Annotated in this window: 53 protein-coding genes and 1 pseudogene (2 of these 54 running past the window's edge); 33 read left to right on the top strand and 21 right to left on the bottom strand. The window is 63.4% G+C overall.

Annotation, left to right across the window (positions count from 1 at the left end; all coding sequences use genetic code 11):
- The 5 genes in view from nirB to cysG are tightly spaced (at most 12 nt apart) and all read left to right on the top strand, a layout consistent with a single transcriptional unit that may run on beyond the window.
- Window positions 1–273: the 3' portion of a nitrite reductase large subunit NirB gene (nirB, locus tag C2I35_RS14810; RefSeq protein WP_103763833.1), read on the top strand. Its footprint begins 2,166 nt before the window's first position; the window shows 273 of its 2,439 coding nt (coding positions 2,167–2,439); its start codon lies off the left edge, out of view; it ends in the stop codon at window positions 271–273.
- Entirely contained in the window at window positions 270–599 is a 330-nt protein-coding gene (nirD, locus tag C2I35_RS14805; RefSeq protein ID WP_103763832.1) for a nitrite reductase small subunit NirD, read from the top strand. The genes nirB and nirD overlap by 4 nt, the downstream gene beginning before the upstream one ends.
- Window positions 599–3,229 (top strand): nitrate reductase, encoded by a 2,631-nt coding sequence (locus C2I35_RS14800; protein ID WP_103763831.1) that lies wholly within the window; start codon window positions 599–601, stop codon window positions 3,227–3,229. The genes nirD and C2I35_RS14800 overlap by 1 nt, the downstream gene beginning before the upstream one ends.
- Window positions 3,226–4,176, top strand: a complete 951-nt coding sequence (locus tag C2I35_RS14795) for a glycosyl transferase family protein (protein WP_103763830.1) — start codon at window positions 3,226–3,228, stop codon at window positions 4,174–4,176. The genes C2I35_RS14800 and C2I35_RS14795 overlap by 4 nt, the downstream gene beginning before the upstream one ends.
- 12 nt (window positions 4,177–4,188) lie before the next feature.
- A complete protein-coding gene (gene cysG, locus C2I35_RS14790; RefSeq protein ID WP_170067228.1) occupies window positions 4,189–5,634 on the top strand; it encodes a siroheme synthase CysG in 1,446 nt (481 codons plus the stop codon).
- A 171-nt stretch (window positions 5,635–5,805) separates the two neighbouring features.
- Here the strand turns inward: cysG and C2I35_RS14785 are convergent, their stop codons facing one another.
- Window positions 5,806–6,639, bottom strand: coding sequence for a helix-turn-helix domain-containing protein (locus C2I35_RS14785; protein ID WP_103763829.1), 834 nt, complete (start codon window positions 6,637–6,639; stop codon window positions 5,806–5,808).
- A 543-nt stretch (window positions 6,640–7,182) separates the two neighbouring features.
- On the opposite strand from C2I35_RS14785, the gene C2I35_RS14780 reads away from it, so the two are divergent.
- The 9 genes from C2I35_RS14780 (at window position 7,183) to C2I35_RS14740 (ending at window position 15,746) form a co-directional block, all read left to right on the top strand.
- Window positions 7,183–7,356 carry a Flp family type IVb pilin gene (locus C2I35_RS14780; protein ID WP_170067227.1) on the top strand — a complete coding sequence of 58 codons (174 nt, stop codon included), beginning with the start codon at window positions 7,183–7,185 and terminating at the stop codon, window positions 7,354–7,356.
- Window positions 7,357–7,485: 129 nt separating this feature from the next.
- A complete protein-coding gene (cpaB, locus tag C2I35_RS14775) occupies window positions 7,486–8,466 on the top strand; it encodes a Flp pilus assembly protein CpaB (protein ID WP_103763827.1) in 981 nt (326 codons plus the stop codon).
- 10 nt (window positions 8,467–8,476) lie between these two features.
- The gene (locus C2I35_RS14770) at window positions 8,477–10,012 is read left to right on the top strand and encodes a Tad domain-containing protein (protein ID WP_103763826.1); all 1,536 of its coding nucleotides are present in this window, start codon (window positions 8,477–8,479) and stop codon (window positions 10,010–10,012) included.
- 14 nt (window positions 10,013–10,026) lie between these two features.
- Window positions 10,027–10,524 (top strand): TadE/TadG family type IV pilus assembly protein, encoded by a 498-nt coding sequence (locus C2I35_RS14765; protein ID WP_245890500.1) that lies wholly within the window; start codon window positions 10,027–10,029, stop codon window positions 10,522–10,524.
- On the top strand, window positions 10,521–11,168 hold the full coding sequence (locus C2I35_RS14760) for a TadE/TadG family type IV pilus assembly protein (RefSeq protein WP_103763825.1): 648 nt from the start codon (window positions 10,521–10,523) through the stop codon (window positions 11,166–11,168). Before C2I35_RS14765 ends, C2I35_RS14760 begins: the two co-directional genes overlap by 4 nt.
- The gene (locus C2I35_RS14755; protein ID WP_103763824.1) at window positions 11,165–12,382 is read left to right on the top strand and encodes a CpaE/TadZ family protein; all 1,218 of its coding nucleotides are present in this window, start codon (window positions 11,165–11,167) and stop codon (window positions 12,380–12,382) included. The genes C2I35_RS14760 and C2I35_RS14755 overlap by 4 nt, the downstream gene beginning before the upstream one ends.
- Window positions 12,383–12,393: 11 nt before the next feature.
- Window positions 12,394–13,773 (top strand): TadA family conjugal transfer-associated ATPase, encoded by a 1,380-nt coding sequence (locus C2I35_RS14750; RefSeq protein ID WP_245890499.1) that lies wholly within the window; start codon window positions 12,394–12,396, stop codon window positions 13,771–13,773.
- Between the two features lie 2 nt (window positions 13,774–13,775).
- Window positions 13,776–14,744 carry a type II secretion system F family protein gene (locus C2I35_RS14745; protein WP_103763823.1) on the top strand — a complete coding sequence of 323 codons (969 nt, stop codon included), beginning with the start codon at window positions 13,776–13,778 and terminating at the stop codon, window positions 14,742–14,744.
- Window positions 14,745–14,867: 123 nt separating this feature from the next.
- Entirely contained in the window at window positions 14,868–15,746 is an 879-nt protein-coding gene (locus C2I35_RS14740) for a type II secretion system F family protein (protein ID WP_170067225.1), read from the top strand.
- 336 nt (window positions 15,747–16,082) lie between these two features.
- Here the strand turns inward: C2I35_RS14740 and C2I35_RS14735 are convergent, their stop codons facing one another.
- From C2I35_RS14735 to C2I35_RS21925, 3 genes are all read right to left on the bottom strand, one after another.
- Window positions 16,083–17,144 carry an extracellular solute-binding protein gene (locus C2I35_RS14735; protein ID WP_103763821.1) on the bottom strand — a complete coding sequence of 354 codons (1,062 nt, stop codon included), beginning with the start codon at window positions 17,142–17,144 and terminating at the stop codon, window positions 16,083–16,085.
- Entirely contained in the window at window positions 17,131–18,864 is a 1,734-nt protein-coding gene (locus C2I35_RS14730) for a chloride channel protein (protein WP_103763820.1), read from the bottom strand. The genes C2I35_RS14735 and C2I35_RS14730 overlap by 14 nt, the downstream gene beginning before the upstream one ends.
- Window positions 18,865–19,062: 198 nt before the next feature.
- Window positions 19,063–19,416: an NAD(P)H-dependent oxidoreductase gene (locus C2I35_RS21925; protein ID WP_146050044.1), complete on the bottom strand. Its 354-nt coding sequence runs from the start codon at window positions 19,414–19,416 to the stop codon at window positions 19,063–19,065.
- A 95-nt stretch (window positions 19,417–19,511) separates the two neighbouring features.
- On the opposite strand from C2I35_RS21925, the gene C2I35_RS14725 reads away from it, so the two are divergent.
- Complete coding sequence (locus C2I35_RS14725; protein ID WP_103763819.1) at window positions 19,512–20,408, top strand: LysR family transcriptional regulator; 897 nt, start codon at window positions 19,512–19,514, stop codon at window positions 20,406–20,408.
- A 77-nt stretch (window positions 20,409–20,485) separates the two neighbouring features.
- Here C2I35_RS14725 and C2I35_RS14720 read toward each other — a convergent pair whose 3' ends face one another.
- Both C2I35_RS14720 and C2I35_RS22640 read right to left on the bottom strand, forming a co-directional pair.
- Window positions 20,486–21,604: an SRPBCC family protein gene (locus C2I35_RS14720; RefSeq protein WP_281255069.1), complete on the bottom strand. Its 1,119-nt coding sequence runs from the start codon at window positions 21,602–21,604 to the stop codon at window positions 20,486–20,488.
- Window positions 21,597–21,791 (bottom strand): Rieske (2Fe-2S) protein, encoded by a 195-nt coding sequence (locus tag C2I35_RS22640; RefSeq protein WP_170067223.1) that lies wholly within the window; start codon window positions 21,789–21,791, stop codon window positions 21,597–21,599. Before C2I35_RS22640 ends, C2I35_RS14720 begins: the two co-directional genes overlap by 8 nt.
- A 136-nt stretch (window positions 21,792–21,927) precedes the next feature.
- Here C2I35_RS22640 and C2I35_RS14715 point away from each other — a divergent pair, with 136 nt between their 5' ends.
- Complete coding sequence (locus C2I35_RS14715; RefSeq protein WP_170067222.1) at window positions 21,928–23,871, top strand: TonB-dependent receptor domain-containing protein; 1,944 nt, start codon at window positions 21,928–21,930, stop codon at window positions 23,869–23,871.
- 381 nt (window positions 23,872–24,252) lie between these two features.
- On the opposite strand, the gene C2I35_RS14710 is transcribed toward C2I35_RS14715, so the two are convergent.
- A complete protein-coding gene (locus C2I35_RS14710) occupies window positions 24,253–24,540 on the bottom strand; it encodes a DUF2218 domain-containing protein (protein ID WP_103763817.1) in 288 nt (95 codons plus the stop codon).
- A 125-nt stretch (window positions 24,541–24,665) separates the two neighbouring features.
- Here C2I35_RS14710 and C2I35_RS14705 point away from each other — a divergent pair, with 125 nt between their 5' ends.
- The 5 genes from C2I35_RS14705 (at window position 24,666) to C2I35_RS14685 (ending at window position 30,312) form a co-directional block, all read left to right on the top strand.
- A complete protein-coding gene (locus C2I35_RS14705) occupies window positions 24,666–25,553 on the top strand; it encodes a siderophore ABC transporter substrate-binding protein (RefSeq protein ID WP_103763816.1) in 888 nt (295 codons plus the stop codon).
- A 24-nt stretch (window positions 25,554–25,577) separates the two neighbouring features.
- Window positions 25,578–26,510, top strand: coding sequence for an ABC transporter permease (locus C2I35_RS14700; protein ID WP_103763815.1), 933 nt, complete (start codon window positions 25,578–25,580; stop codon window positions 26,508–26,510).
- Window positions 26,500–27,444, top strand: coding sequence for an iron chelate uptake ABC transporter family permease subunit (locus tag C2I35_RS14695; protein ID WP_103763814.1), 945 nt, complete (start codon window positions 26,500–26,502; stop codon window positions 27,442–27,444). The genes C2I35_RS14700 and C2I35_RS14695 overlap by 11 nt, the downstream gene beginning before the upstream one ends.
- Window positions 27,441–28,193, top strand: coding sequence for an iron ABC transporter ATP-binding protein (locus C2I35_RS14690; protein WP_103763813.1), 753 nt, complete (start codon window positions 27,441–27,443; stop codon window positions 28,191–28,193). The genes C2I35_RS14695 and C2I35_RS14690 overlap by 4 nt, the downstream gene beginning before the upstream one ends.
- 163 nt (window positions 28,194–28,356) lie before the next feature.
- Window positions 28,357–30,312 (top strand): TonB-dependent receptor domain-containing protein, encoded by a 1,956-nt coding sequence (locus C2I35_RS14685; protein WP_103763812.1) that lies wholly within the window; start codon window positions 28,357–28,359, stop codon window positions 30,310–30,312.
- Window positions 30,313–30,527: 215 nt separating this feature from the next.
- Here the strand turns inward: C2I35_RS14685 and C2I35_RS14680 are convergent, their stop codons facing one another.
- From C2I35_RS14680 to C2I35_RS14660, 5 genes are all read right to left on the bottom strand, one after another.
- Window positions 30,528–31,583, bottom strand: a complete 1,056-nt coding sequence (locus C2I35_RS14680) for a siderophore-interacting protein (protein WP_103763811.1) — start codon at window positions 31,581–31,583, stop codon at window positions 30,528–30,530.
- Window positions 31,580–32,800: an MFS transporter gene (locus tag C2I35_RS14675; RefSeq protein WP_103763810.1), complete on the bottom strand. Its 1,221-nt coding sequence runs from the start codon at window positions 32,798–32,800 to the stop codon at window positions 31,580–31,582. The genes C2I35_RS14680 and C2I35_RS14675 overlap by 4 nt, the downstream gene beginning before the upstream one ends.
- A gap of 3 nt (window positions 32,801–32,803) precedes the next feature.
- Window positions 32,804–34,897 carry a TonB-dependent siderophore receptor gene (locus C2I35_RS14670; protein WP_103763809.1) on the bottom strand — a complete coding sequence of 698 codons (2,094 nt, stop codon included), beginning with the start codon at window positions 34,895–34,897 and terminating at the stop codon, window positions 32,804–32,806.
- 263 nt (window positions 34,898–35,160) lie between these two features.
- On the bottom strand, window positions 35,161–35,874 hold the full coding sequence (locus C2I35_RS14665) for an anti-sigma factor family protein (RefSeq protein ID WP_103763808.1): 714 nt from the start codon (window positions 35,872–35,874) through the stop codon (window positions 35,161–35,163).
- On the bottom strand, window positions 35,871–36,395 hold the full coding sequence (locus tag C2I35_RS14660) for an RNA polymerase sigma factor (RefSeq protein ID WP_103763807.1): 525 nt from the start codon (window positions 36,393–36,395) through the stop codon (window positions 35,871–35,873). Before C2I35_RS14660 ends, C2I35_RS14665 begins: the two co-directional genes overlap by 4 nt.
- A 181-nt stretch (window positions 36,396–36,576) precedes the next feature.
- Here C2I35_RS14660 and C2I35_RS14655 point away from each other — a divergent pair, with 181 nt between their 5' ends.
- The 3 genes and pseudogenes from C2I35_RS14655 to C2I35_RS14640 all read left to right on the top strand — a co-directional run.
- The gene (locus C2I35_RS14655) at window positions 36,577–37,917 is read left to right on the top strand and encodes a S8 family serine peptidase (RefSeq protein WP_245890498.1); all 1,341 of its coding nucleotides are present in this window, start codon (window positions 36,577–36,579) and stop codon (window positions 37,915–37,917) included.
- Between the two features lie 545 nt (window positions 37,918–38,462).
- Window positions 38,463–39,605, top strand: coding sequence for a PqqD family protein (locus C2I35_RS14645; RefSeq protein ID WP_170067221.1), 1,143 nt, complete (start codon window positions 38,463–38,465; stop codon window positions 39,603–39,605).
- A gap of 14 nt (window positions 39,606–39,619) precedes the next feature.
- Window positions 39,620–39,739, top strand: a pseudogene (locus tag C2I35_RS14640) (integrase core domain-containing protein); the annotation flags it as partial.
- 90 nt (window positions 39,740–39,829) lie between these two features.
- Here the strand turns inward: C2I35_RS14640 and C2I35_RS14635 are convergent.
- The 3 genes from C2I35_RS14635 to C2I35_RS14625 form a co-directional block, all read right to left on the bottom strand.
- Window positions 39,830–40,966: an ABC transporter substrate-binding protein gene (locus C2I35_RS14635; RefSeq protein WP_103763805.1), complete on the bottom strand. Its 1,137-nt coding sequence runs from the start codon at window positions 40,964–40,966 to the stop codon at window positions 39,830–39,832.
- A gap of 22 nt (window positions 40,967–40,988) precedes the next feature.
- Entirely contained in the window at window positions 40,989–41,225 is a 237-nt protein-coding gene (locus C2I35_RS14630; protein ID WP_103763804.1) for an Lrp/AsnC ligand binding domain-containing protein, read from the bottom strand.
- Between the two features lie 85 nt (window positions 41,226–41,310).
- Window positions 41,311–41,736: a tellurite resistance TerB family protein gene (locus C2I35_RS14625; protein ID WP_103763803.1), complete on the bottom strand. Its 426-nt coding sequence runs from the start codon at window positions 41,734–41,736 to the stop codon at window positions 41,311–41,313.
- Window positions 41,737–41,849: 113 nt separating this feature from the next.
- On the opposite strand from C2I35_RS14625, the gene C2I35_RS14620 reads away from it, so the two are divergent.
- Window positions 41,850–43,424 carry a lysine--tRNA ligase gene (locus C2I35_RS14620; protein WP_103763802.1) on the top strand — a complete coding sequence of 525 codons (1,575 nt, stop codon included), beginning with the start codon at window positions 41,850–41,852 and terminating at the stop codon, window positions 43,422–43,424.
- A gap of 61 nt (window positions 43,425–43,485) precedes the next feature.
- The gene (locus tag C2I35_RS14615) at window positions 43,486–43,884 is read left to right on the top strand and encodes a c-type cytochrome (protein WP_103763801.1); all 399 of its coding nucleotides are present in this window, start codon (window positions 43,486–43,488) and stop codon (window positions 43,882–43,884) included.
- On the opposite strand, the gene C2I35_RS14610 is transcribed toward C2I35_RS14615, so the two are convergent.
- Entirely contained in the window at window positions 43,881–44,564 is a 684-nt protein-coding gene (locus C2I35_RS14610; RefSeq protein WP_103763800.1) for a hypothetical protein, read from the bottom strand. The two genes, C2I35_RS14615 and C2I35_RS14610, sit on opposite strands and share 4 nt — an antisense overlap.
- 703 nt (window positions 44,565–45,267) lie before the next feature.
- Between C2I35_RS14610 and C2I35_RS14605 the strand changes: the two genes are divergently transcribed.
- Window positions 45,268–46,146, top strand: a complete 879-nt coding sequence (locus C2I35_RS14605) for a BRCT domain-containing protein (RefSeq protein ID WP_146050043.1) — start codon at window positions 45,268–45,270, stop codon at window positions 46,144–46,146.
- Window positions 46,147–46,149: 3 nt separating this feature from the next.
- On the opposite strand, the gene parE is transcribed toward C2I35_RS14605, so the two are convergent.
- The 3 genes from parE to C2I35_RS14590 all read right to left on the bottom strand — a co-directional run bounded on the left by parE (window position 46,150) and on the right by C2I35_RS14590 (window position 49,862).
- Window positions 46,150–48,108: a DNA topoisomerase IV subunit B gene (gene parE / locus C2I35_RS14600; protein ID WP_103763798.1), complete on the bottom strand. Its 1,959-nt coding sequence runs from the start codon at window positions 48,106–48,108 to the stop codon at window positions 46,150–46,152.
- Window positions 48,109–48,183: 75 nt separating this feature from the next.
- Window positions 48,184–49,095: a glucokinase gene (locus tag C2I35_RS14595; protein ID WP_103763797.1), complete on the bottom strand. Its 912-nt coding sequence runs from the start codon at window positions 49,093–49,095 to the stop codon at window positions 48,184–48,186.
- Window positions 49,095–49,862: an HpcH/HpaI aldolase family protein gene (locus tag C2I35_RS14590; protein WP_103763796.1), complete on the bottom strand. Its 768-nt coding sequence runs from the start codon at window positions 49,860–49,862 to the stop codon at window positions 49,095–49,097. The genes C2I35_RS14595 and C2I35_RS14590 overlap by 1 nt, the downstream gene beginning before the upstream one ends.
- 136 nt (window positions 49,863–49,998) lie before the next feature.
- On the opposite strand from C2I35_RS14590, the gene C2I35_RS14585 reads away from it, so the two are divergent.
- Together C2I35_RS14585 and C2I35_RS14580 are read left to right on the top strand one after the other, a co-directional pair.
- Window positions 49,999–50,598: an HdeD family acid-resistance protein gene (locus C2I35_RS14585; protein ID WP_170067220.1), complete on the top strand. Its 600-nt coding sequence runs from the start codon at window positions 49,999–50,001 to the stop codon at window positions 50,596–50,598.
- 139 nt (window positions 50,599–50,737) lie between these two features.
- Window positions 50,738–51,295 (top strand): DUF2585 domain-containing protein, encoded by a 558-nt coding sequence (locus tag C2I35_RS14580; RefSeq protein ID WP_103763794.1) that lies wholly within the window; start codon window positions 50,738–50,740, stop codon window positions 51,293–51,295.
- A 350-nt stretch (window positions 51,296–51,645) separates the two neighbouring features.
- Here C2I35_RS14580 and C2I35_RS14575 read toward each other — a convergent pair whose 3' ends face one another.
- Window positions 51,646–52,566, bottom strand: coding sequence for a manganese-dependent inorganic pyrophosphatase (locus C2I35_RS14575; RefSeq protein WP_103763793.1), 921 nt, complete (start codon window positions 52,564–52,566; stop codon window positions 51,646–51,648).
- A 25-nt stretch (window positions 52,567–52,591) separates the two neighbouring features.
- Here C2I35_RS14575 and C2I35_RS14570 point away from each other — a divergent pair, with 25 nt between their 5' ends.
- The 3 genes from C2I35_RS14570 to C2I35_RS14560 are packed head-to-tail and all read left to right on the top strand — an operon-like array spanning window position 52,592 to window position 54,880.
- Complete coding sequence (locus tag C2I35_RS14570; protein WP_425442922.1) at window positions 52,592–53,332, top strand: DUF2161 domain-containing phosphodiesterase; 741 nt, start codon at window positions 52,592–52,594, stop codon at window positions 53,330–53,332.
- Window positions 53,325–54,023, top strand: coding sequence for an SGNH/GDSL hydrolase family protein (locus tag C2I35_RS14565; RefSeq protein WP_103763792.1), 699 nt, complete (start codon window positions 53,325–53,327; stop codon window positions 54,021–54,023). The genes C2I35_RS14570 and C2I35_RS14565 overlap by 8 nt, the downstream gene beginning before the upstream one ends.
- A gap of 5 nt (window positions 54,024–54,028) precedes the next feature.
- A complete protein-coding gene (locus tag C2I35_RS14560; protein WP_103763884.1) occupies window positions 54,029–54,880 on the top strand; it encodes an MBL fold metallo-hydrolase in 852 nt (283 codons plus the stop codon).
- 187 nt (window positions 54,881–55,067) lie between these two features.
- Here C2I35_RS14560 and deoD read toward each other — a convergent pair whose 3' ends face one another.
- On the bottom strand, window positions 55,068–55,772 hold the full coding sequence (gene deoD / locus C2I35_RS14555; RefSeq protein ID WP_103763791.1) for a purine-nucleoside phosphorylase: 705 nt from the start codon (window positions 55,770–55,772) through the stop codon (window positions 55,068–55,070).
- A 73-nt stretch (window positions 55,773–55,845) separates the two neighbouring features.
- On the opposite strand from deoD, the gene C2I35_RS14550 reads away from it, so the two are divergent.
- Window positions 55,846–56,250 carry the 5' portion of a DUF4329 domain-containing protein gene (locus C2I35_RS14550; protein ID WP_170067219.1) on the top strand. It continues 123 nt past the right edge of the window, so the window shows 405 of its 528 coding nt (coding positions 1–405); it begins with the start codon at window positions 55,846–55,848; its stop codon lies beyond the right edge, outside the window.

Here is a 56,250-nt window from a genome sequence, read left to right as displayed (position 1 = left end):
GCGTCCGAGGCTGAGGCGATCGAGTGGACCACCGCCTTCATCCAGCTCTACCGGGAGAACGCCAAGTACCTCGACCGGCCCTACAAGTGGGTCGCAAAAGTCGGGCTGGACTGGGTCAAAGAGACGCTGGCCAGCGCCGACGATCGCGCCCGGCTGGTCGCAGCTTTCGAACTGAGCCAGTCGATTTACCGCAAGGATCCTTGGGCGGACCATGCCAAGCAGGCCGAGCGCTTTCAGCCGTTGGCCGACCTCACGCTGGAGGCCGCGGAATGAGCTGGATCGACATTTGCGCCATCGACGAAATCCCTTTGCGCGGAGCGCGGAAGCTGAAGACGTCGCACGGCTGTATCGCCGTGTTCCGCACCGCGGACAACGAGGTGTTCGCCACGTCCAACACCTGTCCGCACAAGGGCGGGCCGCTGTCCGAGGGGATCGTCCACGGCCAGTCTGTCACCTGCCCGCTGCACAACTGGGTCTTCGATCTTGAGACCGGGCAAGCACGAGGAGAGACCGGAAAAATCGCCACCTATCCTCTGAAGGTCGAGGATGGCCGCGTGTTGATCGACGGTTCCGGCCTGACCGCTCGGGACGCCGCGTGATGGATGGCGCCGACCAGCCCTGGACCCGGTCCACCTGTCCCTACTGCGGCGTTGGCTGCGGCGTTCTGCTGCGGCGTGACGGCGATGGCGGTCTGGAGGTCAAGGGCGATAGCGCGCACCCGGCCAACCTTGGGCGGCTGTGTTCGAAAGGCACGGCTCTGGCCGAGACCGTGGGGCTGGATCACCGGCTGCTGCGCCCCCGTGTGAATGGGCAGGACGCGGGCTGGGACGACGCGCTGCAACTGGTCGCGGACCGATTCAGCGACACCATCGCGCGTCATGGGCCGGACAGCGTGGCCTTTTACGTCTCGGGACAGTTGCTGACCGAGGATTACTATGTCGCCAACAAGCTGATGAAGGGCTTTATAGGCTCGGCCAATATCGACACGAACTCCCGGCTTTGCATGGCCTCTTCGGTGGCCGGGCACAAGCGCGCCTTCGGCACCGATACCGTGCCCGGCACCTACGAGGATATCGACGAGGCCGACCTTGTCGTGCTGGTCGGCTCGAACCTCGCCTGGTGCCACCCCGTTCTCTATCAGCGCCTGCTGGCCGCCCGCAAAGCGCGGGGCACGAAGATCGTCGTCATCGACCCCCGCCGCACGGCCAGTTGCGATGGTGCGGACATGCACCTGGCGCTTCAGCCCGGTTCTGACGTCGCTCTGTTCAACCAGCTATTCACGGCGCTCTACGAGGGCGGCGCGCTCGACAAGGGTTATCTTGCGAGGACCGAAGGTTTCGACGCGACGCTCGAAGCTGCGCGCACCTCCGATCTCTCGGTCACCGGGCTGGACGCAGAGCAGGTCGCGGCGTTCTGCGATCTGTGGATGCGTACCGAGCGCGTGGTCACGATCTATTCGCAGGGCGTGAACCAGTCGACGTCCGGTTCCGACAAGGTCAATGCGATCCTCAACTGCCACCTGGCCACCGGGCGGATCGGCAAGGCGGGCTGCGGTCCGTTCTCGGTCACAGGTCAACCCAACGCGATGGGCGGACGGGAGGTTGGCGGGTTGGCCAACATGCTGGCCTGTCACCTCGATATCGAGAACGCAGATCACCGCGGCGCCGTGCGCTGTTTCTGGGACGCGCCCCGGATGCCGGTGGCGCCGGGCCTCAAGGCCGTCGATATGTTCCGCGCGGTGAGCGAGGGACGGATCAAGGCGCTCTGGGTCATTCACACCAATCCTGTGGTCTCCATGCCAGAGGCCGATGCGGTGCGCGACGCCATCGCCGGCTGTGATTTTACCGTGGTCAGCGATATCACCGAGCAAACGGATACCGCGCGCCTGGCGCATGTGATCCTGCCTGCGTCCGCCTGGGCCGAGAAGGATGGCACCGTCACCAACTCGGACCGCACCATCAGCCGCCAGCGCCGTGTCCTGCCCGCGCCGGGCGAGGCCCGCCCGGACTGGCAGATCATCGCGCAGGTTGGCCAGCGGATGGGGTTCAGCCGCGCCTTCGACTACGCCAGCCCGGCAGAGATTTTCCGCGAATATGCCACGCTTTCGGGTATCGCCGGTCGGTTTGGCCGTGATTTCGACATCTCGGGCCTGTCCGACATGAGCGACCGTGCCTATGACCGGCTGGAGCCGCAGCGTTGGCCGATTGCGGCCACGCGGCAGGGTGGGAGGTTTTTCAGCGACGGCGCGTTCTATCACCCGAATGGCAAAGCCCGCCTTCTTCCCGTGTCGTGGCGCCCGCCAGCGGCCAAAACCGGACCGCGCTTTCCCTTTCGCCTCAATACGGGCCGTGTGCGGGACCAGTGGCACACCATGACCCGCACCGCGCTCAGCCCGCGTCTGTCGGCCCATCTTGCCGAGCCGTTCCTGGAAATTCACCCCTCCGATGCCGCGCGCCTTGGCATCTCGGCCGCTGATCTTGCTACGGTCACGAGTCCCACGGGGAATGCCATCCTGCGGGCGCGGATCACCGATGCCGTCTTACCAGGTCAGGTTTTCGCGCCGATGCACTGGACGGGCGAAACCGCACCTTGCGCCCGGATCGATGCCCTTGTCGCTGCCGCCACGGACCCTGTCTCCGGGCAACCGGAAAGCAAGGCGAGCGTCGTCGCCGTCTCGCGCCTCAACGCGGCTTGGTACGGGTTCGCCGTTTCCGCGGCGCCCATGGTGCTTCAGTGTGAGTACTGGGCACAAAGCCGCGCCCAAGCGGGATATCGCGCGGAACTGGCCGGATCGCATCCCGTGCAAGACTGGGAGGCCGAGGCGCGCCGCCTCTTCGCGGCACGCGAGGCGGTCGCATCCACCATGACCGATGCGGCCCGCGGGATTGCCCGAGTCGTGCTGCACGAAGATTCCAGGATCATCGGAGCACTTTTTGTCGCGTCCACGCCTGTTGCGGTGATGCGCGATTATCTCGCGACGCTACCGGGGACCGAAGCGCATGAGGCCCTGACCGGTCGCCCGCCCGCCGATGTTCCCAATCCGGGGCCGGTGATCTGTTCGTGCTTCGGTGTCGGCGTCAACACGATCCTGGACGCTGTCGAAACCCAGGGCGCGCTCAGTGTCGAGGCCATCGGCGAAGTTCTTCGCGCCGGGACGAACTGTGGCTCCTGCCGCCCCGAGATCGCAGAGCTTTTGCAAGGTCTGACCGCAAGGGAGGCCGCCGAGTGACGCTCAAGGATCATGTCCGCATACTGGGGCGCGGCCCGGGCCGCGCACGCAGCCTGACAAAGGACGAGGCGCGTGAGGCCATGACGCTCATGCTGTCTGGTGATGCTGCGCCGGAAGCAGTGGGTGCCCTGCTTATGCTCTTGCGCATGAAAGGGGAGACCGCGGAGGAAATCGCAGGCTTTGCCGAGGCGGCGGCCAGCTCTGCGCTTGCATTGCCGCCTGTCGATCTCGACTGGCCAAGCTATGCCGCCGGACGGACACGGGGCCAGCCTTGGTTCCTGCTGTCTGCGCGCCTTGTGGCGGATGCGGGGCATCGGATCTTGCTGCATGGCTGGAACGGGCCGGACAGAAAGGTGCGTGACGGACTGGCAGAGGCGGGTATCGGTCTCGCAAAGGACCCGGAGGAGGCCGCCCGCCTGCTGGACCGTGATCGCATTGCCTACATGCCGCTGGACTCCCTTCATCCGGGCCTGTTTCGCCTTCTGAACCTCCGGGACGTTCTAGGTCTGCGCTCCTGCGTCAATACGGTTTGCCGGATGCTCAACCCCGCCCGCGCCGCGGCCAGCGTTCAGGGCGTTTTTCACCCCTCCTACCGCCAGCTTCAGGCGGACGCCGCGATACATCTCGGCTGGCAGGCATTGAGCATCATCAAGGGGGCCGGTGGAGAATTCGAGAGCAATCCGGCCAAGGACATTGCCGCTTTCGGGCTTCGGCAAGGGCGCCCCTGGCAGGAAACGCGGCCTGCGTTGCGCGATGAAACCCGCAAGCTCAATGCCGAAGGCGACCTTGCGTTGTGCGACCTCTGGCAGGGCCGCCGCCGCCCGCCTTTTGAGACCGACCTCGTTGTCACCACCACCGCCCTCGCCCTCGATACGCTTGGCCATGCCAATCCGGTGCGGCAGGCAGACTTGCTCTGGCAGAACCGCGCCCGACTTTGCGCCGCCTGAAAGGAGACCCCGATGAAGGCATTTCCCATGTTCATACGTACCACCGGGCGCCGGATCGTCGTCGTCGGTGGCGGCGAGCAGGCGGCGCAAAAGGCGCGTCTGATGCTGAAGACAGATGCCAGCCTGGTTCTCGTCGCTGACAGCCTGGAAGATGAACTGCGCATGCTGGTCGACGACGGCCGCGCCACGCATGAGACGCAGCTCTCGGCCTCTGTCTTCGAGGGGGCGGCCATGGCGCTGATCGGTACCGGTTGCCCGGGGCTTGATGCGGCCGCCCATGCGCTGGCGAACGCCGTGCGCTGTCCGGTCAATGTGGTCGACCAGCCCGACCTCTGCGACTTGACCACGCCGGCGATCGTTGATCGTGATCCAATCGTCGTGGCCATCGGCAGCGAAGGCACGGCGCCGGTCCTGACCCGCGACATCAAGACCCGCCTGGAACAGATGCTGCCGCAAACGCTCGGCGGCTTGGCGGCGCTGGCAGGGCGCTTGCGCCCGGCGGTTGAACGGCAGGTGCCCCGTGCAAAAAGACGTGTGCTCTGGGCCTGGGTTTTCAAAGGGGCGCCCCGCGGCGCCTGGACCCGTGGCGAGGAACGCGACGTCGCGCGTGTGATCAAAACCGCCATCGAGGCAGGCGGCGCGCCAGAGGGGGCCGGTTCCGGGCAGATCAGCCTCGTCGGGGCTGGCCCCGGGGCGCGCGACCTGCTTACGCTTCGCGCAGTAGAACGCCTCCAAGAGGCCGATATCATCTTCTACGACCGTCTCGTGGATGCGGAGGTGCTCGAACTGGCCCGCCGCGACGCGGAACGCGTCTTCGTTGGCAAACATGTGGGTGCCCATGCCTGGCCCCAGGAGCGGATCAACCAAGTGATCGTGGCGGCCGCGGCCAAGGGGCAACGCGTCGTTCGCCTGAAATCCGGTGATCCCGGCATATTCGGCCGCGCAACAGAGGAAATCGAGGCCGCTCGCGCCGCCGGGATCCCCGTTGAGCTTGTGCCGGGCGTGACGGCGGCCTCTGCGGCCGGCGCGATGTTGTGCCAGAGCCTGACGGAAAGAAACGTCGCCGACACCCTTGTCCTGACAACGGGGTCCGGCTGTGCCGACGATCCTGTGCCCGATAGCACGCGTCACTCAGGCCCGGGGACGACGACGGCTTTCTACATGGCGGTGCGTCATGCCGGACGCCTCGCCGACGACCTAATGAAAAAGGGGTTGCCAGCAGACGCTCCAGTCGACATCGCCTGCGACGTTTCCAAGCCGGATCAGCGACACATCACAACCACCATCGGGGCGATCGAAAGAACCTTGGACAGCAACAAAGTGCATGGTTGCGCCGTGCTGCTGGTAACCTGGCCAAAGCGATGTGCTGAACAGTCGGCCAACGGCCCGGTTCTGGCCAGACTTGCACCAATGGCGGAAAGGACTGTGATTTCCCTGCAGGACTCGAAGGTCGGATAGTCTTTTATAGACATTCGGAAAACCAACGGATGCTGCTCGTGCAAGACAAATTGTCCGGTTATGAGGAAATACGCGAAACTCGGCGGACAAACCGATGGGGCAAATGATCCATATCGACGAAGCGCGCATTCGCGATCAATAATGATGTAAGAGCGAGCATACGCGCTTTGCCTAGATAGAGCGCCGGTTCGCCACTTCGGCGAACAATGCTTTCTGTCTGTTAAGCTTGTGCAGCAGTTCAACCTGATTGGAGGTTCCCGTCTTGGAAAAGACAGAACTGAGATGCGTGCGGACCGTAGCTGGCGCAATCGACAAGGACTCAGCAATTGCGCAAACCGTCATTCCTTCTTTCAACAGGGTGCAGACACGGAATTCGGACCTACTCAAATGTGCCGGGTTCTCGCAGTCCAGCAAGGGAACATCGCTGTCGTATGGCGCCTCGACGCAACTCAGTTTCCGTCCCCGCACCAGCGTTTTTGCAATTACGCCGGAGACCCTGCTGCCCCAGCACGACGAGAGTGTTCCGATCAGAGTCACGACCAGATCAAGATCGTGCTGCGCCGGACTATGCAGGTACTGCAGCTCGAGAACATCGACACTGGCATGCCCCTTCCACAAGGGGATCGCGATGATTTCCGCGAACTTGCCCGCCTGCGGTTCCCGGTGGCCATGCAGGCTTGCGCCTTCGCGGCCTTCAGCCTCCGACAGCTTCCAGATTGATCCGGTCCTGGCCATACGCAAGCAGTCGCCCAAAAGGTCGACGGTAAAAGCGCGTGGTTGAGTCGGCCAGACCTCGCCCTTGCGAAGAGTGCAGCGTGCGATGTACCTGCTTTTCGAATCTTTCAGGCAAATGCGGGTGATCAGCGCGGCATCGGCCCGGACCAGCCGCATCAATTGCTCAAGACATTCGGCAAGATCGCCATTGCCGTTCAGAGCATTCGCCCACCCTGCCACCAATCCGAAACTTTCAGACGAGCGATCACGACCATAAAAATTGGTCCCCATTACTCCAACCCCTTTCCAACCCCAAAATGCAGGCCGGAAAAAATATCCCCAAAACGTCGTTAATATTCTGGGGATAAGGTTCAAATGGCAAGAAATATGGCGGGATTACGGCAACTTCTGTTCCGAGATCGCCATCGAGACAAGCGCAACATACTGAATTATAACTACTTTTGTTGACCGGCGCAGTTCTTGAAAATTCGCTTCAGAATTTGTCTTGGTTTTTCCGGATGTGGATAAAACCTTAAAATCGCCGTGATTGGAGACAATTTATGTCCCAAAGCAAAATGGCCACGCACCCGATTTGAACGCCAACCGATTCGTGCTCAAGAATCCGCCAGGTCCCACGGCGTATAAACTTATCGCGCGGAACAAGAAGCTAGCCAAAAAATCACTACCTTAAGCGGAATTTACACGCCGTTTGATGGAAGCGTAGCCAATACTCATTCCTATACGCTGGATTTCGAGCTGAGGCAGAGCCTTGCCAAGCTTGCGCCCCGGCATGTCGCCAGGGGTTAATTTCAAAAAATCCTTATGGGGGATAACATGATCAAACTCTTCAAGAAATTCGCCAAAGACGAAAGCGGCGCAGCCATGGTGGAATACGGCGTCGCGCTTATGGTGATCGCGGCCATTGGCACCACGGCGATGACAGCTTTGGGTGACGGTGTCGAAGCCAACGTTTCAACTGCCTGCTCAGCAATTGGCACGACGTGCTGAAGCTAGAAGCTTTCTAAGAAACAAAAAATCTGCGCCACGCTCAAATGCGTTGGCGCAGACATAACAGCCGCCGGAAAATCTGACGATGTCCCGGCCTTCGTTCAAAGAAACATATTTTTGGAGACGACCATGCGTGCCAAGCCGATACTAACGACGCTATTTGGAATTGCGATCGCGGGCGGGTCCGTTTTCGTGGCCAAGGATCAGCTTCTGAATGGAGCTCGTAACACGACCACATCACCGAACACCGAACTGGTCGAGATCTATGTCGCACGCTCGGAAATAGCGTTCGGCCAGGAAATCGAAAGCCATCTCGTCACCCTGCACAAATGGCCACGCGAAGCCCTGCCATCAGGGGCGTTCTTCGATCTTGTCAATCTTGTGCCCAACGACCGCGTGCAGCTGCGCCGCGCGAAGGGCCGGTTCTTTCCGGGCGAAGTGATGCTGGCCTCAAAGGTGTCTGCCTTCGGCGAAAGGGTGACACTGGTCCAGAAGCTGGGTGAAAACACCCGCGCAATGGCGATCAAGGTCGACGCGGTGACTGCCGTCGGCGGTTTCGTCACGCCCGGCGACTTTGTCGATATCGTTTTGACGCAAGGTGCCCAGATGGAATTGCGGGCCGTAACCATTCTGCAAAACATCCGTGTGATCGGCGTCGACCAGCAATCCGAGGAGCTCAATGACACGCCCGAGGTTGCGCGCACGATCACGGTCGAGGTCACGGCCGAACAAGGCCAACGCCTCGCACTGGCCCAAAAGGCCGGAACGCTCAACCTGACGCTTCGAACCCTGGACGGGGTCGAGGACAAACCGATGGAAATGGTGCGCCTGCGCGACCTGCTGCAAGAGGAGGGTCCGGCGGAAAAGGTCGAGAAGCAACCGACGATACGGGTGCGTCGCGGGACTGTATCCGAGGTTGTCACCATTCCACGCAGCAGTCTGGAGTTGGTACCAGCGGCAGAACCTTCGGTGACGCTGGATCCGGTGCAGCCCATCGCACCGGCCGTGGAATCCGAGACCCCGGCAACCCGCGATACCGATGATATCGAACGTTCGCCCGTGACGACCGAAAACGGCAACGTCGATGTCACGCAAGTGATCGGGCAATAGGATCCATCCCATGCGGCCCCATCGCATCATAGCAAGGTTTTCCCAAGACCAGGACGGCACGGTCGCCGTTTTATGGGGCACGTCGCTGATCGCCTTCCTGGGGTTTCTTGCGATCACGCTCGATATTGGCCGGCTGGGCTCCACCCAGGCAGAGATGCAGGCCTTCGCCGACCACGTCGCCTTGGCAGCGGCCGGCGAACTCGATGGCCGCAGCGATGCTATCACCCGCTCGACGAACGCGGCGGCGAATATGATCAGCGACAGCCAGACATTCACCACCGGGTCAGGCACGTTGTCCGGCGCTGCCGACTACACGCTGACCTTTCACTCTTCCCTCCCTGCATCGGACCTTACACCGCTTGGCGCGGATGCCACGACAGATCCCAACAAGGCCAAGTTCGTCCAGGTGGTCCTGACGCCGAAATCCCTCAGTATGACCCTCGCTTCAGCACTCGACAAACTGCTGGGCGGAAACGGTTTTGCCACGACGGACCTGTCGGCCGAGGCTGTGGCCGGCTTCACGCAGGCGGCCTGTGATATCTCACCCCTGATGTTCTGCCTGCCTTCCGACTGGGAGACGTCCCTCGATATCGGAGACCAGATCCTGCTGCGCAGCGGCGGAAACGGCTCGGCCTGGGGCCCCGGCAATTTCGGTTTCATCGACCTCGCCGCTTTCGAAGACAGCTCGGGGGTCTGTGCCGACGAAGGCGGCAACAAGCTGGCCTGTCTGATCGCCGCGCAAAAGCAGATCACCCAGTGCATTCTGACCAACGGCATAGATACCGAGCCCGGCCAGAAGGTCGGCATCACAAACGCGGCGTTCAATGTGCGGTTCGACATCTACCGCTCCGTACTGAACGGAGAAAAGAGCAACGAGGATTTTGCCCCGGCGCCGAACGTCATCAAGGGGATCAAGAAGAACGGCGGTGGTGCTTGCATCCAGGGCAATGAAGAGCCGACCGGCGACACGACGGCCTTGGGGCGCGACCTGTGCATGACCACGGGAAGCTGTGGCGGAAACAACAGGTTCGGGGACGGCACGTGGGACCGTGCCGGATATCTTAACAAGAACCACGACCTCGCCGACGGCATCGCGGACGGCATCGGTAGCGACACCCACCTGCCTGCCCTTACCGGGACGAACACGCAATATGCCGGCACACGCTTTGGCATGTACCTGCGCGAGATCGCGTATGGAAATGAGAATCCGCACGGTCCCGGCTCGAACGCCATACTTGATCCTTCCCTGTCCGAAACCGGGCGCCCGATATGCTCGACCGCGTCGCCGGGCGGCCCCGAGCGGCGGGTCATCACGGCCGCCGGCGTCGATTGCGGTAAGACTGCCATCTCGGGCGCCACGAGCGGCGTGCCTGTGTCGAAATTCGTTAGCGTTTTCCTGACCGAACCGGTTGGGGATGACGGCGGTTCACCGCCCAGTTTCGACATTCACGGCGAGATTGTGAGCTTTCCCGATACCGTTGGCGCCGGTGCAGGCACCGATGGTTTCGGCGGCATCTTCCGCGACGTCGTTCAGTTGTATCGATAGCGAGGATTGGACCAGTGAACTTTCGGCCAACCCTTTGGATAAAGCGCTTCACGTCGGGCGAACACGGCGCCGTGCTCGTGGAATTCGCGATTGTCCTGCCGATCATGCTTCTGTTTTTTGCGCTGACCACCGAAGCGGCCCGCATGATGTGGTCCTACCAGACCGTAATCGCAGGCGTCAGGGATGCCGGGCGGTACATGGCCCGGGTGGTCCCCGCGGATATTTGCGACGCGGGTGGCAGCGTCACTGCCCTGTCTACAACACTCAAGGACATCGTCGAGAAGGATATCGGCGGCGCATCCCTCTTCCCGTCAAAGGTCACCGTCAACTCGGTGACCCCAAGCTTTTCGTGCGTCTCGGGAACCTACCGCGTCAGCCCGGCACCGGTCGGCCGTGTCACTGCCAACGTGACGATCCAATTTCCGATGGGCGGGGTCCTCGATCTTTTCGGCAGCGCGCTCTCTTCCGTGACAACCGACGTCGCGGACAACGCCCGGATATTCGGCCAATGACGCGGCGGTGGCATACGGCCCGGGCCGCGGCCCGACGCGCGATCGGGTTCTCGCAGGACCAGTCGGGTGGCGTTCTTGTCGAGTTCGCAGTCGTGATTGCGCTCTTCCTGTTTATCTTCATGGGCCTGCTAGATTTCGGACGGCTTTCCTATAGCGGCGTGACCGCGCAAAGCGCGTCTCAGATCGCGGCACGGATCGCCATCGTTCGCCCTCCGGCCTGCGCGGGTGTTCCACAAGTCCATGTCCGCGGTAGCGCCTCGCCCCCACCCCGCTTCGGAACCTCGTGCAGCGCAGCCAGCGGGGTGTGCGCCTCCGTCGCGACGGTCACGTGCCAGGGCTCCGCTTCGAACGCGACCGCATCGGAAATCTGGGCGCGTATCAGTCCACTTCTGCCGCCGGGCACAAATATCGACGCGCTTCGGTTTTCCTACGCGTTTGATTCTAAACTGGGATTCCTCGGGGGCCCCTACACGCCCATGCTGACCGTCGAGTTGGCCCTCGACGATTTTCAATTCGTCTCGCCGCTGGCCAGCCTTGCCAACGCAGCGGGTTCAGGCGGCAGCGGCATCGGATCTTCTGCGACGTATTCCAGTTTCAGCGTCTCGCTGCCCGCAGAGGATCTTGCATCAGGAGAGTCAGGATGAAGACACAATCGCACTCCAGATCACTGTTGGTCGTGTCGGCCAGGGAAGCCTTTGTCGAGGTTATCAGCGAAGTGTTCCCCGCATCGGAGAACCACAAGGTCACGAGTTCCAGCGAAACATTCGCGGCCATGAACGGACGTGCCGTGAACCTGGTATTCAACCACGACGTGGTCATCATCGAGGCGGATCCCGATGATGAGACCGAAGTGAACGCCATCAAGGAACTGATGTCGGATCGTGAAAGCGACACCGTGTTCCTGGCGATAACGCACTCTGACGTGTCGATCTCCAAGGCGCGCAAGCTCCGCGATATCGGCATGGACGAGGTGCTGCCGATTTCGATCGACAGCGAAAGCCTGAAGGCCGTCGTGGACGAACAGTTGAGCCGGCGCCAGGTCCCCGCGCAATCTGTGCATGACGGGCCTGCAGCCCTCGGCAAAATAATCCCCGTTACCCAGGCCCACGGCGGCGCCGGTGCGACGACCGTTGCAGTCAATCTGGCCTGTGCGCTCGCGTCCGACCGGTCCACCTTCTTCAGAAAGGCCGAAAGCAACCGCGTCGTGCTGCTCGATTTCGACCTGCAATTCGGCAATGCCAACGTACTCGTCGACCTTGAGGATAACGGGGGCTTTCTCCAGTTAATCGGGTCGGCGGAGGAGCCCGACGACCATTTGCTGATTTCAACGCTGCAAAGGCATGCGCAAGGGTTCGATGTACTGTGCGCGCCGACACCCATCGTTCCGCTTCACTCGCTTCGCGCCGAAATTGTCGAGACCATGATCGCCCTGCTCAAAAGGCGCTATGATTACATCGTCATCGATCTACCCCGCGCGGTCGTCGAGTGGGTAGAACCGATATTGAAGCAGGCGACCCAACTCGTCCTTGTTGCCGATACAAGCGTGCCGAGCATCCGCCAGGCGCGTCGTCTGATCGACCTTTACCGCGAAGAAAATGTCGGGTTGCCGGTCGAGATCGTGATCAATCGCGACCAGAAACCGCTCATCAAGTCCGAACACATGCGAGAGGCCGAAAAGGTCCTCGAAACGCGGCTTCTGCACTGGTTGCCGTACAATCCAAAGGTGGCACGAAGCGCCGTGAATCTAGGGCGCCCTGTTGTCGAGATGAAACCGCGCTCCGACCTGGGCAAGGCCCTTGCAAGGGTGTCGGCCGAGATCTCAGCCAAAGAACAAGTCAAAAGAAAAAACAGCCGATAAGGGGAATTGCCGTGTTCAAGGAATATCGCTCGCGGCGTGCGGAGGCACAGCCAAACGTGCTCAAGCTCGAACGCAAAAACGAGGCTCCGAAAGATGCAGACGCTCCCTCGGAGGATCTGGAGCTTAAAGCGCATCTCGATCTGAAAAACCGCCTGCATGGCGAACTGCTGGACCGGCTGAATCTGACCATGATCGACAAGGTCGAGCGGTCGGAACTCAAGCGCCAGATTGCGTCGCTCGTCACCAGCCTGATCGAGGCCGAAGGTGTCTATATGCGTTCCGAAGCTTTTTCGTCGTTGGTCGAGGAACTGATCCACGAGGTAATGGGCCTCGGCCCACTGGAACCTCTGCTCGAAGACCCCACCATCAACGACATTCTCGTGAACTCCTTCGACAAGGTCTATGTCGAACGCCACGGCCTTCTGGAAAAGTCGAAGGTTCGCTTCCGCGACGAACGGCACCTGCTGCGTGTCATTGACAAGATCGTCAGCAAGGTTGGACGGCGGATCGACGAGTCGCAGCCCTGGGTCGACGCCCGCCTCGAGGATGGCAGTCGCGTAAATGCGATCATCCGCCCCTGCTCGGTGGATGGCCCAGCGCTTTCGATCCGCAAGTTCTCACGCGTGCCGCTGACGCTGCAACGGCTAGTCGAACAGGGCGCGCTGAACCAGCAGGCGGCAGGCCTGCTCAAGGCGCTGGTCGACGCGCGCCTCAATATCCTTATCTCCGGCGGAACCGGCTCGGGTAAGACGACTCTGCTGAATGCCGTCTCGTCCTTCATTGATACCCGACATCGCATCGTCACGATCGAGGACGCGGCCGAGCTACAACTGCAACAGGAACACGTGGTCCGGCTGGAAACGCGCCCCCCCAACGCCGAAGGAGAAGGCACTATCTCTCAGCGCGACCTAGTGCGCAACGCTCTTCGCATGCGCCCCGACCGCATCATCGTTGGCGAGGTTCGTGGCGCCGAATGTTTCGACATGCTGCAATCGATGAACACAGGCCACGACGGTTCGATGACGACGGTGCACGCTAACTCCGCGCGAGATGCCTTGGGTCGGATCGAACAGATGGTAACGATGATGGGCGCCGAACTCCCGCTAAAGACGATCCGATCGCAGATCGCCTCGGCCATTCATATCGTCGTGCAACTCAGTCGGATGAGCGACGGAAGCCGCCGCATCCTCAGCATCTCGGAGATCACGGGGATGGAGAATGACACGATCACCATGCAGGACATCTTCGTCTACAAGCGCCGCGGCAGGGCCGAAACGGGCGCCGTCATGGGCGATTTCGTGCCGACCGGCATCCGTCCCCACTGCTTTGATCAACTCGTGGCAGCCGGCGTCGATGTGAATGCCGACTTGTTCAAGCGCCTGGAGGTGTAACGATGTTCGAGCTTCAACCCCATACCATCGATATCATACTCTATGTCTGCATCTTCCTCGGTGTTCTGGTGGCTTACGATGGCGTGCAACAACTCCTGTTCCGCCGCGAGACGCAATCGGAGGCGCGTAACCGGCGGATGCGTGTCATCCAGCAAGGTGGCTCGACAGAGGACACCCTGAAACTGCTGCGCGACTCGGCCCTGCTCGGCCCCGATAAGAAGGGCGGCGTGTACGTGCGATTACGCAGGTTGCTGGTCCAGGCCGGCGTTTCCGTCAGGCCCTTCTGGGTGTTCCTTTGCATGGCGCTGATCGGAATGGTCGCTTATGCCGCGACCACGCGCTTCGTGCCACCGGGTATGGCGGCCGGATCGAGTGCCGGCATTGCGATCGGCCTCCCTCTTCTGGTCCTGATGCAGATGAAACGCGACCGGGTCAAGAAGCTGAACGCGCAATTGCCGGATGCCCTCGATCTCATGTCGCGGGGGCTGAAGGTTGGCCATCCTGTCGCCGTCACTGTCGGCAAAGTTGCGACCGACATGCCCGATCCGATCGGTTCGGAGTTCGGCATCATCGCAGACCAGATCAACTTCGGCGATGATCTGGGCACCGCTTTCCACGACTTTGCCAAGCGCGCGGCGACCGAGGACGCCAGGTATCTGGCCGTGGCCATAAGCATCCAGCACGGCACGGGCGGCAATCTCTCGCGGATCCTCAATGTTCTGTCCCAGGTCATCCGTGACCGGCACATGATGCAAAAGAAGATCAGGGCGGTTTCCGCCGAAGGACGCCTCAGTGCGGTCATCCTTACCTGCCTGCCGGTGCTCATTTATCTCTCGATCGAGTTTACGACGCCGACATTCTACGGTGACGTGCGCGGCGACCCGAGGTTTCAGTATTTCGCCATCGCCATCATTAGCCTTGTTGTATTGCAGGGTCTTATCCTGAACCGGCTTGTGAAGTTCAAATTTTGAACGGGAGTGATTTCCATGGACATCCTGAACAACATCCTGAGCGACCTGGCCACCTCGCCGGACTACCTTGTCCTTGCGGGGATCGGTCTCAGCGCCTTCGCGATCGTCTACGGCCTTATCGGGATGTTTGCCGCAGAGGCGCCCGAGACGCTGCGCATGCGCGCGGGCTCGCTAAGCCGTGCCCGTGGCGAGGATTTCGACCTAATCCAGGGCGACGACAGCGATCCGCACGGATTACTGCAAGCCTTCGTGCCCTCCTCCAAGGAGGAGCGGTCGAAAATCGGACGTCAACTGAAGCGCGCAGGTATCAAGCGGCCGAACGCGGTCAAAAGCTTTTATGCGTTCCGCGCGATCGTCGGGATAACACTGCCTGCCCTTTTTATCGCGATCATGGCGCTTTCGCCTGAAAATCAGGCGAGATTGCATGTCGACCGGATCATGATGAATCTGACTTGGCTGCATGCGGTGCAAATCGTGACCGCTCTTTTGGTCGTCGGGTTTTACGGCCCGATTCTGTGGCTGCGGGCCCGGATCAGGAAACGAACCAAGGCGATCGAACACAGCCTGCCAAATGCGCTGGACCTTTTGCAGGTCGCCATTGAAGCGGGCCTCGGGTTCGATGCCGCGATGGTGCGGGTCTCGCATGAACTTGCCTATGCCGCACCGGAAATTTCACAGGAATTCATGATCCTTCAGCTGGAGCTTCAGGCGGGCAAGGAGCGGCAGGCGGCCCTTCTCGACATGGCCGAACGCGCAGGCGTGAGCGAACTTGCCTCATTTGCCAATGTCCTGCTTCAGTCGAACCAATTCGGGACAAGCGTGTCGACCGCATTGGAGCGGTTTTCCAAGGACATGCGTGTAGACCGCGAGTTGCGTGCGCAGGAAAAAGCCAATCGACTTCCTGTACAAATGTCTGCAATCATGGCTCTTTTTATGATGCCGGTGCTCTTGATGATTTGTCTTTCACCAGTGCTTATCCGATGGATGGACATGTTCGGATAAGATTGGCTCCGCTATGAAAAGGCAGCCAATGGGCATCATATTGGCTCACGGCGATTTGGTGAGGCTGGGTGCGCCGCTCGGAGGTTTTGCGGAGTTCGCGGGGATAAAGTGCAGCAGAACCATCGTTGGAACGCCGCGCCGCGGCCCGTCGATGCGCGGCAACAACGAACACCCGTCTACTCTGTCCGCAGTTCGGTCATAGTCCCGTTTTTCGTCAAGGTCTGCTTGCTCGGTCGAAGCCGCCGTTGGCAAATCTCGTTCAGGCTATCGGCCGTGACAATTCTGGCAAGGTCACCATGGATTGTCACGGCGATTCCGTCTCGGGCGTTGCCCGGCTCAGTCGTCATCGCCAAGCCAGTCGCGAAATCGGCGTTGGCGCAGGTCCTCGGTATTCGCGTACCAGCCGCTGTCGCGCACGAGCGCCCGGCCCACGTGTTGCGGAGCGTTCGGCAGATGGGCGCGCATCGGCACGCCCAGGTCCCGGTTGATCCCGATCCTGTCGAAGGCCGAGCGACGGGTCGGGCCATATGGGATTTGCGTCGCAAGGCGTGCCATCGTGGCCGGGTCCGCCGCGTGCTGCACAAAGGCCCTTGCGGCGTCAGGCGCGTCGGTATCGGCGGCGATGGCCCAGACCTCGATCCCGATGACGCGACCGTCCCAGACGATGTCGATCGGCGCGCGCTCACGCTGCGCCATGTCGAAGAACCGGCCGTTGAACCCCGCCGCCATCACGGCGCGGCCGTCTGCAAGCATCTCGGCCGGTGTCGCCGGGTCCTGCCACCAGACAATGTCGTCGCGGATGGTGTCGAGCTTTCTGAAGGCCAGGCGCAGGCCGCGGTCGGTGCTGAGCAGGCCATAGACCTGTTCCGGGGGGACGCCTTCGGCCAGCAAGGCCCATTCCAGGATCCCGTCCGGGCTGCGCTGAACGGCGCGTGGGCCGGGAAAGCGGTCGGTGTCGAAGAAATCCTCGATCCGGGTCGGTTTCACCCCCGAAAACGCGCGGTCGTCAAAGGCCATGACGCGGGCGTAGGCGTTTTGCGGCACAGCGCACCCATCCGGCGCGAAGGGTGTGAAATCTGCCAAGGCCTCGGGCGCAAACAGCGCGCCCGGGTCGGTCTTCAGCAGCAGGCCCTGCGCGCAAGCGACACGGGCCTGATCGGCCAGCATGTCGATCACGTCCCAGCCCTCGGGCACGCCGCGCTCGGCCAGGGCCGTCCAACTTCCATCGTAGACGACCACCTCGACATCGAGGCCGGTCTCCGCGGCGAAAGGCGCGATGACGGCCTGGTTTTGCGCGGTTTCGTAAGCACCACCCCAGGACACGATCGTCAGATCGTCGGCGCGGGCCGGGGCCGCGATCATCGCGACCATCAGAAGGACGAGATCAGATCGACGCATTTTCTTCCTTTCGCAGCCGCGCGCCTTCGTCCAGCCAGGCCGAGACCAGATCCGCTTCCGACACCGCGCCGAGGTAGCGCCCCGTTTCGCCGCAGACAACCGGCACCGCGTCGCCGACGAAACCGCGCAGCCGCTCCATCGCGTCGGCGAGGTCGGTCTCGTCATCAAAGACCAGTCGGGCCGGGGCAAGGCCTTGCGCCAACCGGGGCGGATCCTCTTGGGCGCCGGGGCTGAACACACCCAGAAGCCGGCCCTCGGCGTCGAGCACGAACGCCTCGCGCCAGCCCTGCGCGCGCAGACGCTCGGCCACGTCCGCGGGCCTGTCATCGGCCGTGGCGGTCACCGCCTGCGGTTGCAGGAAATCGACGACCTTCAGCGCCGCGAAATGCGCCCGGTCCCGTCCGAGGGAAAAGTCGATGCCCCGGCGGGCGAGTTGCACGTCGAAGAGCGACCGGCCAAAGGTGCGATGGGACACGAGGTTGGAAAAGACCACGGCCACCATCGCGGCAATGGTGACGTCGTAATTGCGGGTCAGTTCAAACACGATCAGGATGCAGGTCAGCGGCGCGCCGATGACGGCGCTGGCAAAGGCCATCATACCCCCGATCGCGTAGATCGCCGCGCCCGAAGTCGGCACGCCCGCCAGGCCCGAAACGAGCGTCCAGAAGAGCACGCCGATCAGGCTCCCGATCAGGAGCGACGGGCTGAACGCGCCGCCCGAGAACCCTGCGCCAATGCACAGCGCGGTCAGGAATATCTTGGCGGCGATCAGCACGATCAGTTCGCCAAGCCCGAAGGCGCCGTCGATGGTGGCGAAGCGCAGGGTCGAGGTGCCGATCCCCAGCACGTCGGGCAGCACGAGCGCCGTCAGCCCGACCGCCAGGCCCGCCATTGCCGTGCGCGCCTCTGGCCACCGGATGCGCTGCGCGAGGGCCGGTCCGATGGCCAGCAGCAGGCTCATGAACACGATTGCCGCCAATGCTACGAAAAGGCCGAGAATGGCAACGAGGCCAAACTCGTAGCCATGGGCGACGCCCGGAAACTCGATCCTGAACAAGGCGGGCCGCTCTAAGATCACGTTGGCGATGACATAGCCCGCGACCGACGCGACCGTCACCGGCGCAAAGGCCCGGGTTGCGTAGTGGCGCAGGACGACCTCGTGCGCGAAGAGCACGCCGGCGATCGGCGCGTTGAACGCGGTCGAGATCGCGGCGGCCACGCCGCAGCTGACGGCGATGCTTGCCAGGTTCGGCACGCCCAGGCGCAGCCGATGCGCAAATCCGCCGAAGATCGCGCCGAGATAGACCATCGGCCCGTATTGGCCGACCGAGGCCCCGGTGCCCAGCGACAGCGCTGCGGTCAGGGTCGAGACCAGCCCGCTGCGCAGCTCGGGAAGCGGTTTGTGGAACTGCACAGCCTCGATCACGTCGGGCGGGCCAAGCGGCCGTCCGGCGGGCGACAGGTGCCGGTGGATGAGCCCGACGATCAGACCGCCGAGCGTGGGCACGAGGATCGTCATCACGGCCACCAGGCCCGGAACGCTTTCCCATTGCACCCGCGCCCTGGGTTCGACCAGCAGAACCGTATTCAAAAGTGCAACAAGGTCGACAAGCGCAATCGCCGCCATCGACGCCGCCCCGCCGACAGTCAGGGCGATGCCGGTGAGAATGAGCATTCGCAAGGGCGCAGGCGCCGTGTCGCTTTGCGGTCCGAGGGTCATTTCCGTGGATCATCGACCGGATCAGCGCATGACGCAACAGGGAGGGCAGGCGCGGCGGCGCCCGCTCATGGCGCGGTCACGCAGTTTGGCGTCGGCATTGCAAATAAGAAAGCCTGACGCGACATGCGCAAGGACTCGTCTGCCGCACGACCATTTCTGCGGGTTCTGGCGAAAACGTCCGTTTGAACAGGTGCCGGGTCAGACCGCACCTATTACCGAATGGAAGCTTTGAATGTGCGCCGACCGATTCGGCGTTTGCAAACAATCCGCCCTGTCAGCCTTGATTTGATCGCATTTCTGGAGCTCGCTTTTTGTTTGTATCGAGCAGCGATGGCTTCGCTGCCGGGACGGAGGGGCAAAGTCATGAAGTGGTCCGGCGTTGTCCATCGTCGATACGTGTGACCCATCCTCGGCCGGATCGAGGCTCAAGCGATAGGGATCGCGTATCATGACGGTATGAGCTTGATATCTCAGCCGGGCCTCGGCAAGGCGCGTCAGGGCGCCGATAAATGATTGCGGCTCCGGATGCGCATGAACGATGTGGGTATGCATCTGTAAAGCGTTCCTTGTTTCTACGTCGTGGGCCTAACGCTGAGTTTTCAAACCTGTTATTTCACGGGGCAATTCGGAAACTTGGAATTGCACGGATGAACAGCAAGCTTGACTGGAGCGACTACCAGACGGTCCTTCGGATCGCCGAGGCGGGCTCTCTTTCCGGGGCGGCGCATCGGGTCGGCGCGAGTCATCCGACCATGTTTCGCAGGATCAATGCCGTGGAGGAAAAGCTCGGTGTGCGGCTCTTCGAACGATTTCGCACCGGCTATCGGCTCACGGCCGCGGGGGAAGAGGTCGTGGCGACCGCGCGCGAGATGGAGGAACTCACGAACGAGACAGAAAGACGCGTGTCTGGGCGCGATCTGAAGCCTTCGGGTGTTGTGCGGGTCGCGACGACGGACACGCTGCTCTGTGGCTTGCTGGCCCCGGAGGTCGCCCGCTTCAGGCTCGCGGAACCCGGCATCACACTCGAGTTTGTCATTTCGAACGAGATATCTGACCTGGCCTTCCGCGAAGCGGACATCGCAATCCGCCCAGCGACGGCACCCGAAGAACACCTTGTCGGACGGCGGCTGGGCCGCATAGAGCAGGCTGCCTATGCGCTACGGGCACTCGATCTCGGCCGCGACGACCGACCGGAATGGGCGACGCTGCCGTGGATCGGCCCGAGCCCTTCGATGACCTATCCCCAGCTTCACGCGTGGTTGCGCGACGTTGGGTGCGAACGCGCCTGCGTCTGCACGATGAACAGTGTCCTGAGTATGCACGCCGCGGTTCTTGCCGGTATCGGCGTCGCAGTCCTGCCCTGCTACCTGGCCGAGTCCGATGGTGAATTGCAACGCCTTGGACCGGCAATCGAAGAGCTGGCCGTCGACCTATGGTTGCTCACGCATCCCGACCTGCGCCACACCGCCCGCGTGCGCGCAGTTCTGGAGTACTTTGGGAGCAAGCGGAAGATGTTGTTGCCGACAGCGAACGGCACCAAGTAGTCCCGTCCTGCTTGTTCCAATGGTCTTCAGACGTCTACTGAAACCTTGCCGATAGGGTGCGAACAGCAGGCAAGTATCTAGCCTTCCGCGATGTCGTCCTCGGAAATGCCACCGTTATGCACCATGTGCACCTCGCCAGCGCTCTTGCGCACCTTGCAGGTGCCGCACACGAAGGTGCAGCCCGACGGGATGTTCAGGACGTTGGCCCGCGCTGCCGACAGGATGGCGTCGGTTTCCGTGACATTCGCGCTGACGCCGGAAAGGGCGAACACGACCTCTGCCTGTGCGGCCTCATCGGGGACGACATCTTCGATATCGGGGATCTCGGCCTCGGTGGCCGCCGGCGCGTGAAAGCTTTCCTGGTGGTAATGCGCCATGTCAAAGCCGAGACCTTGAAGCGCTTCGCGCACCGCCTGCATGAAGGGCTCGGGGCCACAGCAGAACACCTCGCGTTCCAGGTAATCCTGGGCCATCAGTAGTCCCAGCATCAACTGGTTGAACGTGCCGCGGTAGCCGGTCCAGGGTGCATAGCGGTCAGGGGCTTCGACCACCCAGTGCAGGTCGATGCCCGGCACGCGGCTGGACATGTGTTCCAGCCGTTCGCGAAAGATGATCTCGCCGGGGCGACGGGCGCAGTTGATGAAGACGATATCGGGTTCCGTTCCGAGGTCGAACATCCATGTCGTCATCGACATCATCGGCGTGATGCCGGAGCCAGCCGAGATGAACAGGTACTTCTCGGCGGGGTGATCGAGATGGGTGAAGAGGCCCGAAGGCCCCAGGGTCTTGATCCGAACGCCGGGCACGAGGTTGTCGAGCATCCAGCGCGTGCCCGCCGTGTCGTCCCTGACCCGACCCAGCCATTTCGACACAGCCGGCTTGAGGTCCATGGTGAAGCTCTTGGCACCGGGCAGCAGCGGCATCCGCGCGAGGCGGTATTGCTTGTCGTCCGACATGCGGAACCGCGACGGGACGCCCTGTGCCTCCAGCCGGTCGAAATGCGCCTGAAGATGCGGCGGGGTGACGCCGTCCTCGATGCCGGTCACGGTGGGGTCGTCGGTGAACGACCAGCAGAGGCCGGGATGGTTGCCGCCGCAGTGATAGCACTTGCGGTTGTTCTCCGACACGAGTTTCCAGTTGCCGTTCTCGACGATGGAGGTCTCGAAGGCGACCTTGGCTTCGGTCAGGTCATGCACCTGCAGGTAGGGGGGGCAACTCGGCGAATGCGTCGAATTCGGGGGCGTCATCGGCCAGGCAGAAATAGACCAGCTCGCTGAGGATGCGGCAATTCACCGGTTTCAGCCCATGTTTGGTGGGGTCAAAGTCGGGGCCCATTTCGCGCGCCCACAGAAGCCGCCCGTCCAGTTCGTAGGAACGACACAAGGCATCTGTGCTTCCCCTGGTCTCGGTGCGCCGCGCGCCGTTCTGAATTGCAATTCTGACCGACATGTGAAATGGGTCAGAGATAGGCAGCCGATGATCCGCTACCCAGAAAAACCAAATCTACTGGGGAATGGATATGCGCACTGTCACGCCGTTTGCGTCGGCTATTTTCATTATCGGCACCGGAAGCGCGTTCGCGCAAGCTCCCGAGCCCTTCGTTCTGGGCACGATCTATATCGGGTCGGATGCCACCACCTCCATCGGGATCGACAACGAGGACCTGACGCGCACGACGCCGAAGGACCTGCAGGAAGTCTTCAAGTCCGAGCCGTCGGTGTCGGTGGGAAGCTCGCTGCCGATCTCGCAGAAGATATTTGTGAACGGCGTCGAGGAGAATAACCTGAACGTCACCATCGATGGCGCGCGGCAGAACAACCGGATCTTTCACCACAGCGCTACGACCTATATCGACCCCGAACTACTGAAGGCGGTACGGGTGGACCCCGGCGTGGCCCCGGCGGATGCGGGGCCGGGGGCGATGGCCGGTGCGATCGCGTTCGAGACGAAGGACGTGCAGGACCTCTTGGAGGAAGGACGCACGTTCGGCGGGCGCTTCATCACCGAGTACCAAAGCAATGGTGATGTCTTTACCAACAGCCTGGCGCTCTTCGGCGTGTCGGGGCGGTTCGAATACCTGGCCTTCGGGAAATACGCCGACGGGGGCCTCCGCGAGGACGGCTCCGGCATGGATATCACCGGATCGGGCACGGGGCTGACCAGTGGCCTGGCCAAGGTGGCATTCAACGCCGACAATGGCGGGCGGCTGGAATTGGGATACGAGATCGTGCGCGACGATGCGCAGCGGCCCCTGCGGGCGGATTTCGCGGGCTTGCGTGGTGTGTTGGCGACGCGGACCTATACGCTGGAGCGCCAGAACCTGGTACTGTCCTACGAGTTCGGAAATACCACCGCGATGTGGAACCCTTCTGTGCAGATCGCCTACAACTCGACCGATCTATATACCGGGCCAATGCCGGGCGCGACCGACGCCTATTCGGGCGAGACCACGAGTTTCACAGGCAAGATCCAGAACGAATTCCAGGTGGCGAACGGCACCGTCAACGCGGGTCTCGATTTCTACAGCGACGTGGCGGATATCAACGGCGAAGGCACGGCCGTGTTCTTTGCCGAGGAGAAGGCCACCAATATCGGCCTCTTCGTGCAGGCCGAGTTGGACCTGACGGAGCGGTTCCGCCTGTCCACGGGCGCGCGCTATGATTTCCAGGAGTTCGAGGGCGTCGACGGCACGACCTATGACAATGACGGGCTGTCGGCGAACATCGCCGGGGATTTCGACGTGACCGATGCGATCACGGTCAGCGCCGGGGCCTCGCGCGTGTGGGGCGGTATCGCGCTGGCGGAAAGCTTTCTGTTCGATCCGGCCTGGGCCTATCCGGCGTCGATCGAGCCGGTAACGTCCGAGAATTACTACCTCGGGGCCAATTACCGGGTCGGGAACTGGGATTTCAAAGCAAAGCTGTTCAAGACCGATATCGACAACGCGCGCACTTTGCTGGACCCGACCACGGGTCTTTTCAATGGCGGGCCGGGGCAGGTTTCGGATCTCGACACTGAAGGGTACGAGATCGGCGCGGCCTACACGTGGTCGAGCGGGTTCGCCCGGATCGCCTATGCCGATATAGATACCAAGATCAACGGCGGCCCCGCCGACAGCTACACCGGGCGCTACCTGACCACGCCTTTGGGCGACAATCTTGTGTTCGAGGTGGCCAACACCTGGGATCGGCTGGGCCTGACGCTGGGTGCGGATGCGCAGATCGTGTTCGACAAGTCGGCGGCGGGCGCGCCGGGTGGCGAGATCGACGGCTTCGAGGTGGTCAACGCCTTTGCCGAGTATACGCCGCGCCGGATGGAGAACCTGACCGTGCGGGCGGAGATCGACAACATCTTTGACGAGACCTACACCGAGCGGGCGACCTATGGTCAGGAATTCGCGACCGTGACGCCGCTGCGGGAACCGGGCCGGTCTTTCAACCTGCGGGCCACGCTGCGGTTCTGAACGTGGTTCTGCCCTTGTGGGCGGTGTCCGTGAAAGGCGTGTTGATGATCGCGACCGTAAGGGTCGCGGTCACCCAGGGGCGAAGGTCTGGTTTGAGCCCTTTGCGGACAAGTATGATCTATAGCTTCGAGCGCCATTGACGGGCCGCGGCGCGGCGATCCGACGGTCGTTCGGACGCATTTTATCCAAGCCAAATTCGAAACAGAATCGAGCGATGCACCGAACTTCACCCAATCGACGGGCCGTGGGGGCGGTCCGTCCATGGCGCGGGGCCTGCGGCCTGATTCCGCGCCGGGGCTTTGGATCAAACGTCTTTGATGTCCAACCGAGCGGACAGGCGGGTGAAATGCTGCACCGCAAATTTCTGCGTCGGCATTGGGATCAGGTCGTGGCCCATTCCATGCCTTCGATCTTTTCGCGGTGGGCGAAGGTCACGAGGTGGTTGTCGATGACGCTCTTGGCCGCGGGCACGTTTTCGTCCTTGTCCACGACAAAGCGGATCGTCAGGCCATTTGGATCGGCCTCCATTATCGCAGGGCCGAAGACAAAGTCGGCGCGGCCGTGGTTGCCCTCGCAGGTGGCGTCGATCTTGTGGGCGAAGTGCTTGCAAAGCTGGGTAAGGTATTTCGCGCCGTGCTCGGTTTCGATGCGTCCGATGAGGGTGGGCATGGCTGCCTCCTTTTCGCGATATGTTGGGCGTAGACTCTTCTTTTCCCTGCGGTTAAGCACAGCGGAGCAGCGCCTGCAAAGCCAGACTTCCCAGCCATGCAGGTTTTTCAAGACAGAGGGAAGACATGCTCCGAAAATTCGCTTTTGCGCTTTGCCTTGCGGCAGGGCCGGTCAGTGCGCAGGATGTGACCGTCGAGACGTTTCGCGGTGCTGTGACCGTTGCGCAGTCTCCGGAAACCGTCGCCGTATACGACATGGCCGCGCTCGACACGCTGGAGGCGCTGGGCGTCGAGGTGGATGGTACGATTTCCAACGTCTACCTGGACTACCTGGAAGACGCGGCGGACGGTGCGGCGCGGATCGGCACGCTGTTCGAGCCGGACATGGAGGCACTTTACGCGTTGCAGCCGGACCTGATTGTCGCAGGGGGGCGCAGCTATGACAAGGTCCCTGACCTTGCCGAGATTGCGCCGACGATCGACATGACGATCCATGTCGAGACGCTGGCGACGGGGCTGAAGCGGTTGGAGGCCTATGGCGCGATTTTCGGCAGGCAGGACGAGGCGGCAGCACTGGCCGACGCGTTGACGCGCAAGCAGGCCGAGGTGACAGAGGCCGCCGCAGGCGCGGGCCGGACACTGATCGTTATGACGAACGGGCCAAAGGTTTCGGCCTACGGCCCGTCAGGACGGTTTGGTTGGCTGCACACGGCCTTCGGGCTGGAGGTCGCTGCCGAAGAGGTGGCGGGCTCGGATCACGGCGAGGCGATCAGTTTCGAATTCATCCGGCAGGTCGATCCCGATGTGATCCTGGTGATCGACCGCAGCGCCGCGATCGGCGATGTCGAGACGGCGACATCGACGCTGGACAATGTGCTGGTGCGCGAGACGAAGGCGTGGCGCAACGGCAAGGTCATCACCCTCGACAGTGCGCCCATCTACATCGCGGCGGGCGGGGTTCAGGCCCTCAATGCCACCATGGACCAGTTGCTCGACGCGTTTTCCGGAAGCTGAACCGTGGGCAAGATTGTCCTCGGGATGGTGGCGCTGCTGGCGCTGTCGGGCGTGTCGCTGTTCATCGGCGTGATCGACCTGCGCCCGACTGCGCTGTTGCAGGACCCCGCAGCACTGCAACTGATCGCGGTGAGCCGGGCACCACGCTTGTTCGCGGTGCTGATCACAGGGGCGTCGCTGGCGGTGGCGGGGACGGTCCTGCAAATGCTGGTGCGCAACCGTTTCGTCGAGCCGATGACGGTGGGCAGCGGTGAAGGCGCGGCGCTGGGCATCCTGCTGGTCACGCTTTACGCGCCGGCGGCATCGCTGCTTGCAAAGATCGCCATGGCGTCGGCGACGGCGTTCGCCTCGACCGCTGGTTTCCTGGCCATTGCCCGGCGGCTGCCGCCGACGCAACCCTACATGGTCGCCCTCGTGGGGTTGGTCTATGGCGGGGTGATCGGGGCCGGCGTGACCTTCGTGGCCTACCAGAACGACCTGTTGCAGATGATCGGCGTCTGGGTGACCGGAGAGTTCTCTGGCGTGTTGCGGGGCCGGTACGAGACATTGTGGCTGGCCGCCCTGGCGGCGGTGCTGTGCTTCGTGGCCGCCGACCAGTTTTCGATCCTGGGGCTGGGACACGCGGCCAGCATCAACCTTGGGCTCAATTACCGGCAGGTGATGCTGTTCGGGCTTCTGGCCGTGTCGCTGGTCAGCGCGCTGACCGTGGTGAGCGTGGGGATCATCCCCTTTGTCGGGCTGATCGTGCCCAACATCGTGTCGCGCATGATGGGCGACAACCTGCGCCGCACGCTGCCGGTGATCGCGATGATGGGTGCGGGGCTGGTGCTGGTGGCGGATATCGTGGCCCGTGTGCTGCGGTATCCGTTCGAGATGCCCTCGGCCACGGTGTTGGGGGTGGTGGGTGCGATAGTGTTCATCTGGCTGCTCTACCGTCCGGCGCGTCATGCACCGTAGGCGGCTGATCGTTCTTGCGGTGCTGTTCGTGGCGTCGGCGGTGGCCTACATGACGATCGGCGCGCGCGGCAACTGGGGCTTCGTGCTGGAGTTTCGCGGCGCAAAGCTGGCGGCGCTGTGCCTTGTGGCGGTGGCGCTGTCGACCTCGACGGTTCTGTTTCAGACGATCACGCAGAACCGCATCCTGACGCCGTCGATCATGGGGTTCGACGAGCTTTTCGTGCTGATCGTGGCGATGGGCGTCTTCGTTTTCGGCATGACGGATTATCTTGTCGTCACATCGTGGATCCAGTTCGGCGTGTCGCTGGTGCTGATGACCGGCGCGTCGCTGCTGCTGTTCGGGACGCTGTTGTTGCAGGAGCGCCCCGACCTGATGCGGATGATCCTGACCGGGCTGGTACTGACCGTGCTGTTCCGGTCGCTGCGCACCCTGCTGGTGCGGATGCTGGACCCGAACGAGTTCAGCGTGGTGCAGGTGTCGTCCTATGCCCGGTTCCACCAGATCGAGACCGGCCTGCTGGCCATTGCGGCGGTGACCATCGGCGCGGCGTTGGTCGGCGCATGGGCCATGCGGCACCGGCTGGACGTGCTGTCGCTGGGGCGCGAGGCGGCGATAAACCTGGGCGAGGACGTGCGGCGCGGCACGTTGCAGGTTTTGGTCCTGATCGGCATTCTGGTGTCGGTGGCGACCGCGCTGGTCGGGCCGACGGCGTTCCTGGGGCTGCTGGTGGTCAGCATCGCCCATGCGGTGACACCAACCGGGCGGCACGCGGTATTGCTGGTCTCTGCCGCGTTGATTTCGGGCACGACGCTGGTCGGGGGGCAGGCCCTGCTGGAGCGCGTGTTCGGGCTGGTGACGCCACTGACCGTGGTGATCGACCTTGCGGGCGGCGTGCTGTTCCTGGTGCTTGTGATGAAAGGATTGAAGCGATGATTTCCGTGATGGGCGTGAGCCACGACCTTGGCGGCAGCACGGTGCTGCACGATATCGATCTGGAGATCCCGAAGGGCAAGGTCACTGCGTTGATCGGTCCGAATGGGGCGGGCAAGAGCACGCTACTGTCGCTGATCGCGCGGCTGGCGCGGCACCGCACGGGGCGGATCATGGTGGACGAGCTGGAGGTGGGCGTCTGCGCGTCGAACACGCTGGCGCGGCGGCTGGCGATCCTGCCGCAAAGTTCCGAAATCGCGCCGCGACTGACCATCGAAGAACTCGTGGCGTTCGGGCGCTACCCGCACCACCTGGGGCGGCCGGGCAAGCACGACCGAGAAAAGATCGCCGAGGCGATGACCCTGTTCGACCTGGATCCGCTGACGCAGCGCACGCTGGACACGGTTTCGGGCGGGCAGCGGCAGCGGGCACTGCTGGCGATGATCTTTGCGCAGGACACGGATTACATGCTGCTCGACGAGCCACTGAACAACCTCGACATTGCGGCTTCGCGGTCGCTGATGGCGCTTTTGCAAAGGTTGGCGCGGGAGCACGCGCGCACGGTGGTGATCGTGCTGCACGACATCAACTATGCCTGTGCCTATGCCGACCATATCGTGACCATGAAAGGCGGAAAAATTGGCCCGCAGGGCGATGCCGAAACGCTGGTGGACGGCAAGCTGATGCACGAGGTTTTCGAAACCGACGCGGTCGTGCACAGGATCGGCGGGCGGACCTTCGTGGCGGTCTGAGCCTTCGGCACGGCGGCAATTATGCAAAAATGCCAGCCGGCCCGTACTTTGCACGGGATGGTGCTTGCACATTGCGCGCAGGGGCTTAAACGTCTCCGGATGACCGCCAGGGAAGCATGACCGCACGTACCCAGCTTCGACACGATTGAAATGGGACACAGCCATGAACCTCTCTCGGCTCGGCATTCTGCTGATCACGACCGCTTTCCTTCCCGTACCTGCCGCCTTGGCGCAGGACGCCGAAGCCGCCACTTTCCTCGGGACGATCCGCATCGGCTCGCCGGAAGCGCAGGCGCTTCTGGGCAATGACGAGATCTCGGAAGAAGAGATCGAACAGCGCAATCCGCAATCCATCCGCGACGTGTTCGACGGGGAAACCTCGGTCACCACCAGCGGCGGGGCGGCGATTGCCAACAAGGTGTTCGTCAACGGTGTCGAGGAAAGCCTGCTGTCGGTCACCATCGACGGCGCGCGGCAGAACAAGTCGGCGTTTCACCATACCGGCAACGTGCTGATCGACCCTGCGCTGCTGAAATCTGTCGAGGTCAGCAAGGGACTGGCGCCGGCGGATGCGGGACCGAACGCGCTGGCCGGGTCGCTGGCCTACGAGACCAAGGACGCCGCCGACCTGCTGCAGGATGGCGACAATTTCGGCGGCATGACCACGCTGACCTTCGGCACGAACGAGGACCGGATCCGCGCCGGGCTGACGGTGTTCGGGCGCAGCGGCGGGTTCGAATACCTGCTGAGCGGCACGCGGTCGGACAGTGGCAGCTACGAGGATGGCAGCGGCGTGACCGTTCCCGGCTCGGAGGCGGATCTGACCAGCTACCTTGGCAAATTCGCCTATACTTCACCCACGGGTCACCGGCTGGAATTCGCGGCGTCCCAGACCGAGGACACGGGCCTGCGGGCCGGGCAGGCGGGGCCGGGCGGCATCATCTTCATCCGGCCGGACTTTGCCGGCGTCACCGGACGACCCAGCGTGCTGGTGCCGGCCCTGTCAAAGCGCACGTCCTACACACTGACCTACACCAAGGACAGCGCCACGGACTGGTTCGATCCGTTCTTCCAGCTGAGCTTTAACGAACAGGAGATCGACGCCTCGGGTGTCTTCGGCAAAAACGAAAGCTTCAGCGGGACGTTCAAGAACCGCTTTGCCATCGCCGGCGGGGACCTGTCGGTGGGTGTCGATTTCTTCGACGAGTCCGCCTCGGGATTCGGCCGTGGTCCGGGCCCGTTCGGCAGTTCCGGGCGCGAGGATCACTGGAACATCGGGATATTCGCGCAGGCGCGGCAGGATGTCGGCGAGCGCGTGTCGGTGTCGTATGGTGCGCGCTATGACTGGCAGGAGTTCAAGGCCGCCAGCGGCCAGACCTTCAAGGATGACGGGTTCAGCGCCAACGGGTCGGTCGATTACAAGATCACCGATTCGCTGACCCTGAACGCGGGCTACGCCCATAGCTGGGGCGGGTACGAGCTGGGCGAGGCGGCGCTGATCAATTTCGGGGCGCCGTGGACCTATGCCGGGTTCACCACCTCGCGGTCGGATGCGGGCCGGATCGGTCTGCGCTACGAGCGGGGTCCGTGGCAGCTGAGCGGTGCGTATTTCGAGACCTATGTGAACGACATCAACGCCGTGCTGCCCTCCGGCGGAGACCGGGGCGCGATTGCCGACCTGTCCTCGAAGGGGTGGGAAGCGTCGGTCGGGTACAGCCGGGCCAACGGGTTCATCCGGGTCAACTATACCGATGCGGATGTCGACCTGAACAGCACGACGATCGGCTCGACCGCCTATTACCTTGGCCGCCCGGTCGGCAAGGCGATCGCGCTGGAAGGCGCGGTCGATGTCACCGACGAGTGGACCTTCGGCGGCACGGCAGAGATTGCATTCAAGAACCGCGACACGCCGGTGCCGCTGTCGGGCTACGAGGTCGCCAACCTTTACGCGACCTACACGCCAAGCAAATTCGACCGGTTGCAGATGCGGCTGGACGTGCGCAATATCTTTGACGCGACCTACACGAGCCGCTCGTCCGACGGGGTCGGGCTGGGTAACGTGATCGCGTTGACGGAGCCGGGGCGCTCGGTCAGCCTGACGGCAAACCTGACCTTCTGAAGCGTCTCGAAAGGACCTGAATTTCCGTGTTTCGGAAAAGACGGTTTCGTGAGGCAGACAGCCCCGAGTTTCTGTAAAAGAAAGCCACCGCCGCGCGCGGTGGCTATCCCGGCGAGTATCAAGAACGCCAATTCTTCCCTAGGCACCGGCTTGAGTATTGCGCATCGGGCCGACGTTATTGTCAGTCCGCCAAAGGTTCAGGTCGCCGATGCGCCTCACGAGGCCCAGAATGCGGCTATGTGGAGCTTGGTGCCCGGAACACCCATGGTCTTTGCGGCACTGCGCAGACGGCGTGCATCCTTCTTTTCACCGGCGAACCAGATCGCCGACGTCGGATGTCCCGGCAAGGCTTCGAGAGCAGCGTCAGCGATACCCTCACCCGTCCGGCGCGAGAGCCAGCGGACCGAAACGCCCTCATGCGCCGGGATCGGATAGGCGGTTTCGGCCCCGTCTGCGGTTTCAAGGATCATCTCGGCGGTGGCCCCTGCGTGCAGTCCTTCGATCAGTCGTGCAACGGCAGGAAACCCTGTCTCGTCCGAGGCAATCAGAAGGCTCTGCGCATCGACCAACCCGCCGCCGCCAGGGCCCACAATGCCGACACGGCTGCGCCGCATGTCTCCGGCATGTAATTCCTCGCACCACTCTGTCACGCGCCCACCGTCATGACGGAACACGTCCATAAACAGAACATTCGACGCCCGATCCAGGCTGCGCACGGTGTAAACCGGAATATGTGGCGCGCCGGGACCTTTGGGCCATCGCGTCGAACCGTTGGGTGCCACCGCGGGCCAGTCCGGTGTCATGCCCCTTGGCGGCAGAACCAGCCTGAAATGGATCGACTCGTCGCCGAATATGGAGACGTCTTCCACCTTCAAGGTTACGCGCAGAAAGGCGTCACCCAGCCGCGCGACCCGCGTGACCTGTCCGAATTGAAAGTTCGGGGGAAAGCCACCGATTTCGGCACTGTCGGACCAGCGCATGGCCTCGGCCAAATCGGGCAAGACTGTACGCAGATGTTCGACCATGGCGTTTTTCATCACGAAAAGGTTCCGGGAGTCGGACGCGGCGACCATGCCAGCCACCGGCGTGTCGACGCCTTCGCGCAGCCCAATCAGGCCATAGCCCGTTTCCACCGTCACCTGCCCCGGTTCGTCTTCCTGCAGGGTCAGCCCGTGCTCATCGACTTCGAGCAAAAGCATCTTGCGGATCGAGTCGAAGGCCACGCCCGGCAAATCTGCGCGGGCTTCCTCTCTGTAGTGTTTGCTCGTCATGTCTGAACCTCCGCAGCATCGACCCTTCGTCCGGATGCGGCCCACAGGATCAGCGGAACCGTCGATACGGACACCACGCTGGCGATGCAGAAAAAGATGCCGTAGCCCAACCACTCCGCGATCACGCCCGCAACCAGTCCGGCCAGCATGCTCATGGCGGCGTCCATGCACTGCAAAAGCGTGAAGTCGACGCCGCCTTGCCGGGGGTCGGACCACCTCATGAATTGCGCGTATAGCGCCACGAAGCCAAGCGCCATAACGGCGCTACTGGCGACCATGGCAAAGGGCGCCACCTGCGCCGGCGCTACCAGCCCGGTGCCAGCGGCGACCGAGACGAGCGCCAGCAGCGAGGCCTGCGCCAGAACGGCCCCGACCAGCACGAGGCGGCTACCGAAGCGGCGGACCACGGCCCCGCCTGTCAGAGCGCCCAACAGTCCCAGCGATACGCTGCCAAGCCCGGACAGAAGGCCCAGTTCCCCGAGGCTGTAGCCCGCGTCGATAAAAAAGGGACCGAAAAGCCCCATCGCTGTCTTCTGGGCAACCACGTATAGTGCTGCAATCACCAACCCACGGCGAAGGTCGGGCCGGATCAGCGCGGACCGCAGGCTGGGCACATGCGCCCGTGTCACCGGCTTCGCCGCGCGGCGTGCCAGGAAAACGAAGGGCAGGCAGATCACCGCGATCACGCCCGCCATGCTCCAGGTTCCCACGGCCCAGCCGGCGCGATCCACCAGGATCAGGAAAGCCCCGCCGCCAATGGCCGAACCGATATACGCGCCGCCCACCTGCGCCGCGTTCCCCCAGCCGTAACGGGTCTGCGACAGGGCGGCCACGGCGTAGCCGTCCACCGCGATGTCGACCGTCGCCGTGGCGGTGGCGGCCACCAGCAGAACGCCCAGGACGGCCAGCACCGGCACCGGCCCGATCGCACCGACCAGCGCCAGCATGGCGACGACAACCGCGATACCGGCCACCACCAGCTCCGCCGAGCGGTCCCTGCCCACCGCGGGCAATCGCAGCCGCTCGAAGGCCGGCGCCCACAGGAACTTCAGCGCCCAGGGCAGCACGATCAGCGAGACGAGCCCGATATGGTCCAGCGGCAATCCCTGGTCCCGCAGCACGCCGGGCAGCCCGCTCCAGGTCAGCCCACCCAGCACGCTTTGCGCCACGTAGATCCCGCCGATCGCCCCGACGATCCTGCGTTGCCCTGCCGCCATTCCCTAGAACCGGCGCTGCACGGCGAAGGTCGCGGTCCGCCCCTGGTGACGATAGCAATTACCGGCGCTGCACGTCTGTCCGTCCTCGTCGAAGACGTTGCGAACATTGGCCTGCACTTCCAGGCCTTCATAGCCCTGCTTGGCGAAGTCATAGGTCATGGCCAGATCGACGAAGACCCGATCGCGGTTCTTGTAGGTGTTCTGGTCGTCGCCGTAGCTTTCGCCGACATAACGCAGGCCACCGCCAATACCGAAGCCTTCCATCATACCGTTTTGCGGCTGATAGAATGCCCAGAGCGCGGCCTGGTGCTTGGGAGTTCCCGACAACTGGTTGCCGACCGTGCCGGTGGTCCCGGCTTCGATCTCGACATCGAGATAGGTGTAGCTTCCGGTCATCCTCAGCCCGTTGCCCAGGTTGAACTTCCCTTCCAACTCGAGCCCCTGAGAACGCAGGTCATAGGGCACCTGGACCTGGTTCAACCCGCCGAAGACGGCGCTGTTGACCGGCTGAAAGACGACACCGTCCTCCTGCTGGATGTCGAAGATCGACGCGGTAACCAGGCTGTCGGTTCCGGGCAGTTCATACTTGAAGCCAAGCTCGGTCTGCACCGCCTCTGTCGGTGCGGCAGGCGCGTCGCTGGCAGGGTCGGTCGGGTCGGAATAGGTCACGCCCGTGTTGGGCACGAACGTGCTGGAGAAATTGGCAAAGGGCGTCATTCCGGTCGCCATGGCGTAAGAGATGCCGATGCGGCCGGTAAGGGCGTCATCCGTCGTTCTCGTGCCTGCCCGCGTGGCATCAAAGCTGGTCGTTTCGACAAAATCGTACCGGCCGCTGACGAAAACGTTAAGCGCGCCATTGGTGATCTGGTCGTGGACATAAATGCCTGTCTGCTCGATGTCCTGCCCTTGGCTGTAGGGAGCTGGAGTGGCTTCGACAGCGGCGGCCGACGCGAAACCGAATGTGGAGAACGCATCGAATTCGGACCTCGTGTAGTCCAGTCCTGCAACGAACTGATGCGTCAGGGCCCCGGTTTCCAACTCTGCCTCGATGGTGTTGTCGACGCTGAAATTCGACTGGTTCTCGAGGTACTTTCCCCAACCGCGCCCGATGGCGCCGCCACCGAAATCGTACAGCCCGCTATAGCGCAATTCGCTGTCCACCTCGGAATAGCGCATCTTCTGGCGCAGGGTCACTGTGTCGGTCAGTTCATGTGCGATTTCGTAACCGATGCGATACTGCTCGTTGTCGAACGTGTTGTAGGCCGGATCGCCGTTATAGGTCTCCGACGCCACACCCGGTGCCGGATTGAAATAGGCCGCGGTCGCCCCGACGGTCGAATCCGAGTATTCCGTCAAAAGCGTGATGCGCGTGCGCTCCGTCAGATCATAGGTCAGCGACGGCGCAATCAGAATCTTGTCGTCCTTGTACCCCGGCAGGGGCGTGTCGGCGTCCCGCACAAGACCGGTCAGCCGGTACAGGAGCCGCCCATCCTCGTCCACCGGACCGGTAAAGTCGAACGCCAGTTCCGCCCGGTTGTCGGTGCCCGTCGTGAAGCGCAACTCGTTGAACGGCTCCGCCTTCGGGCGCTTGGACACCACGTTCACCAGACCGCCCGGACCGCTGACACCATATAGCGAGGAGGACGGCCCCTTCAGGATGGCAATTCCTTCAAGCGTGTAGGGATCGTTGACGTACCATGCCGACGGCCCGTTGACCTGCCGCAGCCCGTCCCGGAAGAACCCGTTGTTGAACGCCGGGAAGCCGCGCAGGTAAAACGCGTCATACCGGCTGTCGAACCCGAAGGTGCTGGTGGTCGTCCCTGCCGAAAATTCCAGCGCCTCCAGAAGCTGGCGGGGCTTGCGATCCTCTATCTCGTCCTGCGTGACCGTTCCGATCGACTGCGGAATATTCGCGATCCGGCTCTCCAGCTTGGTCGCCTGCCGCCCGGATTGCGCGACATATCCATTCTGCTGCAGCGTTTCGTCGCTCTCGGATTCCAGTTCGATCGTTCCGAGCTGATACGGGGACCCGCCCTGCGCATAGGCCGAAAGGCTTGTTGTCAGTAAGGCGATTGCGGTCAGGCTGAGATACTTCATACCGTCCTTGATTTGTCTGAGGTTTTCGTGGTCGCACGCCACGTAGAGAGGACGCGGGCCGAAGAGTCAAACTATTTTTGTCAGGTATTTGGCCCGCTGCTTGCAATAGCCGATCCACGACCGAAAGCCGAGCCTTCAGCAGTTTGAAGCCCTCAGATCAGCGTGCAGAAAGCGTCTAAGTTTTCGTTGAAGCGGCGCGGAGAAAACCGATTGCCGACCCCACGACATATCGTTGCGGAACTCCGAGTTGTTTCCGTCCTTCGCTATTTCAACGCTTTCGCCTCGCTTGACGCGTCAAGGGCCGGGCCCGCGCCGATCGTATCCAGATACAGATCCAACATCTCGGTTGCCGCGTCGTTTGCCGGCGAGAAACCGTCGCGCGAACCGTCCGCGACACTCACCACAACAGCCCACTCGGACGCGTTTCGGCACGCCAGGAACCTTCGGGGCATGGTGCCTGCCGGTTGCACCGAAATGAGGCGGCAAAGTCCTTGTTGAGTCTCGTAGCTGCCAAGCGCCCGCGCCGGGCCAACTCCGCCAACATCCCGGGTCTGCCCTGTCGGCACGTCCGAAAGGGCCGCGGCTACATCTTCAAGTGGTGCCGCACCGGACTGAGCAAACCGTTCCTGCAAGGTCCACCCGACTCCGACACCGATAACCAGCGAGGCCGCAAGTGCCAGAGGCCACGCGCGGCGGTGGCGCAAGGGGACGACTGCGGACACGGGCCGATCCTGCGTCTGACCGTCGTCGGTAGGAGTCTCACGAACAGTTTCGACAAGGTGCTCGGGAACGGCCCCTTGGGCGAAGGCCGCGCGCAGGCTCGTGGCGGTCTCGGCAAACAAGGCGTAGCGCGCCGCGAGATCTGGATCCTGTTCGATCCTGTGGCTCAGATCTTCGGCCGTTGCGCCATCAAGTTCGCCGTCGGCAAGGGCCATCAGCATCTCGTCACTTACCTCTACCTTATCTGGCGTGCTCATCGCGCTTCTCCTTTCTTGGGTGCGGTTTCGGGCTGCATGCCCAAGTCCGAAGCAAGCGTGGCGCGGGCGCGTGCCAGCCGGCTCATGACCGTCCCGACGGGAATATCCAGCGCGTCCGCGGCCTCGCGGTAGCGCAGCCCTTCCACGCAGACCAACATCAACACCTCTCGTTGTTCCTGAGGCAGGGCGTCCATCGCCCCACGCACGCGCGCCAATTCCAGCCGCGCCTCGGTGACCCGGCGACCGTCTGTGCCCACCAATTGCCGTGCCCCGTCCGCCTGGTCGATCTCGACCACATCGCGCGTGGCGCGATACTGGTCGATCCAGGCGTTGCGCATGATCCGGAAAAGCCAGCTGTCCAGCCGGGTGCCTTTGGTGAAGCCCGAAAGATTGCGCAAACCTTTCTCGACCGTCACCTGCACGAGATCGTCCGCCTGATCCCAACTCGGCGCGAGGGACCGCGCGAAAGCCCGCAGCCTGGGAAGCAGGTCGATGATTTGCTGTCTGACATCGTCAGTCATGCGGCGGGGTCCTGTGGGCGTGTGCGGTTGCAGGCCGTATTACATTGGTAAAACGGACCATGGCGGGATTTATTCCGTCCCGGCGACCAAAAAAGCTATAGTCACGCTGGAATAAACAGTCTGTGCTGTACGTTATCCCTTTTGTGCTGCCACCGAGCCGTTGAACAGGAGCTTTTAGCCGATGACTGACGACGACCGCCCCGACCTGGCCCGCCGCCGCCTGCTGAAACGCATCGGGCTTGCCGGCGCCACGGCCTATACCGCACCTGCGTTGACGCATCTTGGCATGGCGCATGCCTCCGGCGGATCGGGCGGCGGGAGCGGCGCAGGCAGTGGTGGAAGCGGCGGCAGGGACTCCTGGCGACCGGCCCGACGCCAGACACGGCCAAGGCCAAACCGGCCGCGTGCGGCTCAACCCCGGCAGGCTCCGCCCCCGCCGCCGGAAATCCTGCTGCTCTTGCCGGCAGGCACGAGCGTCACGCCTGCGATCGACGCGGGCTACGAAGTGCGCGCCACGGCCTCGAATGATCTGCTCGATGGCAGGTTGTATCGGCTGGATCTACCGGCCGGACGTTCCATCGAAGACGGGCTGGCCGACCTGGCCGGCTTGCTTCCCGGGGCCCTAATGGACGAAAACCACTTCTACACGCCGGACGCCTTTCTGTGTGACTCCGAGGGGTGCGATGCGCATGAAATGATCGGCTGGTCCGGTTGGCCCAGCATCTATGCCCCCCGGCTGGGAATGATCGATACCGGCATCAACGAGGATCACCCGGCGCTCAGCGGCCAGAAGCTTACAATCCACCAAGCCGACCTGGGTGCACGGGCAGAGGCAGGGCGCAAGCATGGCACGGCGATTGCCGCCATGCTGATCGGCCGGTTGGACTATCGCGTGCCGGGGCTGCTGCCCAACGCCGAACTGGTTGCGGTCGAAGCATTCCACCGCGGGCATCTCGGCGAACAGGCTGATGCATTTTCCCTCGCATCAGCGATGGATCTTCTGATGGCGGCCGATGTCGATGTTATCAACATGAGCTTCTCCGGCCCGTACAACCCGATCCTCGAGGAAATGATCATTCGGGCAACCGAACGCGAAACAGCGGTGGTTGCCGCCGCCGGCAACGGCGGCCCGGGCGCCGAGCCCGCTTACCCGGCTGCCTTCGATGCAGTCATCGCCGTGACGGCGATCGACCGAGAAGAGGGCATTTACCGTCAGGCCAACCAAGGTCCCTATATCAATTTCGCGGCGCCGGGCGTGCGGGTCTGGGCGGCCGCGTCAGTATCAGGCGGGCGGCTCAAGTCCGGGACCTCCTATGCCGCGCCTTTCGTCACCGCCTCGCTTGCGGTGCAACGCGTACGCGCACCATCGGTCCCGCTGGATCAGACGGTCGCGGAAATGGTGCGGTGCGCCAAGGATCTTGGTGCTCCGGGCCGTGACAGCGTGTTCGGCGATGGGTTGGTCGCAGCCCCCGGGCAATGTTTCGCCGGTGACACCGAGTTTTTGCCGGTCTCCGGGGAATAAAACCCGGTGCCTTCCGTTTTCCTTGTATGGCCGCAGCGAGAGGCCGACGGAAAACGCAAAGGAGAGAAACTATGGCAGATCAAGAGAACGCCAATATTTCGCGCCGGCGGATGCTCACACGCCTTGGGCTGGCCACGGGTGCAGCCTACGTCGCCCCCGTGATGATGCATCTAAGCGCCGCGCATGCCTCCGGCGGCGGCAGTGGTGGTGCCGGTGGATCTGGTGGCGGCAGGGGCGGCTCCGGTGGGTCCGGTGGCGGCTTTGGCGGCGGATCTCGGGGCTCCGGTGGATTTGGTGGAAGCCGCGGCAGCCGGGGCAGCCGTGGATCGGGACCGTCCGGAGGGCGTCGTTCGGGCCGGGGCACAGGTTTCGGCCGGGCAGTACGCGGAGCTCTGCGCGATCTCGGTCTTTAGACCCCGATGGGCGGACGCTACGACAAGCAGGCAAGAACTGGGGCGCGTGGCGTGTGCGCCCCAGACTCATTCGTGTCACGCATACTGTTCCCCGCGGCGTCTCATGTCGTTGAGCTGCCGGAATGCCCATCCGTGCGCGATGACATCTGCAGTGTCATGCCGGATTGGGAGGTCGTCTCTGCAGCCGATACAAAAACAGCCACCACGGTCCTGCGCCGCGACGAAGACGGCACGTTCCAGTTCCAGTCATGGTGGTCCGACACCCCGTTGACAGAACTTGGTCGTGCCGGCGCGACCTGCGGCGCCGTTGCCGATATACTGCAAGGTTATCTTGACTCGCGGCCGGGTTTTTTCGGCTTTCACTGCGGGGCCGTTCAGGTCAACGGTCATCTTTTGGCCTTCACCGGCCCCTACCGGGCCGGAAAGACAACTCTTGTCTCCAGGCTCGGGACCGAGCCGGATTGCGCGCTTTTCTGCGACGACATCCTGCCGATCGATGGCGACGGCGTTGCGACGGCGCTTGGTGTGCAGCCGCGGCTTCGCCTGCCGTTGCCGAACGGGCTGAGCGGCGCTTTCAAAAGCTATGTCGCCGCCAACCTGACTGTCAGCGACACTCGCTACGGGTTCCTTGATCTTTCGAACCAGGCGTCTCTTGGCACCCGCGCACCATTGGCCGCAATGATCGTGCTGTGCCGACAAGAGGGCGCGCGTGCCCGATTTCACGAACTTTCGACCGAGGATGCAGCCGGGTTTCTGATCCGTCAGAACATTGCCGACCCCGGAGATGCCGGATCGCACTACGATCGCGTCGCTGCGATGGCGGAGGACCTTGTCTGTCTCACACTCGTTTATTCCGACCTGGAGGACGCTGTATCCCTGATCAGAGAGGCGTTCGGAGCAGCCGACATCCCGCGTTTGAAAGCGCCGTTGGGGCCGGCTTTGCCGCTGAGAGATCCTGATGCCGAGGCCCCTCCGGCAGACCTGTCGCTGCGCCTTGTACGAGCTTCTGATGTGGTGACCCGGCAGATCGGCGAGGATACGTTTCTGTGGCAGATGGCGGATCGAAACTTCTTCAGGCTCAATGCCATCGGGGGCGCGATCTGGACGCTTCTCGAACAGCAACAGACCGGCAATTGCATCGTACGCGCGCTCCACGATGCCTTTCCGGCAACATCGGAACAAAAGATAAGACGGGATGTCGCCATGCTGCTTGGCCAATTGATCCAGAGGGGTTTGGCGGCGATGTGCCCAGGCGCTTCTCCTGATGAGATGTGATTGCGGATGGAGAAGCAGCATGGCGCGACGACTACAATCACCACCGGCCGCATTCGAGCCTCGGCGGGCGCACAAAGCGGGAGTATCACCAACGGCCGGAAGAGGACCAAACCCTGATCAAAGCCAACTTTTAGACGCGGACACCAAGGGGATGTGGTCACACCCGCTGCACAAAAAAAGCCGCCCCGAGGGGCGGCTTTCGCGTTTCAAATTGGTGGCCGACCTTACATCTCGCACTCTTCGACGTAGACGTTGGAGTGATCCTCCAGCGCAGTGCCGATGATCTTGTTGGTGTAGACGTCGCCTTCCTTGATCACCTCGCGGACATAGATGTCCTGTACGGGGTGGTTGTTGGACGAAAACTCGAAATCGCCCCGGGTCGAGGCGAAATCGGCCTCTTTCAGCGCGGCACGGAAGGCGTCGGCGTCGGTCACGTCAGCTTTCGACATCGCGGACAAAAGCAGGTTCGCGGTGTCATAGCCTTGCGATGCGTAGAGCGAGGGCAGGCGGCCGTATTCTTCCTGGAAGGCGGCGACGAACTCTTGGTTCGCCTCGTTGTCGAGGTCCTTGTTCCACTGGCTGGTGTTCTTGACGCCAATCGCCGCGTCGCCCACGGCCTGCAGGATGCCCTGATCAAAGCTGAAGGCAGGACCAACCACGGGCAGGTCCACGCCGCTGTCGGCATATTGCTTGAGGAACGAGATACCCATCCCGCCCGGCAGGAAGAAGAACACGCTGTCGGCGCCCGAGGCGCGGATCTGGGCGATCTCGGCGGCATAGTCGGTCTGGCCCAGCTGGGTAAAGACCTCGCCGGCCAGCTCGCCCTCGTAGATGCGCTTGTAGCCGGTCAGCGCGTCCTGACCCGCGGGATAGTTGGGCGCGAGGATGAAGCTGTTCTGGAACCCGGCAGAGTTGGCATAGCCGCCCGCGGCCTCGTGCAGGTTGTCGTTCTGCCACGCGACGTTGAAATAGTTGGGGTTGCAACCCTTGCCGGCCAGCGCCGAGGGGCCCGCGTTCGGCGACAGGTAGAACTTGCCTTGCGCCACCGCGGCGGGCACCACGGCCATGGCGAGGTTCGACCAGATGATGCCGGTCAGAACGTCGACCTTTTCGGACTGAATCATCTTGTCGGCCAGTTGCACGGCGATATCGGGCTTGCGCTGGTCATCCTCGACCACGACCTCGATATCGGAATTGCCGGACATCTTGACCGCCAGCAGAAAGCCGTCGCGCACGTCGATGCCAAGGCCCGCACCGCCGCCCGAAAGCGTGGTGATCATGCCGACCTTCACGCCCTCGGCATGGGCCATCGCGCCAAGCGCGGTCATGGCCGTCGCGGCCAGGATGGATTTCAGTTTCATGGTTTCCTCTCCCTTGGAAGTGTCAGAACGCCTTGAACGTCAGCGTCGTCTCGGTGCGTTCGATATTGTCGATTGTCGCGAGGTTCTCGTTGATGAATTTGCCCACGTCTTCGCCGTCGGGGACATACAGCTTCAAGAGCAGGTCAAACGGCCCGGAGGTGGAATAAAGCTCGGAATGGATTTCGCGCAGGGCGATGTCCTCGGCCACCTGGTAGGAGGTGCCGGGGCGGCAGCGGATATTCACGAAAAGTGGGCGCATGTGATGGGTCTCCCGATCGGCTGGGGCCTATTTAGAGCGGTTTTCGGTGCGGATGAAAATGGCGAATTTCGTGCGCCGTTTCGGATCACTCCGGCACATGCCGCGCGCGCGCGCCGCGTTCGATGGCCGCCGCGTGCAGACGGTCAATGTTCAGCTGGTACCGGATCTCGCCCAGAAAGCGCAGTTCCGTCTCGTCCAGCAGGCCATCGGAGGCGGCCACGTCACAGGCAAGCGCATAGGCGGTCTCGAAGAGGCGCTCGGGCAGGTTGTCGGTGACGAGGCCGAAAAGCGCGTCCAGCCCGTCCTCTTCGGCAAAGAGGTCGAACACCATCTGCGACACGGTCTTCATCCGGTCGGCATCGTAGGTGGCAAAGATCGGCAGGTTGTCGATGGCGCTTTCGATCTTGACCAGTTCGGCGGTGCGGATCTCTTCATCCGAGGCCGACACGGCGATCATGACCGCCACGAGGCAGTCCTGCGGGGTGAGCGGGTGAGAATCCTGGTCGGTCATGCGCTGTCCTTAAAGGGGTTTGTTGCGGCGCAGATTATTGACTGTCCGGGGGCGGAGCAATAGGAACCGAGGCGGCCCGCCATTCGTGCGGGCCTTAACCTCTGGAGACCGACATGTCCGAACTGCGCGACGCCGCGATGAGTGCGAAAGCCTGGCCCTTTGAAGAAGCGCGCCGGCTGCTCAAACGGTATGAAAAGGCGCCGCCAGAGAAGGGATATGTTCTGTTCGAGACCGGCTATGGCCCCAGCGGCCTGCCGCATATCGGGACCTTCGGCGAGGTTCTGCGCACGACGATGATCCGCCATGCGTTTCAGCAGATCAGCGATATCCCCACGCGGCTGTTCTGTTTCTCGGACGACCTCGACGGGATGCGCAAGGTGCCGGGCAACGTGCCCAATCAGGAGATGCTGCAAGAGCACCTGCAAAAGCCGCTGACCAGCGTGCCGGACCCGTTTGGCGAGTTCGAGAGCTTCGGGCACCACAACAACGCCATGCTGCGCCGGTTCCTCGATACCTTCGGGTTCGAGTACGAGTTCTATTCTGCCACCGATTTCTACAAGTCGGGCCAGTTCGACACGACGCTGCTGCGCGCGGCCGAGCGGTATGACGACATCATGAAGGTCATGCTGAAATCCCTGCGCGAGGAGCGGCAGCAGACCTATTCGATCTTCCTGCCGCTGCACCCCGAGACGGGGCGTGTCCTGTACGTGCCGATGAAGAACGTGGATGCCGCCAAGGGCGAAATCACGTTCGACGACGAGGATGGCCGCGAGTGGACCCTGCCGGTGACCGGCGGCAACGTGAAGCTGCAGTGGAAGCCGGATTTCGGCGCGCGCTGGGCCGCGCTGGGCGTGGATTTCGAGATGTACGGCAAGGACCATTCCACCAACACGCCGATCTATGACAGGATCTGCGAGATCCTGGGCACGCCCGCGCCGGAGCATTTCACCTATGAGCTGTTCCTCGACGACAAGGGGCAGAAGATCTCCAAGTCGTCGGGCAACGGGATCAGCATCGACGAATGGCTGAGCTATGCCAGCAGCGAGAGCCTGTCCTATTTCATGTACCAGAAACCGAAGACCGCCAAGCGGCTGTTCTTTGACGTGATCCCGCGCGCGGTGGACGAGTATCACCAGCAATTGCGCGCCTATCCGGGGCAGGATGCGGCGGGCAAGCTGAACAATCCGGTGCATCACATCCACAATGGCGACGTGCCGGAAAGCCGGATGGTGGTGTCGTTTGCCATGCTGCTGAACCTCGCTTCGGTCGCTTCGGCGCAGGACAAGGAAACGCTCTGGGGCTTCATCAACCGCTACGCGCCCGATGCCAGCTCCGCCACGCATCCCGACCTCGATGCCGCGGCAGGCTCGGCGGTGAAGTACTACGAGGATTTCGTCGCACCGACGAAGACCTATCGCGCACCCACGGACCTGGAGAGCGAGGCGCTGACCGACCTGCGCGACCAGCTGGCCGCCTATGACGGCCCGGTCGAGGACGAGGCCCTGCAATCCATCGTCTATGCCGTGGGCCGTGACCGGTTCGATCCGCTGCGCGACTGGTTCAAGGCGATCTACGAGACGCTGCTGGGCGCAAGCCAGGGGCCGCGGTTCGGCGGGTTCATCGCACTCTACGGTGTTGACGAAACCGTGGCGTTAATCGACCGTGCGTTGGCGGGCGAGCTGGCTTGATCCACGTCAAGGCTGGCCGTTCGCGGCCCGCTAGACTGGGCAAAAGACAGGGAGCAGGACCATGATCAGATCAATCACCCTCGTTGCGTGCCTCTTGGCCGGGGCGGCGACCGCGCAGGAGTCGATGCCCGAACCCGAGGAGGGGCGCGCGATCTTCGAGGACAACTGCGCCGTCTGCCACGGCAGCCGCGGCATGGGCAACGGGCCGTGGGCGGGCTCTTACAACCCACCCCCTGCCGACCTGACGGCGCTGAAGGAAGACGGCGTGTTTTCCCGCACGCGGGTCCTGTCGGTGATCGACGGCTATGACCGCACCGGCCTGCCGGGGCACGAGATGCCGGAATTCGGCCTGCTGTTGCAGGGCGACACGGTGCCGGTGGACGTGGGCGACGGGGTGATGACGCCGACGCCGCGCCCGCTGGCGGCGCTCTTGATCTATATCGAGAGCATCCAGGACTAGACCCGGCAGATCCCGTTCAGCTCGACCCCGTCCCACGGCAAAACGACCTTGTCGGGGATGGTCAGTTGGCCCAGCGGGAACGCGCCTTCGAGCAATGATTCCAACCGCTTGGTGCGTGGCGCCCCGGGGTCCAGCGTGGCGCAGCAGACATATTCCTCGACGATCGAGGCCTGCTGTTCATAGCCGAAGTCGAGGAACCGCGTCTGCGTGTCGATGTCGAAAAGGTAGGGGTCGTCGCTGACCTGATGCTCGCGCACGGCCTTGAGCGGGCTATAGGCCGTCTGGCGGCGGTTCTGCCATTGCCAGACATGGGTCATCTCGTGGGCAAAGAGCATCGCCTCGACCAGGTAGAACCGCTCGTCAAAGTCGGGCAGGTAATCCTTCAGGTACCAGTCTTTCGAATAGAAAACCTTGCTGAACAGAACGAACGCGGCGGGGCTGACGGTGACTTCCTTGGTCTCCTCGGCCTGGGGCGGAAAGATGCGCTCGCGGCAGGCAAGGCGGGGGCGTTTCTTGCGGGTATAGGTGGTCTTGCCGATCAGGGCGCCCTCGACCAGCCGGATGCGGCCCGTGTCGATGGAGGACCCATGGATCTGCTTGGTGAAGGCTTTCTCGGTGTCCGTCAGGGGACGGCCACAGGAGATCAGGACGGCGAGAGAGAGCAGGAAAAGCCAGCGCATGTCCGGCAGGTTAACGGGGGATGAATGGACCGGATAGAGGGAATGTTAACCCCGGCCCGAATCGCGTCGAATCGTCTTGGTTAACAAGGGGATTGGGGGCAATTTGGAACGTCGGTATCGCGTCGGTATCCGGGTGGTATCGCGACGGTGCGGTTTTCGGGATTTGCCGGGTTAACGGGGCGTGCGGTGGTTTTGGTGGCGGGGAGGTCCCGGATCAAGTCCGGGACTGCGTTGTGTGGCTGAGGCCGCGCGAGGGCCAGACATGTGAGGTGGCACGCCTTTGGCGTGACGGGATGGCGTGTTGCGCGTCAGACGAGCCGTGGAGGCCGCGCGAGGGCCAGACCGCGGGGTGGCGATCCAGCGATAGTTCAGGGCACTTTATGGGTGCGGTGTCCGCATGACCTCTGATCGGGGGGCTTGTGTCAGCCAATCGCCAGCCCGTCGCACCGAAGGTGCGCCGCTTATAGGCGGCACGCCTCCGGCGTGACGGGCGGTCTCCCTCTCGGCGATTGCAGGCAATCGCCTGCCGGGCAGCGGGCGATCGCGCGGCGGCGCAGCGTGCTGCGCCTTGATTCCGCGCAAGGCGTGTCACTCAGAAGGATTCACGTGGCTTGCCACGTCTAACCACCGACATTATCCTTTGAATTGAGTTGCGTGGGGGATTGCACCTGAGCAAAAAAGAGCAGGTAACAGAGGTAGTAATTTGTCTAAACTTGAACACGGCGGTCATGAACTTGAGCAAATCCACTCGAAGAACAATGATATTAAATTATTCTGCCACTTCACGGGGTTTTTAGAAGGTATCGCCGCGAGTGGTTACATTGAACGCGGTGAGGTTGAGCCACTAATTGCTGAATGCGTGGAGTTTGTTGAGAAGTACGCAGATTGCGATGCATCAGACTTAGTCCAAGATTTTGAAGCTGATCTTATGGAGCACGATACGATTGTCGATGCCGCCAGATTTCGTATAGAACAAATAGATAGAAGCTGTAACAAAAGCGCTTTGAACCGTTTCCTGGGCTTTTGCAGAGGCATTGTGTGCGACGGAGTAATAACTGTCGAAGAGGCGAAAATGCTTCGCGACGCCATCGCTAGTCAACCCGAGCTTCGGGAGGTCGTGGGTGTCAACCAAATCGAGACAAGCGTGCAAGATGCTCTAGCGGACGGAATTGTAACAGCAGAGGAATCTTTGGAACTTTGCACTGTCATTGGAAGCGTTGTTGGCGATTCTTATGGCGATACGGGCCTTGCACAAACCAGTGGGGTCGCCAATTTTGACGAATTTCGGCTAGACGACATTTCGGTTGATTTAAACGAAAAGATGCTTGTTTTAACTGGCAACTTTAAGGCCACGCCTCGCAAGGACTTCGAGGATGAATTAGAAGCTCTTGGTGCTTTTGTTGCACGTTCAGTATCTGGCAGAACCGATTTTATTATTGTCGGTGGCGAAGCTTCACGCGATTGGATTGAAATGAATCGTGGTACGAAAATCCGAAAGGCACAGGAGCTTTATGCCAAGTCAAGCCGCCCGAACTTTGTTTCAGAAGGCCAGATTCTAAGGTTGATGGGTAAGACACAATAAACTTCAAACATCCAACTCCTCCACGAACCGCGCGTTCTCCTGGATGTACTGGAAGCGCAGTTCGGGCTTCTTGCCCATCAGGCGCTCCACCAGGTCGCCGGTCTCGCCGGGTTCGTCCTCGTCGATGGTCACGCGGATCAGCTTGCGCGTGGCGGGGTCCATCGTGGTTTCCTTCAGGTCCTTGGCGTCCATCTCGCCCAGGCCCTTGAAGCGGCTGACGTCGATCTTGCCCTTGCCGCCAAGGCCCTTTTCCAGCCACAGGTCGCGCTCGGCCTCGTCGAGGCAGTAGGTCCGCTTGGCGCCCTGGGTCAGGCGGTACAAAGGCGGGCAGGCGAGGTAGAGGTGGCCCGCGTCGATCATGGGGCGCATCTGGGTGAAGAAGAAGGTCATCAGCAGCGAGGCGATATGGGCGCCGTCCACGTCGGCGTCGGTCATGATGATGATCTTGTCATAGCGCAGGTCGTCGATGTTGAACCGGCTGCCCAAGCCGACGCCAAGCGCCTGCGTCAGGTCATTGATCTCGGCGTTCGAGCCCAGTTTCGAGCTGGCCGCGCCCAGCACGTTCAGGATCTTGCCGCGCAGGGGCAGCAGGGCCTGCGTCTTGCGGTCCCGGCCCATTTTCGCCGACCCGCCGGCGGAATCGCCCTCGACAATGAACAATTCGGTGCCGTCGCGGGTTGACGACGAGCAATCCACCAATTTGCCGGGGAGGCGAAGTTTTTTCGTGGCGGATTTGCGTTGTGTCTCCTTCTCGGCGCGCCTGCGCAGGCGTTCCTCGGCCCGCAGGACGAGGAAGTCGAGGATGGCCCCCGCCGACTTGGTGTCGGCCGCCAGCCAGTTGTCGAAATGGTCGCGGACGGCGTTTTCCACCAGACGCTGCGCCTCGGTCGTGGCGAGGCGGTCCTTGGTCTGGCCGACGAATTCCGGCTCGCGGATGAAGCACGAGACCAGCGCGCAGCCGCCGGTCATCAGGTCGTCGCGGGTGATGTTGGCGGCCTTCTTGTTGTTGACCAGCTCGCCATAGGCCTTGATGCCCTTGACGATCGCGGCCCAGAAGCCGGCGACGTGCGTGCCTCCCTCGGGCGTGGGGACGGTGTTACAGTAGCTTTGCAGGAAGCCGTCGCGGCTGGGCGTCCAGTTGATCGCCCATTCCACCTTGCCCGGGGTGCCGAAGCGTTCCTGGAAGTCGACGGTGCCGGCAAAGGGATTCTCGGCATAGGTCGAGGCGGTGCCCATCGTCTCGCGCAAGTAATCGGCCAGACCGCCGGGGAAGTGGAACGTGGCCTCCTGCGGGGTGTCGCCGTCGGCAATGGCGGATTTCCAGCGGATCTCGACCCCCGAAAAGAGATACGCCTTGGAGCGGATCGAGCTGAAGAGCCGGGCGGGCTTGAAGCGATGCGAGCCGAAGATCTCCTCGTCGGCGTGGAAGGTGACGGTGGTGCCGCGGCGGTTGGGGGCGGCGCCGACCTCCTGCACCGGGCCGAGCGGCTTGCCGCGGGAGAAGCGCTGTTCGTGGAGTTTGCGGTCGCGGGCCACCTGGACGACCATCGAATCCGACAGCGCGTTCACGACCGAGGCGCCCACGCCGTGCAGGCCGCCCGATGTCTGGTAGGCCTTGCCCGAGAACTTGCCGCCCGCGTGCAGGGTGCAGAGGATCACCTCGAGCGCGGATTTGCCGGGGAACTTTGGATGTTCGTCCACCGGCATGCCGCGGCCGTTGTCGCGGATGGTGATGGAATAATCCTCGTGGAGCTCGACCTCGATCCGGTTGGCATGGCCGGCCACGGCCTCGTCCATGGAGTTGTCGAGGATCTCGGCCACCAGGTGATGCAGCGCCCGTTCATCCGTGCCGCCGATATACATGCCGGGGCGTTTGCGGACAGGCTCCAGCCCCTCCAGCACCTCGATCGAGGAGGCGTCGTAATCGCCGGAGTCAGTCGGTGAGAGAAGGTCGTCGGCCATGTGCGCTGCTCTTTGTTTTATGAGTTGGGGCGCAGTATGGCAGAGGGCAGGCGGTGGGGGAAGTGGGATCGGGCCTTATTCCGAGGGGTATTGTGCGAGGTATCGGGCGCAGCCGCGCAGGGCGGCGTTGTCGTCGGCGATGAGGGTCACGGGAATGGCGCGCAGGATATCTGTGTAGGGTCCGCGCGGATGGAACGTGTCGGTGAATCCCAGCGGCACAAGATACGGCGCGACGGCCCGGGCGGTGCCGCCAATGAGGTAAAGCCCCCCGGTCGCCATGTGCGACAGGGACAGGTTCGATGCCGCGAGGCCCAGCAGCGAGACGAAGGCTTGCAGGGTTTTGCGGGGCTCCTGCGCGATGATCTCGATCGGGGTCAGTGTCTCGCCCGTATAGAAGGCGTGCAGGCGGCTGAGGCCGGGGCCGGAGAGGGCGGTCTCGATGGGCAGGTGTGCCGCATTGCCGCGCAGCGCATCGTAGAGCGCGCGAAAGCCCGGCGCGTCGGGCAGGGTGGTGTGGCCGGATTCGGACGGCGGCACGAAGAGGCCGTCGCCCACGCGGTGCGCGACCGCGATGTTGCAGCCGGTTCCCAGCCCAAGCACCATGCGCGGACCTTCGGGATCGGGCGTGCCGGGGATCAGCGGCGTGAGGCTGTCCGCGTCCAGATCGTCGAGCGCATAGGCCTGCGCCTGAAGGTCGTTCATCAGGTGCACTTGGTCGGCGCCGGTGGCGCGGGCCACCGCGTCGGCCTCGATGTGCCAGGCGTGATTGGTCAGCTGCGCCGCGCCGCCCCGCACCGGCCCGGCGACCCCCGCGCAAATCGCACTGACCGCGCCGGGGCGCATCGCATCCAGATAGGCGGCCAGCAGGTCGGCGAGGCTGGTATGATCGGCATTGGCAAAGTTGCGGGCGGTGTCGGGCAGCAGGCCCGCCCCAGTCGCCAGGCCGACGCGGCAGGAGGTGCCGCCCAGATCGACCAGAAGGCGCATTACGCCTGCCAATTGCGCGCCAGCGCGCGGGCGGCATTGGCAAAGAGCAGGACGTCGATGCCGACGCCCAGCATCTGCGCACCCCAGTCGCGGTAGGTGCGCGTCGTCTGCGCGTCGATCCCAAGGATGCCGGGCGCCTTGCCCGCCGCGCGAATGCGGGCCAGAGCGTCCTGCATGGCGGCGCGCACCTCGGGGTGGTTCGCGTCGCCGCGATACCCCATGTCGTTGGCCAGGTCCGACGGCCCGATAAAGGCCGCATCGACGCCGTCGACCGCGCAGATCGCATCGAGATTGTCCAGCGCGGCCACGCTTTCGATCTGGACCACGAGGCACATCTGGTCATTGGCCGTGGCGATATAGTCGGGCACCGCGCCAAAGCCCGAGGCCCGCCCCAGCGCCGCGCCGGAGCCGCGCACGCCCTCGGGCGGGTAGCGCATGGCGCGCACGATCCGCTCGGCGTCGGCCGCGGTGTCGACCATCGGCGCCAGAAGCGTCTGCGCGCCCGCGTCCAGCACCTGCTTGATGATCCAGTCCTCGGCCACGGGCACGCGCACGATGGCCTCGCTGCTGGAGGCTTGCAGGATGCCGATCTGGGCCGACAGGGTCTGGAGCGTGTTGGGCGCATGTTCGCCGTCGAGGATCAGCCAGTCGAACCCGGCCGTGCCAAGTATCTCGGTGGCATAGGCGTCGGCGAACCCGGCCCAGCAGCCGACAAGGGGCTGGCCGGCGGCAAGGGCGGTCTTGAAACGGTTGAGGGGAGCGGACATGGGCGGGCCTCGTGTGTCTTGGTGTCGAGGGCCAGTTAAACGCGGCGATAGACAGACGTCCAGCGACGCAGGGCGGGAACCGGCGGTGCGGGTTGCGCGTTGTCCGCGTGAAACCACCCCGAAGGTGACACACGCAATGACATTCACCGAAGCCATAGGCCGCAGCGCGCGGCACCGACAGACCGGGCGGACCGAACGCGAACCGGGCCGCATCGGGCTGACGATTCTCGGGATTGTCATGCTGGTGGGCGGGATGCTGGCGTTTTTCAACCCGTTTGCCGCATCGCTGACCGTCACCGCCGTCGCGGGTGCCGCGTTCCTGCTGGCCGGTCTGACGCAGCTTTGGCTGGCCTTCAGTGATCACGGCGACGCGCTGGGCGGCCGGGTGATCGGAGGGCTGATCGGGCTGGCCTTCGTGCTTTTCGCGGTATCGCTGTTGCTGAACCCGGTTGCCGGGCTGATCACGCTGACACTGGCGGTTGCGGGGCTGTTTGCCGTGCTGGGGCTGTTGCGTCTGGTCTATGCCGTCCGGATGCGCCCGCGGCACGGCTGGGGCTGGATCGCCGGGGCCGGGCTGATGTCGCTGGCGCTGGCCGGGATGATCGTGCTGGGCCTGCCGGGCGCCGCCGCCGACGTGCTTGGATTGTTCCTCGGCGTCGACCTGACGCTGTCGGGGATCGCGACGCTGGCGCTGGCGTGGCACAAGCCCAAGGCATCCGGCCAGGACGCTTCATAAACGGTAGACTTTCCCAACGTGCAGAGGGGCGCGTTCCATCCGAGGCGCGCCCGATTTCTGCGCGAATGGTCGATGCGCGCACTGATTTCCGGAACGCTTTGCGATGGACAGGATCGTGGCGCTGTGATTCCGTGGCCAGATGACGGACAGGCGCATTCCCATTCGCATTGCGGCCATGCTGGGCCTTGCCACGCTGGTGGTGCTGCTTCTGATGGGGCGCAATCCGACATGCCCCTGTGGCTGGGTGGACCTGTGGGGCACCGTGGGCACCAGCGAGGGCAGCCAGCAGGTGTTCGACTGGTACTGGCCCAGCCACCTGTTGCACGGGTTCCTGTTCTACGCGCTTTTGTGGCTGGTGGCGCGCCGGGTCGATCTGGGCTGGCGGCTGGTGATCGCGACGGCGGTGGAATGCGCGTGGGAGATCGTGGAGAACACCAACGCGGTGATCGAGCGCTACCGCGAGGTGACGATCTCGCTGGATTACTACGGCGACAGCGTGCTGAACTCGGCCTCGGATATCGTGGCGATGTGGCTTGGCTTCTGGCTGGCGCGGCGGTTGCCGGTCTGGGCCAGCGTGGCCGTGGTGGTGGGGTTCGAGCTGCTGACGCTGTGGGTCATCCGGGATAACCTGACGCTGAACGTGGTGATGCTGCTATACCCCGTCGAGGCGATTGCCGACTGGCAGGCGGGCGGCTGAGGCCGCTTAGTCGTCGTCGCGCCGGTCCTTGCCGCGCCGCGTGCCGCGGCCGATGCCGATGAAGGATATCACGACAATGGCGACAAGAAGGAGGACGACAAGGCCCATGCGGTGCGACTCCGGCGAATGTTTCCATTGTCAGGCCTACAATTTGCGGCGCGGGGTCACAAGGCGCACCCCGTCCCGGGCTTGACCCGGGACCTCCTGCGGCGGGAGATCCCGGGTCAAGTCCGGGATGGGAGCGAGAAAATACCGGCGAGCGGCGTCATCGTCACGGGGCGGGCGGGGTACGAAAAACGCCCCCGCAAATCTTGCGGAGGCGTTCGGAATGCAAGAGATAGCGAGGAGCGTCAGACAGCCAGGTTGGGAATGATCTGCTTCTTGCGGCTCATCACGCCGGGCAGGACCACGGTATCGCCCGACACGGACGCGCCAAAGCTTTTCTCGGCCACGCCTTTCACCAGGTCGTTGGGCACCAGCAGGGTCGCTTCCTCGTTCAGGATGTCCACGACGAAGAGCAGTACCTGGTCGACGTCGTCTTCCTTGGCTACATCGGCCATGGAGGCCATCAGGCTGTCCTTGCGCTCCAGCACCGAGGCGGGCGCGGTGGTTTCCAGAACCGAGACGCGGAACTTGGTGCCGCCGACCTCGTATTCCTTGCTGTCCATGCGGAGGAGTTCGGCGTCAGAGAATGCCGAGACGTCGGACTTGGCCGCGAACATCTCGGCGGCGTAATCCGAAATGCTGACGCCGAGGCCGCTGGCCAGTTTCTCGGCCGTGGCGCGATCATGGTCGGTGGTGGTGGGGCTGCGGAATTCCAGCGTGTCGGACAAGATGCAGGTCAGGGCCGCGCCCTTGGCCCAGTCGGGCATCTTTTCGGCGTCCTCGCCCATCAGGTCGATCATGATCGTGGCGGTGCAGGCCAGCGGGCGCACGGTGATGTCGATCGGACCGGCGGTTTCCAGCCCGCCCACCAGCTTGTGGTGATCGATGATGCCCTGCACGTCGGCGCCGTTGATGTTGGTCGGCAGCTCGGCGGGGTTGTTGGTGTCCACCACGATGCAGGGCTGGCCGTCATCCACGTTGGAGATGATGCGCGGCTTTGGCAGGTCCCACTTTTCCAGCATGAAGGCGGCCTCGGTGTTGGGCTCGCCCAGAAGGACGGCCTCGGCGTCGCCGCCTTTCACTTCGTTCAGGTACCAAGCCCAGAGGATGGGCGAGCCGGTGCTGTCGGTGTCGGGGGATTTATGGCCAAATACGAGCGTGGTCATCGGATATGTCGTCCTCGGGGCTGAAATGAGTTTGTTCGCGCGCCTTATAGGGCTGTGCGAAGGGCTTGTCACCCATGCAACCTGCGGCCAAATTGCCGGGATGCATGATGCCCGCGAAACCCTGTTATACGCCCCGGTCAAGACCTGGCTGGAGGCGCTGGGCTATGCCGTGAAATCCGAGGTCGGGCCGGCGGACGTGGTGGGCCTGCGCGCGGATGCCGAGCCGGTGGTGGTGGAGCTGAAGACCGGGTTTTCGTTGACCCTTCTGCAACAGGCGGTGGCGCGGCAGGCGGTGACCGAGCAGGTCTACGTGGCCGTGCCGCGCTGGAAGGGCAAGGCGGGGTGGCGCGCGTTCAAGGGCAACATCGGCCTTTGCAAGCGGCTGGGGCTGGGCGTGTTGAGCGTCACGCTGGACGAGGGCACGGTGCAGGTGCATTGCGATCCCGCGCCGTTCCAGCCGCGCCGGTCCAAGGTCAAGCGCGCGCGGCTGTTGAAGGAATTCAACGCCCGCCGGGGCGATCCGAACGAGGGCGGCACGCGGGGGCAGATCGAGACCGCCTACAAGCAGGATGTGCGGGCCTGCGTGGCCTACCTGTCCGAGCATGGGCCGTCCTCGGGCGCGGTGATCGCCAGGGCGACCGGCGTGGCGCGGGCGACGCGGATCATGGCGGATAATCATTCCGGCTGGTTCTACCGGGTCGAGCGCGGGGTCTATGCCCTGAGCGACACCGGCATGGCGTTCGGTGAAAGCGAGACCGATGCGTGATGCGCTCCGCGCGGCGCTGATGGCGCCGGTGCTGGTGCCACAGGTGGTTTGGGTCGTGCTGCGGGCGGCACACCTGCCCGAGGCGGCGGGCCCGCGCGACGGCGTGGCGGGCGCAGGCCCGGACCTGCGGTTGCTGATCGTCGGCGACAGTTCCGGCGCGGGCGTGGGCGTCGAGACGCAGGAGGACGCGCTGGCCGGGCGGCTGGTGGCGCATCTTGCGCCGCATTTCCGCGTGCACTGGCGGCTGGAGGCGCGGGGCGGCGCGACGACGACAACTGCCTTGGCCGATCTGGCGCAGATGCCGGAGCAGCCCTTCGACGTGGCGGTGATCGCGCTGGGCGTGAACGACGCCAAGAACGGGATGCGCCGGGTGCGGTGGCGGCGCAACTACCGCGACCTCGCGGCCCGTCTGCAAGAGCGGTTCGGCGTGACCCGGATCGTCGCCTCGGGCGTGCCGCCGCTGGGGGTGTTCCCGCTGCTGCCGCGCCCCTTGCGCGGGGTTCTCGGGCGGCGCGCGGCGGCCTTGGATGGCGAGCTACGCAACCTTGTGGCGCAAAACCCCGCGCTGCGCTACGTTTCGATGGAATTCCCGATGGACAGGGGCTTGATGGCCGCCGACGGGTTTCATCCTGCCGCCCCGCTTTATGACATGTGGGCGGGCCGGGTGGCGGAGCGGATCAGGGAGGGCTGAGCGCCATGTTGTGTCGGATCGGTGAGGTGGAGGTGTGGCGCATCCTGGAGATCGACGCGCCGTTTCTTGCACCCGAAGAGATGTTCCCGGGCGCTGGCCCGGATGTGGGCCGCATCATCGCCGAAAAGGTGCCGGGCGGGCTGTGCCGCCGGACAGGCCGCGTGATGCTGCCGATCCAGGGCTTTCTGCTGAAGACGCCCGATCACGTGATCCTCGTCGATACTTGTGTCGGCAACCACAAGACCGCGCCGAGCTTTCCGGACTGGCACCAGCGCGACACGCCGCGCTTTCTGAACGCGCTGGGGGCCGCAGGCGTGGGCGTGGAGGATATCGACTACGTGCTGTGCACCCATCTGCACGTGGATCACATCGGCTGGAACACGCGGCTGCTGGACGGGCGCTGGGTGCCGACGTTCCCCAACGCGCGCTACCTGCTGCCGAAGGCGGACGAGGCGTTCTATGCCGAGAAGGCGAAGGGCATGTATGACGAGAGCCTCCTGCCGGTGATCGAGGCCGGGCAGGCGGAACTGGTCGAGGGCGCGCACGGGATCGGTGATCATGTGACGCTGATGCCGACGCCGGGGCATACCGGGGGGCATGTGTCGGTCGTGGTGCGCTTTGGTGAAGCCGAGGCGATGATTACGGGGGATGCCATCCACAGCGCGGCGCAATGCTGGCACCCCGAGTGGCACTTTACCTTCGATCAGGACGCCGAGCAGGCCGTGCTGTCGCGCCGGGCGTTGTTGGAGCATGCGGTGGATCGGGATGCGCGGGTGCTGGGCACGCATTTCCGGCTGCCGTCGCTGGGCCGGGTGCGTGTCGAGGGGGATGCGTTCGCGTTTCTGGAGGACATGTAGGGTGCGCCATCGCCGCCCCCCTCGGTGGGGGTCGTCGATGGCGCGGCGGCCTACGGCCTTGATTCCGCGCGCAGAGGTGTCGCGGGTGAGACGTATGCGTTTCCGGAGATTGCGTAGGGTGCGTTTTCAACGCACCACGCGCCCATGCCAGGTGTCCAGCCCGGGAAAGGTGCGTTGAAAACGCACCCTACGCAAACGCGGCCTCCAGCGCGATGTCCACCATGTCGCCGAAGCTGGCCTCGCGGTCCTCGCTGGGCAGGGTCTCGCCGGTTTGCAGATGGTCGGACACGGTCAGCACCGACAGCGCCCGCGCGCCGTGCCGTGCGGCCAGCGTGTACATCTCGGCGGTCTCCATTTCGACGGCGAGGATGCCGTGGCGGGTCATCTGCTCGTTGAGGTCGGGCCGCTCGTCATAGAACGTGTCGGACGAATAGATCCCCCCCACATGATGCGGCACGCCCCGCGCCTCGGTCGCGGCAACGGCGGCCCGCAACAGGCCCCAATCGGCGCAGGGGGCATAATTCAGTTCGCGGAAGATGGTCGAGGAGGGCGTGCCGACGCTGCTGGCGGTCATGGCGATTATCACGTCGCGCAGGCCCACATGCGGCTGCATCGCGCCGGTGGAGCCGATGCGGATCAGCGTCCTTGCCCCAAAGTCGCGCAACAGCTCGTTGGCATAGATCGACAGGCTCGCCATGCCCATCCCGCTGCCGTGGATCGTCACCGGATGCCCGCGCCACGTGCCGGTAAAGCCCAGCATCCCGCGCACCGCGTTGACCTGGCGCGGCGCATCGAGGAACCGCTCGGCGGCCCACTTGGCGCGCATCGGGTCGCCGGGCATCAGGACGGTTTCGGCAATGTCGCCGGGTGCGGCGCCGATATGGATTGTCATGGGGCTCCCCTCTGTTGCTCGATCGCGTTACGGTAACGTCTGGACCCGCTGCTGCAAGAGAGGACACACGCCGATGCGGATCATTGCGCTACTGGCCCTGCTGGGGACGGCGCCCGCCGCCGCGCCCGCGCAGACCGCGGACGAGATCGGCGTCGCAAGGCATGTTCTGTCGCAGGCGCAGGCCCGGTCGGTGGCCGAGAACCGGGAATATTGCGGCTATATCGGCTATACCGCCTCGGGCCAGCTGGCCACGACGCGGCCCCGGCGCGGGTACCTGAACTATTGCCAGCCCAGTTGGCCCGAGAGGTTGCGCGTTGTGGCGTCCTGGCACACGCACGGGGCGTATGACGAGGACGCCTGGTCCGAGGTGCCCACCGTCAACGACCTCCGCGCTGACAAGGGCGAAGGCATCAACGGCTATGTCGGCACGCCCGCCGGGCGGCTGTGGTTTCTCGACACGCGCCGCATGGAGGTGCGT

It is taken from the genome of Roseovarius confluentis (assembly GCF_002917925.1).
Lineage (GTDB): Bacteria > Pseudomonadota > Alphaproteobacteria > Rhodobacterales > Rhodobacteraceae > Roseovarius > Roseovarius confluentis.
Note: the sequence above shows the minus strand (reverse complement) of the source record. Positions and strands in the feature narration are given on the sequence as shown.

Excerpts from the sequence above, each read along its gene's own strand:
- nirD (WP_103763832.1), top strand. The coding sequence starts at position 270 with ATGAGCTGGATCGACATTTGCGCCATCGACGAAATCCCTTTGCGCGGA.
- C2I35_RS14800 (WP_103763831.1), top strand. The coding sequence starts at position 599 with ATGGATGGCGCCGACCAGCCCTGGACCCGGTCCACCTGTCCCTACTGC.
- cysG (WP_170067228.1), top strand. The coding sequence starts at position 4,189 with ATGAAGGCATTTCCCATGTTCATACGTACCACCGGGCGCCGGATCGTC.
- C2I35_RS14785 (WP_103763829.1), bottom strand. The coding sequence starts at position 6,639 with ATGGGGACCAATTTTTATGGTCGTGATCGCTCGTCTGAAAGTTTCGGA.
- C2I35_RS14780 (WP_170067227.1), top strand. The coding sequence starts at position 7,183 with ATGATCAAACTCTTCAAGAAATTCGCCAAAGACGAAAGCGGCGCAGCC.
- cpaB (WP_103763827.1), top strand. The coding sequence starts at position 7,486 with ATGCGTGCCAAGCCGATACTAACGACGCTATTTGGAATTGCGATCGCG.
- C2I35_RS14770 (WP_103763826.1), top strand. The coding sequence starts at position 8,477 with ATGCGGCCCCATCGCATCATAGCAAGGTTTTCCCAAGACCAGGACGGC.
- C2I35_RS14760 (WP_103763825.1), top strand. The coding sequence starts at position 10,521 with ATGACGCGGCGGTGGCATACGGCCCGGGCCGCGGCCCGACGCGCGATC.
- C2I35_RS14755 (WP_103763824.1), top strand. The coding sequence starts at position 11,165 with ATGAAGACACAATCGCACTCCAGATCACTGTTGGTCGTGTCGGCCAGG.
- C2I35_RS14745 (WP_103763823.1), top strand. The coding sequence starts at position 13,776 with ATGTTCGAGCTTCAACCCCATACCATCGATATCATACTCTATGTCTGC.
- C2I35_RS14740 (WP_170067225.1), top strand. The coding sequence starts at position 14,868 with ATGTTTGCCGCAGAGGCGCCCGAGACGCTGCGCATGCGCGCGGGCTCG.
- C2I35_RS14735 (WP_103763821.1), bottom strand. The coding sequence starts at position 17,144 with ATGCGTCGATCTGATCTCGTCCTTCTGATGGTCGCGATGATCGCGGCC.
- C2I35_RS14730 (WP_103763820.1), bottom strand. The coding sequence starts at position 18,864 with ATGACCCTCGGACCGCAAAGCGACACGGCGCCTGCGCCCTTGCGAATG.
- C2I35_RS21925 (WP_146050044.1), bottom strand. The coding sequence starts at position 19,416 with ATGCATACCCACATCGTTCATGCGCATCCGGAGCCGCAATCATTTATC.
- C2I35_RS14725 (WP_103763819.1), top strand. The coding sequence starts at position 19,512 with ATGAACAGCAAGCTTGACTGGAGCGACTACCAGACGGTCCTTCGGATC.
- C2I35_RS14715 (WP_170067222.1), top strand. The coding sequence starts at position 21,928 with ATGCGCACTGTCACGCCGTTTGCGTCGGCTATTTTCATTATCGGCACC.
- C2I35_RS14710 (WP_103763817.1), bottom strand. The coding sequence starts at position 24,540 with ATGCCCACCCTCATCGGACGCATCGAAACCGAGCACGGCGCGAAATAC.
- C2I35_RS14705 (WP_103763816.1), top strand. The coding sequence starts at position 24,666 with ATGCTCCGAAAATTCGCTTTTGCGCTTTGCCTTGCGGCAGGGCCGGTC.
- C2I35_RS14700 (WP_103763815.1), top strand. The coding sequence starts at position 25,578 with ATGGTGGCGCTGCTGGCGCTGTCGGGCGTGTCGCTGTTCATCGGCGTG.
- C2I35_RS14695 (WP_103763814.1), top strand. The coding sequence starts at position 26,500 with ATGCACCGTAGGCGGCTGATCGTTCTTGCGGTGCTGTTCGTGGCGTCG.
- C2I35_RS14690 (WP_103763813.1), top strand. The coding sequence starts at position 27,441 with ATGATTTCCGTGATGGGCGTGAGCCACGACCTTGGCGGCAGCACGGTG.
- C2I35_RS14685 (WP_103763812.1), top strand. The coding sequence starts at position 28,357 with ATGAACCTCTCTCGGCTCGGCATTCTGCTGATCACGACCGCTTTCCTT.
- C2I35_RS14680 (WP_103763811.1), bottom strand. The coding sequence starts at position 31,583 with ATGACGAGCAAACACTACAGAGAGGAAGCCCGCGCAGATTTGCCGGGC.
- C2I35_RS14675 (WP_103763810.1), bottom strand. The coding sequence starts at position 32,800 with ATGGCGGCAGGGCAACGCAGGATCGTCGGGGCGATCGGCGGGATCTAC.
- C2I35_RS14670 (WP_103763809.1), bottom strand. The coding sequence starts at position 34,897 with ATGAAGTATCTCAGCCTGACCGCAATCGCCTTACTGACAACAAGCCTT.
- C2I35_RS14665 (WP_103763808.1), bottom strand. The coding sequence starts at position 35,874 with ATGAGCACGCCAGATAAGGTAGAGGTAAGTGACGAGATGCTGATGGCC.
- C2I35_RS14660 (WP_103763807.1), bottom strand. The coding sequence starts at position 36,395 with ATGACTGACGATGTCAGACAGCAAATCATCGACCTGCTTCCCAGGCTG.
- C2I35_RS14655 (WP_245890498.1), top strand. The coding sequence starts at position 36,577 with ATGACTGACGACGACCGCCCCGACCTGGCCCGCCGCCGCCTGCTGAAA.
- C2I35_RS14635 (WP_103763805.1), bottom strand. The coding sequence starts at position 40,966 with ATGAAACTGAAATCCATCCTGGCCGCGACGGCCATGACCGCGCTTGGC.
- C2I35_RS14630 (WP_103763804.1), bottom strand. The coding sequence starts at position 41,225 with ATGCGCCCACTTTTCGTGAATATCCGCTGCCGCCCCGGCACCTCCTAC.
- C2I35_RS14625 (WP_103763803.1), bottom strand. The coding sequence starts at position 41,736 with ATGACCGACCAGGATTCTCACCCGCTCACCCCGCAGGACTGCCTCGTG.
- C2I35_RS14620 (WP_103763802.1), top strand. The coding sequence starts at position 41,850 with ATGTCCGAACTGCGCGACGCCGCGATGAGTGCGAAAGCCTGGCCCTTT.
- C2I35_RS14615 (WP_103763801.1), top strand. The coding sequence starts at position 43,486 with ATGATCAGATCAATCACCCTCGTTGCGTGCCTCTTGGCCGGGGCGGCG.
- C2I35_RS14610 (WP_103763800.1), bottom strand. The coding sequence starts at position 44,564 with ATGCGCTGGCTTTTCCTGCTCTCTCTCGCCGTCCTGATCTCCTGTGGC.
- parE (WP_103763798.1), bottom strand. The coding sequence starts at position 48,108 with ATGGCCGACGACCTTCTCTCACCGACTGACTCCGGCGATTACGACGCC.
- C2I35_RS14595 (WP_103763797.1), bottom strand. The coding sequence starts at position 49,095 with ATGCGCCTTCTGGTCGATCTGGGCGGCACCTCCTGCCGCGTCGGCCTG.
- C2I35_RS14590 (WP_103763796.1), bottom strand. The coding sequence starts at position 49,862 with ATGTCCGCTCCCCTCAACCGTTTCAAGACCGCCCTTGCCGCCGGCCAG.
- C2I35_RS14585 (WP_170067220.1), top strand. The coding sequence starts at position 49,999 with ATGACATTCACCGAAGCCATAGGCCGCAGCGCGCGGCACCGACAGACC.
- C2I35_RS14580 (WP_103763794.1), top strand. The coding sequence starts at position 50,738 with ATGACGGACAGGCGCATTCCCATTCGCATTGCGGCCATGCTGGGCCTT.
- C2I35_RS14575 (WP_103763793.1), bottom strand. The coding sequence starts at position 52,566 with ATGACCACGCTCGTATTTGGCCATAAATCCCCCGACACCGACAGCACC.
- C2I35_RS14570 (WP_425442922.1), top strand. The coding sequence starts at position 52,592 with ATGAGTTTGTTCGCGCGCCTTATAGGGCTGTGCGAAGGGCTTGTCACC.
- C2I35_RS14565 (WP_103763792.1), top strand. The coding sequence starts at position 53,325 with ATGCGTGATGCGCTCCGCGCGGCGCTGATGGCGCCGGTGCTGGTGCCA.
- C2I35_RS14560 (WP_103763884.1), top strand. The coding sequence starts at position 54,029 with ATGTTGTGTCGGATCGGTGAGGTGGAGGTGTGGCGCATCCTGGAGATC.
- deoD (WP_103763791.1), bottom strand. The coding sequence starts at position 55,772 with ATGACAATCCATATCGGCGCCGCACCCGGCGACATTGCCGAAACCGTC.